Source organism: Mycoplasma sp. P36-A1 (assembly GCF_049478495.1).
Classification (GTDB): Bacteria; Bacillota_I; Bacilli_A; order JAJDGJ01; family JAJDGJ01; genus P36-A1.
Genome location: NZ_CP168083.1, coordinates 1,672,473 through 1,730,143, shown reverse-complemented (window position 1 = coordinate 1,730,143; position 57,671 = coordinate 1,672,473). Strand labels below are relative to the sequence as shown.

The following is a 57,671-nucleotide window of genomic DNA, read 5'->3' as shown; positions in this document are numbered from 1 at the left end:
AAAACAATTAATAAAAGAACTAGACATACCTTATGTCATAGCATCAGGTAGAAAAGGTGGCTCTAACATTGCAGCAGCAATAGTTAATGCTATAATGTATAGTGCTTTAGAAAGAGAATAATGACTACAACAATAATTACCTTTATTATCATAAACTTATTAGCTATTAATGTTGCCTTTATCTTAGATTACTTTTTTAAAGATCCAAGCTTTCGATTACATCCAATAATACTAGTTGGAAATCTAGCTAAAACATTAGAAAAAAAATTATATAAAGACAATAAAGCAAGAGGTTTATTAGTATGGAGTTTAGTTTGTTTGATAAGTATTGGATTAAGTATTGTAATCTTATACTTATCATACAAAATTCACATGATACTATTTATATTTATTTACATACTACTATCATGGTTAATGCAAGCAGCTGGCTCATTAAAACAGGCAGCACTACAAGTGTATATACCATTAAAACAAAATAACTTAACTAAAGCTAGAGAGAAATTAGGGTGGATAGTTGCTCGAGAAACAAAACAGTTAGAAAAAGAAAAAGTAATAAATGCATGCATCGAAACAGTTAGTGAAAATACAAGCGATGGAGAGTGTGCAGTACTGTTTTATCAAGCAATCGGTGGGCTACCTCTAGCACTATTGTATAAATGCATAAATACAATGGATTCAATGTTTGGGTACAAAAATGAAAAATATAATAACTTTGGCTACTTCAGCGCAAAAATAGATGACATAGCAAATCTATTACCTGCAAGATTGAGTAGCATTTTAATGTTATTATCAACAAAAATATTAAAGTATAACTTTAAAAATGCTCTTAAAATATATAAAAGAGATCGCTACAATCATACAAGTCCTAATGCAGGATTTTTAGAATCAGTAACAGCAGGAGCATTAGAAATACAACTAGGTGGTCCAAATATTTACTTTAATAAAATAGTAAATAAGCCATTTATTGGAGATAAAATAAAAGAAGTAGACTATCAAGATATCAATAAAACAATACAATTAATGTATACAACATCACTATTGTTAATAGTGATGATAAATATAATATATCTAATAGTCTTAAACTTTATAGGATAGGAGAAAAATATGCAATATAATTATAGTCATGGTGCAGATACATTTAAATACGAAAATGCCTCAAAAATAATCGACTTTTCAAGTAATATAAATCCCTTAGGTATAAAAGAAAAATGGATTCAAATAGATTTAAAAAAACTAAGTGAATACCCAGATAACTTTGCAACTAAACTAAGAGAAAAACTAGCTACAATACATAAACTAGATAAAGATAACTATATTATAGGAAATGGAGCAAGCGATATACTATTCAGATATATCTATGCAACTAAGCCAAAAAAAGTATTGTTATGTGCACCATCATTTTCAGAATATGTAAAGGCATTGAACAGTATAAACTCTTCAATAACATATTATAATTTAAAAGAAGAAAAAGACTTTGTTTTAGATGAAGAATACCTAGAAATACTAAAACAAAATGACTATGATTTAATAATTTTAACACATCCTAATAATCCAAATGGATCATTAATACCAAAAGAAATAGCAAAAAAGCTACTAGAATATACAAAAAAGAAGCAAATAAATACTTTTATAGATGAGTGTTTTATAGACTTAGTATATGATAAAAATAAGTATAGTTTAAAACAATATTTAAACAATAATAAACAACTATTTATATTAGATGCATTTACCAAAAGTTATGCACTAGCTGGATTAAGAATAGGATATGGAATATCAGCAAATATAAAATTAATACAATCACTCTATTTATATGGACCAGATTGGCCAGTTAATCAAATAGCATTACAAACAGCATTAAATGCATTAAATGAAGAATACTATTTAGAAAATAGCATTGATTATTTAAAAAAAGAATATCAAAAGTTAAAAGCAGCTTTACTAGAATTAAACTATCAAGTAATAAATACTACAACAAACTTCATCTTAATAAAAGGCCAAAATAGACAATTAAAAGAAGACCTATTAAAGTATGATATCCTAATAAGAGATTGCTCTAATTACCAGAACTTAGCCACAGGTTGGTATCGAATTGCTATAAAGGATGAACAAGCAAATAATAAACTAATAAATACACTAAAAAGGATTGATAATAATGACTAAATACATCATGATACAAGGTACAAGCTCAAATGTAGGTAAAACAACCCTGTGCGCAGGACTATGTAGATTATTGAGTAATGAAGGCTACAAAGTAGCGCCATTTAAAGCATCAAATATGGGATTAAATGCCTATATAGATGATGATGGCGGTGAAATGGGTTATGGTCAAGCATTACAAGCAATTGCTTGTAGAATAAAACCAAAAGCTATGATGAATCCACTATTATTAAAGCCAAAAGGTGATGCAATGGTAGATATTATTTTAAATGGTAAATTGCATAAAACAATTGGTGGTCAAAATCATCAAACAAATAAAGAAGAATATTTAGATATATTACATAATTATTTACTAGAAGTATCAAAAGGTAAAGATATAGTTGTAATTGAAGGTGGAGGAGCCCCTTCAGAAATTAATATTCCTAAACCAGATCTAGCAAATATGGGAATAGCACAAACAGTTAAAGCACCAGTATTGCTAGTTGGAAACATCGAATTAGGTGGAGTATTTGCAGCATTATATGGAACTTATGCACTTTTTGATAAACAAGAAAAAGAATTAGTAAAAGGATTTATCATAAATAAACTACACGGTCATGCTACATCATTAAAATCAGGTTGCCAACAACTAGAAGAACTAATGAATTGCAAGTCAATAGGAGTAGTGCCAAATGTAGATATTGAACTACAAGATGAAGATTTACCAAGTGTTTGTAGTAATAAAATAGATGCTAAAATAAATGTTGGAGTATTAAAAAGCCCATTAGCAATAAATTTAAATGCATACAAATCATTTAGTGATTACAGCATAGTAAATACATCAATAATAGATGATAATTTTGAACACTATGACATAATATTAATTCCATCAAGTAATGCTTATAAAATAGACTATTCTAAGTTTAAAAACATGAAAACAAATCATAAAATCATAACTTTTAATCATGGTAAAGAAGCTTTGAACCATTTAGACATAAAAGAAAATGCTCAAATTAAAAGCTATAAGGAAGAATATCCAACAAATCAAATAATAGCCGAAATAATAAAAGAAGAATGCTCAAATAAAAATTACAATTTTGAAGAAATAGAAATAAAAGATATAGATAACACAGATAAAGAACTAGACAAACTAGCTGATATGTTAAATGAAACACTAGATATAGAAAGCATAAAAGAAATAATTGGCATCTAAAAAAATAGTTGTTGTCTTAGATGGAGTCAGCGAAAACATTTATCCAACAACACTACAATTAGCTAAGACACCAAACTTAGATTATTTAGTTTCAAAATCAGAGTGTTATAAAACAGAATTTGTCTACAAAACACAAAGCGTAGCAAGTGATGTAGCAAACATGAATATACTTGGTTATGATTCATTGAAGTATTATCATGGTAGAGCAGGAATAGAAGCATGGACAATAAAAAAACCAATAAATGATAAAAATATTTATCGAATGAATTTTGTAACAGTAGAAAATGATATACTAAAAGATTTTTCATCAGAAATAATAAACGATGAACAAGGACAAGTGATATTTGATATTATTCAAGATAAGATAAAAAATATCGATATTGCTTTTATTGAAAAATATCATCATTTATTGTTTGATACAAATAAAGAAATACTCAAACTAGAACCACCACACGAAATAATGAATCAAAATATAAAAAATATATTTGAAATAGAACATCCCTTAATAGACCTTATGAAAGAATCAAAAGAATTATTGAAAGATCAACAATCAAATATGATATATATCTGGGGAGCCTCAATTAAAAATAGCTTGCCAGACTTTTTAGAAACCAATAAATTAAAAGGCGCAATGATAAGTGCAACCCCTTTAGTTAAAGGTTTAGGTTTAATGTGTAATTTAGATATCCTTGATGTTGTTAATATTAATGGAACACACAAAAGTAATTTTCATGGTAAAATAGAAACGACATTAAAAGCTTTAAATAAATATGACTACGTTTTTTTACATATAGAAGCATTAGATTATGTATCACATTTAGGTGATAAAGAACTTAAAATAGCAACCTTAGAAATTATAGATAACAGCTTAAAGCCACTTTTAGCATTAGAAAATGTTGATATATTAGTGACAAGTGATCATCATGCATTAACACAAACAAAAGCACACGAGCGTGGCAATGTACCAGCCTTTATTTATAATTCAACTAATAAAGTAAATAATGACATTAGCTTTGATGAAAAACAATTTTCAAAGCTACCATTCACAACCGCTAAACAACTAATAAAAAAATTTTTAAAGAGGTAAAAATATGAATACATTAATAACAGGTGGAGCAAGAAGTGGAAAAAGCGCTTTTGCAGAAAGTCTACTAGCAAACAACAATGATGTGACATACATTTCAAGTTATGTAATTGATGAAAATGATGAAGAAATGATAGATCGTATCAAAAGACATAAACAACAACGAAATAGTAATTGGGGTTTAATAGAATCAAATACTACTTTAGATGCTATCAATACCAAAGACATTCTTTTTGATTGCCTAGCAATTTTTACATCTAATGTATTATATAAATATTCAAAAGATTTAGAAAAGATAGATGGACAACTATTTGATACAATGTTAAACCATCTAAAAAAAGAAATAGATAAACTTCTTGATAACAATGAAAACATAATAATAGTTACCAATGAAGTTGGCTTAAGTACAACTCCATTTAATCATGTAGAAAGAATCTATCGAGATTTACTTGGAAAAATAAATGTCTATACTGCAAGCAGAGTAGACAATGTCTACTTTGTAGTATGCGGAATACCACAAAAAATAAAATAAGTAGGAGCATTAAAATGAAAACAAGAGATATAACCATAGTGGGACTACTAATAGCAATTTCCTTCATATTAGCAAATATAAAAATAATGGGAAGTATTGCTTTAGACAGTGCGCCTGCAATGCTAGCAGTCTTTTTATATAAAGACTATAAAGGAGCCATCATTGCAATGTTTGGCCATATCCTTTCAGCAGCACTAGCTGGGTTTCCACTAACACTACCAGTACATATAGTAATAATGTTAAGCATGGGACTAATGATGGCCTTTTCAAGCTTGATTTATAAAAAAACAAATAGTATTATAATAACAGTAATATTTATGTTTATTTTTAATACATTTATATCACCAGCAGCAATGTTTATAGTAGTACCATTTGATCCTGCAGTATATACAGTATTGTTAATACCTTTAGGACAAGCTACAATAGCAAACATTGCAATAGCATTACTAGTATTAAAACCAATTAAGAAAGCGATGATAATAAATGTTTAAAAAAATAATAAACAATATTTTATTTACAACTACAACTTTTTCAAGGATTCCAGTAAAAAAAGTTCCCTATTCAAAAGAGAATACAGAATATTTATACTTAGTACTTCCATTAGTAGGATTAATATATGGAATAATCCTTTTTGCAAGTGCTTATGGAATAACAAAGTTTGTAAACAACAATGTAATTAGCTCATTAATGATAATAGGAATAAGTCTATTCGTATCTGGAGGAATTCATGTAGATGGTTTTCTAGATACAACAGATGCCTTTAAAAGCTATCGAGAAAGAGCACAAAAAGCCGAAATATTAAAAGACTCACTATTAGGTGCCTTTGCCCTAATACACTTTACAATCTTAATAATAATGATGATATGTGTTTACTACTTCATCTTTCAGTTTAATGCAATATATCTATTCTTAGTATTTCCAATACTATCAAGAACATTAGCATTAATACTAATCGTAAAAAATGAAATACTACCTGGAGATATGTTAAGAGATATGCTTAGTGATATAGCTAAAAAGTATGGAATAATTGCTTCAGTAATATACATGATACTAGTAGCATTGATTAGTTATTACTTTGCAAGTACTACAGGATTAATAATAACAATAATTATGATAATTACAGGATTAATTTATCTTAAATATTTTACATGGCAATACAAAATACACCTAGACTATTTAAGTGGAGATTTATGTGGACATACAATTTGTATGTTAGAAGCCTTACTACCTGCAAGTGCCATAATCTTTATGTTAATGAACAACATGTAATTACAAATAGAATTGATAATTATATAGTATTTAAAACACTAAAATTAAATACTTTAAAATTTGTCAACTTTATACAATATTCTAATCTTTATCATTTTATAGTAATTTAATTATTGTTTATAACTAAATAATATAGTATTATAAAGAAGTAATAGCTATAAAGTTTAATGTATTATTCATATAAAAAAGAGCACCCCCGTGCTCTTTTTTAACTATTACCTCTTGTTTGATTATGCTTTTTATAAGTTATTGTTACTTTCTTAATTTTCTATATAAATCAATAAATAACTTAGATAAATATGAAGTTAAGAAAATAATAGTAATAGTTGCTATAAATTGTAATATATCATCCATAATAAACCTTTTAATCTAAAAATAAAGAGATAATACTTATAGTTTGTTTTAAAAGTAAAAATTCCATAATTATTAGTAAATAACATATAAAAAGTTTCTTTGAAAATAAAAAACTTTAAAATTTGTCAACTTTGTATAATATTTAGCTATTTATCATTTTTGATTAGTTTAATTATTGTTTTCTACTAAATATAATAGTATTATAAAGAAGTAATAGCTATAAAGTTTAATGTATTATTCATATAAAAAAGAGCACCCCCGTGCTCTTTTTTAACTATTACCTCTTGTTTGATTATGCTTTTTATAAGTTATTGTTACTTTCTTAATTTTCTATATAAATCAATAATTAACTTTGATAAATATGAAGTTAAGAAACTAATAGTAATAGTTGCTATAAATTGTAATATATCATCCATAATAAACCTTTTAATCTAAAAATAAAGAGATAATACTTATAGTTTGTTTTAAAAGTAAAAATTCCATAATTATTAGTAAATAACATATAAAAAGCTTTCCTTGAAAATAAAAAACTTTAAAATTTGTCAACTTTGTATAATATTTAGCAATTTAGCATTTTATAGTAATTTAATTATTGTTTATAACTAAATAATATAGTATTATAAAGTAGTAATAGCTATAAAGTTTAATGTATTATTCATATAAAAAAGAGCACTTGGGGTGCTCTTTTTTAACTATTACCTCTTGTTTGATTATGCTTTTTATAAGTTATTGTTACTTTCTTAATTTTTTATATAAATCAATAATTAACTTTGATAAATATGAAGTTAAGAAACTAATAGTAATAGTTGCTATAAATTGTAATATATCATCCATAATAAACCTCCTAATCTAAAAATAAAGAGATAATACTTATAGTTTGTTTTAAAAGTAAAAATTCCATATTATTATTTAAAATCTTAGATAATAGTTATTTCTAAGTATAAAGCTTTTTCTTAGCGTAATATTATATTGCATATTTAAATAATTCTCGTTTCTAGTTGGTAGTATTTATATTCTTAAATGAGGACGACATGATTTAAAAAATACCTTATATAAAAGAAACTGAAATGATAATATTAATTATTTGATAAAATAATAGGTAGAATTCTAGTGTATATATTAATGAAAGTGATTGATAATCAAGTATATTTATTTAGATAAATGTAGTGATTTCAATGAGTTAAATTATAGCTTTAAGTGTGTTACTAATCATTGTTTATAGACTTTATATAGCTAATTTCTAATTGACAATATTATAAAAAACATGTAAAATGTAAAAGGATACGAATTTTTAAGGTCGTAGAGAGATAATACATTATAAAAAGGAGGCTAAATAATGAAACGTACATTTCAGCCAAATAACAGAAAACGTAAAAAAGTACATGGATTCAAAGCTAGAATGTCATCTGTAGGAGGACGTAGAGTAATAGCTAGAAGAAGAAAAAAAGGACGCAAGGTTTTAACAGCGTAATAAATGACCTCCATTATACTAATGGAGGTTTTTTCACTTTTATAACGAAAGTTGAATTATATGAAAAAGAAATTTGTACTAAAGAAAAATGAAGACTTTAAAAGACTAATTGACCATAAGGTCTTTTTTGTAAATAAAAGCTTTTCAATTTATGTCGCACCTAATGAGTTAGGCTATTCGCGTTTTGGAATCAGTGTAGGTAAGAAACATGGAAATGCAGTAAGAAGAAATCAAATTAAAAGACAAATAAGAATGATGATTGATCAAGAATTCCCATTTTCTGTATCTAATGACTATTTAATTATGGTCCGCAAGGATTATCATAAACTAAAATTTAATGAAAATTTTGCAGCAATACAAAAACTGCATCAAAAAATAAAGGCAAGAGGAGTTATGAAGAAATGAAATATTTAAAGAATATCCTTGTTGTTTTCTTAGTCGCAATGTTATTAACATCGTGTGCAGGTTCACAACAATATACTATTCCCGTCGATGCTCAGTTAACTGGTGGATTCCAATATGGTATCTTCCAAGGATTCATTGTTTATCCAATAGGAATTTTAATAAATAAATTAACAATTTTACTTGGTAGTGCTGGACTAGCAATGATTATAACAACAATCATTGTAAGAACAATTACTTTACCAGTAACAATGAAAGCTCAAATGGCAACTAAAGGTATGTCTGAATTACAACCAAAAATGGCAGCAATTGAAGAAAAATACCGTGGTCGTGAAGATGAACATTCAAAACAAAGAAAAGCACAAGATATGCAAAAATTATATAGTGATATGGATGTAAATCCACTTACTAGTATGATGTATCCATTCTTATCAATGCCAATCTTTATGGGAGTTTGGAGAGCTACAAACCAAACTGAAGCAATTACAACAGGAACAAATACATTCTTAGGATATATTTTAGGTGCAACTCCAGCTGAACAAATAGGACAAGGAAATTATACATATATAATTATAATGCTACTAGTTGGTATAACTCAATTTGTACAGTTTAAGTTATCTAATCACTTAACATCACAAAGAAATAAATCAAAAAAATCTTACAAAACAAACCCAAAAGCAGATGCAATGCAAAAACAAATGGGAATGATGACTTACATATTTACTGCAATGATGGTATTTATGTCTTATACACTTGCAACAGCAATGTCATTCTATTTAATTATTTCTGCAGTCATTTCGATATTCCAAGCCTTCTACATCGACAAAAAAATGAAAGAGGACTAAAAGCATGAAAACATATACAGGAAAAAGTGTTGAATCGATTTTAGAAAAAATTGCAGCAGAGCAGAATGTAGATGTTAATGAAATTACTTATAAAGTAATAAGTCAATCAGGATTTTCATTCTTTGCTAAAGCTGAAATAGAAGCTTACACTAATAATGATATAATTGATTCGATTAAAAAATATATTAATGATTCTTTAACTGCAATGGGATTTGAAGTAAAAGAAATAATAATTGAATTTGATGAAAAAGATTATAAAGTTAGTTTAGATACAGATAATAATGGACTTGTAATTGGTATAAACGGTAAAAATTTATATGCATTAGAAACATTAACAAGACAAGTAATGTCTAATATTTATAAAAAGAAATTTTTTATAACATTAGATGTAAATCATTATTTTGATGAAAAAGAAGAAAAGTTAAAAAGATTTGCTTATAAAATTGCAGCTGAAGTAGGTAGAACAAAAATAGATGCTAAATTAGATCCAATGCCAAACTATGATAGAAAAGTTATTCATAAAGTTCTTAAAACAGTCCATTATGTTAATACTAAATCTTATGGTGAAGGTAAAAATAGACATTTAATAGTTCATTATGATAGAGAAAACGATATCAAATTTAACGAAGCTAAAAACAATAAATAATATTAAGAAAAAGTTACATTTTTAAAGTGTAACTTTTTTATTTTACTTCAAATATTTTGAGATTATTAAAAAATTATTTAACTATCTTACAAAAGAATGTAGTATTTAAGAAAATAAAAAAACTATCTATAAGAAGTTATCAAATAGATAGTCAACATACTATAAAACTATAAATTTTTTATTATATAAAGAATAAATCATATTCTTGATAGGCTTAGTAGTAGTAATAGATAGGACATTTTTATAAGTATTTAATTGATCAGAATAATTAACTACTAGCTCTTTTTCGCTTAAACGATCAGTTTTATAATCAACTATATATATAGTATCTAAAGTTTCAACATACAAATCAATGATACCATTCATAGACTTATCATTTTTAAAGTAAATAAAACTATATTCTTTAATGTAATTACTATTCCTAATAATATTAAAAAAATCATCATTTACAAAAGAATTAATTCCATTAATCATATTTTGATTAACTTTATATAAATTAGTTAAATATAAAATATCATCATTTATTTCAGTACTATTAAAATTAAGCTCCTCTAATAATAAGTGAGTCATATTTCCCATCATAAAAGGATCATAATCACCTATATTAGAAAAATCTAAAGCTTGTTGTCCATGATCAGAAGGTCTAATAGTATCATACTTTGATATTTTCTTGTCAGATTTATTTACTACTAAATAAGGATAAGTATTTAATTTATTTTCAAAAACAGTAGTTTCATCATTTTCAAAATTAATAAGTTGTACATCAAACAAATGAGTATCGTATAAATAAATATCATCATTAGAAGAGGCAGCAATACTATCTCTAATATTTAAGCCATCTTTATGTCTAGAAATACTTGCTATAATATAATCACTTAAACTACCATAATCTCTTAAAGTTGTTATAGGAATAGACCAATCAATATTCTGATTAGCAGAAGAAGCTATTTTGTGTAAATCATCATTATCAACTGTTCTAATAATAATAAGCTGAAGCTTAGCTCTAGTCAAAGCAACATATAAAATTCTAAGCTCCTCAGAAATAATTTCATTCTCATCATAAAAATCAATTAAAGGTTTAATAGGATTTAAACTCTTATTTTTATCATTTGCAAGAACAGTTCTAGTTGCGATATTAAAAGGTGCTAATACCAGCTTATTATCTAAAACAGATATGTTATTGCGATCGACTTTAGTCTTTTTATTAATTTTAGCCTCATCTAACATAATTACATACTTAAATTCTAAACCTTTAGATTTATGAATAGTCATAATGTTTACAACATTATCTTGACTAGATAACACAGCAACAGAATCTTCATCCTTGCTAGAGCTTAAAGTATCATTTATACCAATTAATAGTTTTTCTAAACTATTATAGTAATCCATATTTGCTTCTATAATATTTTTGAAACGAGAAATAGACATTAAAAAACTTTCATAATTATTGTGTGAAAATATTCTTTCATGATATAAAGAATTATCATAAATATAATCAATTAAATTAGTAGGAGCTAAACTATAAGAGTTTAAAAGTATATCCTCTAAAAAATTAAAGACTTCATTATATTTTGAAACTCTCAATTTACTATATAAAGAAGCATACTTGTTTTCAGGAATACAAATTGTCGAAATTTCTAAAATTTCAGCTTCATTTAAATTACAAAAATAAGAATGTAAAACACCTAATAAAGCAACATCATTATCTTTATTAACAACAAATTCTAAGATATTAAGTAAATCTCTTATTTCATATGTTTCAAAAAAGCCAACTAATCCATGTGCCATATAATCAATATTATTATCTTTTAAAGCCGTCTCTATTGCATCCCATCCAGCTCTATTTCTAGTCAAAATTGCAAAATCAGAATACTTGATTCTTTGATTTAGATCATTATTAGCTGAATCATCAACCATTTTTCTAATCTGTTGAGCAGCAATTAATGCTGATGCTTGCCATTTTTTTGAAACAGTAAGTTTTTTTCCATTTGATTCAGCATTGGTATTAATAATTATCTTAGAATTATATTGCCCGGGGAATTTTTCAAGTAAATTCTTATTTCCAAAATTTAGTTGATTACTTGCATCATAGTTAATTCCTCCTAGAGATTTAGAAAAAATATTCTTAAATATAAAATTAGTACTTTCCAAAACACCAGGTAGTGATCTAAAGTTATAAGATAATTCAATTAGATCTCCAAGTTTACCATCTTGATATTTCTCATATTTATCAGCAAACAATGCAGATGTTGCATTTCTAAAACGATAAATAGACTGTTTAATATCCCCAACCATAAAGATATTTTTACCATTACTAATAGCTTTAGTAATAGCCTCTTGAATACTACTAGTATCTTGATACTCATCAATCATAATCTCATTAAACTTTGGTTTTAAACTGATTGCGATATCACTAAAACTACCATCATTATTATATAAGATATTTAATAAATAGTTTTCTAAATCATCAAACTCTAAATAACCACTTTTATATTTGTATTCTTCTAAATAAAACTTGTATATTTCAACATACTTTAATAAGATATTTACATTATAATCATTATCTTTAATGACATGTAAAATATTATTTTCATTAGTTAAAACTATCTTTTTAAGCTTTTCAAAGCATTCTTTAATATCACTATCAAGAATTTGATATTCTAAATTAGTTTTCAAAGCATTAGAGCTACCCTTACGCGGTTTAGCTACTTGAGTTAGATTATAAAGAGTATCGTAATTTACTCTATTATTAAAATCACTTAATGCTTTTTCAACGATATTTAAAAATTGAGTATGAGTATCAATGTTATTTTTAGTGAACCCATCAGTATTAAGTGCTTCTTGAACATTATTTAAAAGTCTATTTAATAAAGGATCAATTGCATCAATTAAAATAGCTGCATAAGGTTCTATTTCATAGATATTATCAGAATTAAGTTCAACTTTATTTTTAAATTGAGATATACCACCTTTAGAATTACAAGTAGTTAAAGTTTTATCAATAATATTAAACAATGTAGATTCATCACTTACACTATTAAAGAAATCATCAAGTTGTAATAGTTCTTTATCATTTATATATTCATTCATCAATTTATTGAATGCTTTCATCTTTAAATCTCTAATAGTTCTTGAATCGGCAATGTTAATAGGTTTTTCAAACTTAAATTCAGCCATGTTTTCTTTTAATAGTCTTAAACAAAGTGAATGGAAAGTAGAGATATAACTATCATTTAAAATAGCTAATTGATGAATTAAGAAATTATTAACATCTTGGTCTAAGTCTTTTTTTAATGTAATATTTAATTCTTCTTCTAAACGTTGTTTTAGTTCTGAAGCAGCAGCTTCAGTAAAAGTAACAACAACTAATTGATTAATACTAACTCTATCATTAACTATTTTTCTAATAATTCGTTGAACCATTAAAGTAGTTTTTCCACAGCCTGCTGCTGCAGAAACTAAGATATTATTACCTTCTTTGAAAATAGCATTTTTTTGTTCTTCAGTAAAATATGGTTCAGGTACATAAACATTATTATTCATGAATATTATCTCCATTCTTTGAATCTGGTTCTATAAATGCTAAGTAGGCAGCCTCAGCTTCATCCTTTCTACTAGGCATATTTTTATTAATATGACATATTGCTTTATAATTACAATAATCACAACTAGTATGTTCATATGGTTTAATTTCAAATAATCCACTACTTATTGTAGTAATCATATTACTTAAGTGCCATTCTAATATTTTATGTTGCTCTAATAATTCTAAGGTATTAATACTATTTTTAGTAGATTTTTTGTTAGACTTAGAAAACTCATTAATAATTTCAATGTCAGATATTATACTTTTATTAGATTTATTAAAAGCCTTATCAAATGAAATATTTAAAGCATTATCACCATCATTTACAAATAAGCCATTAAGGGCTGAAGTTTTAAAATGATTTTCAACAATCATCTCAGTATCATCAAAGTTACTAGTTTTAGCATACTCGTCTTTTAAAGTTTTATAAAAAGCCCCAGTAATATGTTTACTATTATTTTTTGCTAATAAGTAAGTATATGATATTAACTGCGTTTGTATTCCATGGTGAAAGTTTTTTAAATCAAAAATATTTTTACTACTTTTATAATCAAGAACAAAGCTATAATCTTTATATTTAAATACACTATCAACTTTACCACTAAAAGATATTTCATTAAAGACAGAACTTGCAATAGAAGTAGTTAAGGCAAGTTCAGCATGATTTAAATCGTATGAAGAGTTTTCATTAAAAAATCTAAAATATTTTATGACTTTTACTAAAGTACTTTTCATTACAATAGATAGTTTAGTAAATTTGTAGTCTTCTAAATTATAGATACTGTTATTAGATAATGCGTTACTTAAGTGATAGTCAATTTGTTTATCAATTAAATCTTCTAAATTAGCAATATTAGTATCGTGAATAGGTAGATCATTAGTAATTAAATAATTATTAATATATTCAAGAACTTCATGATAAATTGTACCGATATTTCTGTTATCAAAAACTTTTTGTTGATTAGGATTTAAAACATATGTGACAAAATAATTATACTGACACTTATAAAAAGTATCTAATTTACTAGGTGATAGTTTCAATTTATTATTAAAGACATTAAGAATGTTTTCAATGTTTATTTTAGTTAAAGGAAGTAATTCATTACTATCTAAATATGGCTCACTAGTAAATATATGCTTGAAAAGAGGTTTAATAGGTTTGTATTCAATATTTTGTTTTTCTATTTCTCTTTTCTGTCTTTCAAATTCTTGAGTAATGAAAAAAGCAGGCTCCTTTGATTTATTATCTAAATCAATTAAAGCACTATTAAAATATATATTTTGAGCACAATTCAATAATCTAGTTTGAGCTAGTTTATATACTCTACCATATTCAACAACTGAAAGTAATTTATTACTAATAGCACTACGCTGATCAGTATCTAAAAGATAAGAAGCTTTGGTTTGTACAAAAGAAGGAAGGCTACTATCAACAACAAAAACATTTTCAAAGTCGATAGAAGAATAAGTACAATCTGCAATAAGTATCGCATCTTTTATACCAATCTTAGTCTGTTTTAATTTATTAGACAAGCTCTTAAGCAATAACTGATTTATTAAAGATTTACTACTAGTAGTATCTAATTTGTATATTGCTACAAAAAGATTATTAATTTCACCATATTCAAATAATTTACAAGTAGTTATAATAGTATATACAAACTCAATATATTGTTTATAGTTTAAATTACAGGCCTTAATAATATCATCAACTAAAAAAGTTGTCTCATACTTTTTAAGTAAAGAGTTAATACTCTTTACATCAAAGCGATCATAATCATTATCTAATAATCTAAATAAACTATTAAGTTTATAAGTATTTGGATGAATATCATTACTAACATCATCATAGGCTACACCAATTTTAGTTAGTTGTGATTTAAGATAATCTTTACTAACATTACTATCGCAAATAATTAAAGAGTTATCATATTTATCAAGTTTACTAATTTCATAAATGATGTAATCAAGCATTTTTATAGTATTATCATGATTAATAAAAAAAGGTTTACTACTCTTTTGTTTAAGTGTAAAGTAATTACTTACTTTACAGCCATTGTTTGCTAGAACGGTTATTAATTCTTGATGAACAGGTTGAATGTCTTCATCAGATAATAATATTAAATGTTTAATATTACTTTTAATATTAGTTAAATCTAAAGAATCATATTTAATTGGATACTCAAAGGTATCAGGAGTTGAAATATTAGAGTTAATAAATTCATTTTGCAATTTAAAAAGTTCATTTATATAATTAATATTATTAGCATATTTATGATTTAGCATAATTAAATCATTATTAATTTTTAATTTAGAGATAATACCTAGTTCATCATCAAAAGTAAATAAATTTTCGTTTAAAATATTTTTAAAGAGATTTTCAATGGATAATATTTGAAAGTTCATTAAAGTAGCCTGTTTTGTTAATAATCTTTCAATTAATTTCTTGTGATACTTACTTGGTGCTACTAAGATTGTTTTTTCATTAGAATCTATTAAATCTAGTAATTTTTTAATCATAATATAACCTCCTATTGTTATAAATATTATAACATTTTTAATAATTAGTATATATGATTGTCTTAATTATTTAAAAAATCTTACATGAACAATGACATATTAAAATACCCCTTAAAAATTAGCGTTTACAGTCTAATTTTAGGGGTATTTAAAGATATAATATTATTGTTTTTTGTTTTCTAAATAGTTAAATGCAGCTTTAATTCCTTTGTTAAAGTAAATATTTAAAAAGTCTGTTTGATCATCAGGTCTTATTGAACAAGTTGATAGTCTTTTTTGCGTAGCTAATTGTTCTTGAATATTTCTTTTATTATATTGAATAGTACTATTAATTAAGTTGAATAATTTAAGACCTTTAGTATTATTAACAAAAAGAGAAGATACTCCTAAAGGATCATATAAACTTGTATCGAAATCTTCAATTCCCCAATAATCAGCAATAGTAATATCAGATACTCTATTTAAACTTGTGAATTGGCAGTTAAAGCAACTATCTCTAACTGCATAAGGTGCAAGTGTGAATATTTTAAAGAATCTTCCATCTTCATATGTTTTATTATTAATAGTATATAAAAATCCTTTATTTGAATTTGTTCTTAACCATGGATATTTTTTAGATCTAAATTGTAAGTGTTGTATTTTACCACTATGTTCATCTTCTATCAATTTTTTATAATCCTTAAAAAACTTAGGGGAAGGTATACTATGACATATTACATCAACAATATATAAATTACTATATTTTGGATGAATAGAAAAATATGATTTTATACCTGCACATTGGCATGGTGTTCCAGTGAATAAGACTAATTTATCATTGTTTAGATCTTCTTTGATAGCAGGATATATTTTATCTAAATCAGTTTGAACATACTTAGAAAAACGCATTTTATCTCGTTGTTGTTTAGTAGTAGCACGAGCATGGATAACATTATAATTATCATCAAAAATAACACCATATACAACATTATTAGTATTAATAAAATAATCTGATAGTGATGTAAACATACCTCCAGATGTTGATTGCTTTAAAACATCATTACTATTACTTTTGCAAGCATATAATTCATTAGTAGTATCATTATATATTTTTATATTGCTTAAATGCATATCTTTAACTAAAGGACATACTTTTTTGCATAATAAGCAATCAATACACTTGTCTTGATCAATAATAGGATAATTAAACTCTAGATTATCCTTAGTTACATTAATAGCCTTTACTGGACATATATTTTTACATGCTAGACATCCACTACAATCTTCTTTGATATTATCATATACAGAAATCATACAATCACTCCTTATAAATATGCTAACAAATAATTAACTTCTATGCAATTAAATTCATGTAATAATTTAGTATAAAAAAAGACCATAATGGTCTAAATTAGTATTAGTAAATATAAAAATGTTCTGATTCATAATTTTTAATAAATCTATTTCGATGTCTAATACGATATGAATGAATTAAACTAGCACTTTGAGTTATTCTAACATCTATACCTGTTCTAAAGCAAAACTTGTTAAGTCGATAGTTTAGTGTATTTCGATGTAGAAATAAATCTTTGGAAGTTTTTTGACCATTAAGATTATTATCTAAATAAGTATAAATAGATTCTAATAGTTCATCATCTAGTTTAGAAAAATAAGAATAAAATTCTTCAATAATATCATCATATTGATTTGTAACAAAACAATAATAGATTAGTGATGAAGCATCATAAACATTACAATATGTATTATCTAAAAATGTTTTTGCAAATTTTTCAATATGTTCAAAGATACCATCATTCACTATTAAGAAAGATAAATCAGTTCTAATATCATTAGCAAATTGCTTAAATATTGGTTTATAATCAAATAGCTGTTCATATTTAGTAACATCTTCTTGAATTAAAACCAGTTCATTTTCTAAATGCTCAATATTACTTATATACTTGTTGTTTTTCTTTAAAAAAGAAATAAGCTTAGTTATTTTCTCTTCATTATCCGTTGAAATGTATACATTTCTAATCATTTTTTATCACCTAAGCATATTTTATCACTAATATTTAAAAAAATCATAAATTATTGTGCATATGCACAATTTGTAGATAAGTTGTTATTTTATATCATGAATAGAAGCTTATAAAGGGTTTTAAATTAACTATAATTAAATATTGACATGAAATTTTTAGCATGATAGCATATCAATATACTATAAATGAAATGTAGAAAGAATTGTATAAAGCTAACAAAAATCATGAAAATATTTATTAGTATTTTAAAAATGTAGAAATATAAAATAACAATTATCTTATATATTTAGAAAGAAGGAAGAAAATGAAAAAGATTGCATTTGTTTGTATTCATAATTCATGTCGATCGCAAATGGCAGAAGCTATTGCTAAAGAATACTTAAAAGAAAAAGATGTTGAAATATACTCTGCAGGAACGCAAGAGTATCCTGAAATAAAACCTATGGTAATAGAAACATTAGAAAAAGTTAATATTAAAGTGAATAATCAATATCCTAAGTTATTAGCAGATATCCCTAAAGATATAGATATTTTGATAACTATGGGGTGTGGAGTTGAATGTCCATATGTTCCAGCTAAAAGTATAGAAGACTGGGGTCTAGATGATCCAAGTGGTAAAGGTATCGAAGCATTTGATATTACACGAGATTTAATAATAAAAAAAGTGAAACATCTTAAAACAAAAATATAATTTAAGTAGATTTAGTTAGGTAATTACTAACTTTTTTCTTTGAAAACTACTAAGTATCTATTTGATTTTCTTTAACCCAATATATTAATTATCTTATATTTCATATTTTTTCATTTATATACTGTTTTCTAATTTTGAAATATTTAAAAATATTAAAAGATTTAATAATAAAGTTGGAAGAAATTTTAGTAAATCAAAAGTGTATAATAGTAAGAATAGCATATTTAAATGGTACTTTAATAAGTTTTTTTAAAAATATTTTAGTATTAGTATTAAATAATAATAACTATTAGATATAATAGTTAATTTCAAACCTATTATTTTAAATTATTGATAGCTATCAATTATATTACAAATTATTGCACAGTAGCTACTATAAAGTTTAAGATAAAATATACTATGTTAAATAAGCAAAAAATTCATTATTATTTAAAAAAATAGCAAACACCTGTTGACACTTAGTTAAACCACATGTTAGAATAGTCACATCAAAACAACAAAGATAGAACACAGTGAAAAGGAAAGTATCTATATCAAAGTTTCAAAGAGAGGTCATGGATGGTGAGAGTGACTAAACAATGAGTTAGAGAAAATGGCCTTGGAGTGGAGTACCGAACATTTATATGTAAGGCTACTACGGATGCACCCGTTATAGTGCTAGAGTATAACCTGCAACATTTATGCAGAGTACTTGATGAGGTAGTTATTGTGAAGTAGCTACGAATTATAGGTGGTACCGCGAAAGTCTTTCGTCCTTTATTATAAGGATGAAAGACTTTTTTTAATGGAGTGATATAAATGATAGAACTAAAAAATATAAGTAAACAATACCAAAGCAAAAATAAAATATTTAAAGCAGTAGATAATGTTAGCCTAAGAATAAATGATGGTGATGTATTTGGAATAATAGGTTATAGTGGAGCAGGTAAAAGTAGTTTAGTAAGAATAATAAATCAACTAACTAAACAAACTTCTGGTGATGTTGTTATTGATAATGTAATCCTTAATCAATTAAATAAACAAGAATTAAGATTAAAGCAAAGAGAAATAGGAATGGTCTTTCAGCACTTTAATCTGTTAGCTAATGCAACAGTTTATGAAAATGTGAGATTACCTTTAGAAATTAATAAGTATCCAAAAGAACAAAGAAAGGCAAAAGTAGATAAGATATTAGAGTTAGTAGGATTGAAAGATAAAGCCAACTCATATCCTTCACAACTTAGTGGAGGTCAAAAACAAAGAGTAGGAATTGCAAGAGCATTAGTTAATGATCCAAAAATTCTATTGTGTGATGAGGCTACATCAGCTTTAGATCCACAAACAACTAAAGAGATATTACAATTATTAGCAGAATTAAATACAAAACTTAAATTGACAATGGTTGTGATATCACATGAATTAGATGTTATTAGAAGAATTTGTAATAAAGTAGCTATTATGCAAGAAGGTAGAATAATAGAACAAAATAGTGTAGAAGAAATCTTTAGTAATCCTCAACAAGAATTAACAAGAAATTTTGTTAAAGATCAAGATGATTTTGAAGATTTGGATAAAATAGAAAGTGAATTAAAAAATAATAACCCTAATGGAACAATTATTAAATTAACATTTGTAGGTAATTCTCATAAACCAATAGTTAGTTCATTAGCAATACAATACAATTTAAATGTCAGTATCTTATATGGAAATATAGAACAGGTTAATCAATTTACCATAGGTAAGTTAATTATATATATCGATAAAGAAAAACAAGAATTAAATGATGTCTTTAAATTTATAGAACATCAACAAGTAAAATGGGAGGTGATTTAAGATGTGGGGTATAGATTTTAATGAATTATTTGAAGCAACATATGACACTATATATATGTCACTAATTTCAACTGTATTTGTAGCAGTATTTGGTTTATTGATTGGTATATTATTATATTGTACAAGTGAACAAGGGATAACACCTAATAAATTAGTTTACTCAATTACAAGTGCAATAGTAAATGTCTTAAGATCAATTCCATTTGTGATTTTAATTATCTTGTTACTACCATTTACTAAATTTTTAGTAGGAACAATCATAGGGTCTAAAGCCTTCTTACCAGGTTTGATCATAGCAAGTAGTCCCTTCTATGCAAGGATGGTTGAAACATCCTTAAAAGAAGTAGACAAAGGAGTAATCGAAGCTGCTTATTCATTAGGTGCTTCAAACTTTACAATTATCAAAAAAGTCTTATTAAAAGAGGCATTACCATCATTAATAAGTGGTATAACGATAACTTGTATTGCAATAGTCGGTTATTCTGCAATGGCAGGAATAATTGGCGGTGGTGGTCTAGGAGAACTAGCTCGTCGTTATGGGTATGTAAAAAACAACCCAGCAGTAACATTGGCTGCAACAATAGCAGCTTTATTAATAGTCTTAGTAGTACAGTTTACTGGAGACAAAATAGCAAAAAAATACAATAAAAGAGAGGTAGAATAATTATGAAAAAAATATTAGGAGCTGTTTTAGCATTATTCCTATTAGTAGGATGTTCAAACAGTACAAGTGAAAAAAGTAAAGAGGCAAAAACATTAAGTGTTAGTGCAACATCAGTACCACATGCTGAAATATTAGAACAAATAAAGCCTACATTAAAAGAGAAGTATAATATTGATTTAGATATTCAAGTAACAGATGATTACTTTATTCCAAATAAAGCAGTTGATAGTGGAGATGTAGATGCGAACTTCTTTCAACATATACCATTTTTAGAACAACAAATTGCAGAACATGGATACAAATTAGTTAATGCAGGTAATATTCATATTGAACCTATTGGAATATATTCAAAAAAATATAAAAGTACTGATGAAATAAAAGATGGATCAACAATTATTATTTCTAATTCTGTAGCTGATCATGGAAGAATTCTTTCAGTGTTAGAAACAGCTGGCTTAATTAAATTAAAAGATGGTGTAGATAAAGTAAATGCAACACTTAAAGATATAGTAGAAAATCCTAAGAAATTAGAATTTAAAGCAGATATTGCACCTGAAATGTTATCAAAAGCATATGAAAATAATGAAGCTGATTTAGTAGCAATTAATTCAAACTATGCATTAGATGCTGGTTTAAGTCCTACAAAAGATGCTATTATCATAGAATCAACTAAAGATAATCCATATGTTAATATCGTAGCAGTAAAAGAAGGTAATGAAAATGATGAAAGAATAAAAGCACTTATAAGTGAACTAAAATCTGATTCTACAAAGAAATTTATTGAAGATAAATATAAAGGTTCTGTGATAGTTGCAGAATAATAATAAAAGAGATTTATAGTATTTAATATAAATCTCTTTTGGCTTAAAAAAGTGCATTATTTCTATTCAAAAATAAGCGTTTTAAAGTAATAATTAATAAAGTTTAATAACGAATATGTGTATTAAGATAAAGAAATGTTAAATAATCAAAATAACACAAAATGTTCTAGCATTACTATAAACTTTGTATTATAATAGTGCTTGTTACAAAGAACTATAATAAAAATAATTAGTTTTTTACATGAAATGTATGTATATTTTTATAGAAAGAGGAAATGTGCAAATGAATATTTTAATAACTAGTGGTGCTACTACTGAAAAAATAGACCAACTAAGACAGATTGTAAATATATCTGCAGGAGCTCTAGGCAGTATTATAGCAGAGTATTTTAAAACCAAAGTACCAACAGTTAATATTGACTATGTTGCTACTAAAGATGCAAGAATACCAAATGGAGTAACTTCACATATAGTTAATGACATTAAATCATTAAAAAATGAATTAGAAAACCTATTAGATATCAAACAATATGATATAATCATCCATGCTATGACTGTAGGAGACTTTCAATTAGAAAGAGTATATGATCAACAAGAAGTAACAAGATTTATTGTTGATTACATGAACAATCATAAAGATATTGAAATAAATGCAGAAATGGTTTCAAAAGCTTTAGAAAAAATGCCATTTATTAATAATAGAAAGAAAATATCTTCAGATCATGAAAACATAGTTATATCTATGAAAAGATCTGATAAAATTATTGCCGATTTAAGAGAAAATCAACCTAATGCAATTATTGTTGGGTTTAAACTACTAGATCATGTAGCTAAAAACGAGTTAATTGATGCTTCTATCCAACAAGTAGATCGTTATAATACAAATTATTGTATTGCAAATGATTTATGCAGAAGTGATGATGGAAATCATGATTCATTAATTATCAACAGTAATGGACGAGTTATTGCTCAAACTGGAACTAAAAGTCAATTAGCACAAGTGATCTATGATCATGTAACTAAAGACTTTAAAAAGAAACAAGATCAATTAAATAACTTAGTTTAAAAGATGGATTTTTTCCATCTTTTTTAATTGCTATACAACTTAAACCTTTTAAAAATGTAAGATTAAATTATAACTAGCTTAATATTAGTAATATTTAAAAATGTTACAATTAACTTAGGTAATAAAACACCTAAATAAACTAAGGAGTTAAAAAAATGTCAAAAAAAATTTTAGCTTGTATGCTAGTATTAGTTGTATCAGTATTAGGAATAAAAAAATATGAAAAGAACAGATATAAAAGAATAAAATATTAAAAGAAATAGATAGATATAATAGATTGTAGTAGCTATGCAAGTGTGTTGAAAAAAGGTGGTTGTTCACCTTTTTTTAGTGTGTAATTTTTATTGATTGTAAAAGTATATAAATAAAAAAAGAGTTAAAACATAAATGATACTATATCTTATACTCTTAACTATTAGGTTTATTTAATTTCTGATTTAATAATCTCTGCGATATCATCAATTTTTTCTTCATTATCTATTGTGTAATTAACATTGTAATTATCGATAAATTTTTTAGCTTCAGCTGAGATAGTTTCAGGATCTTTTTTCTTTGAGTTTTTATAAATTACACTTAAAATTAATTTATCTTTGAACTGTAATTTAGAAAATTTAATTCCACTACTCAAGTGAAAAGAAGTTATATTGTTTAATAAATCTTCTGGAATATTATGTGCTAATATTTCATTTCTTTGAATTATAATTTGAGGATTATCTACATTAGACATTCCAACTGTAATCATGAATACTTTTTTATCTTTTGCTTTTTCTAGAATAGGAACAACTTTTTTTAATAAATATAAATTACCACCATAAATAGGACAAACAAAAATAATATTTTCATAGTTATCAATATTAGTTTTAAATTTACCAATTTTAACATCTAAAATACTAGCTAAGTAGTTAGCATATTCAGCACTATGTCCGTATTTAGACTGGTTTATTACTATAGTATTTTCAATCATTATAATACCTCCAATTTTTATAATTATATCATAAATTTATAATATTATATAAGCAATAAAAGATAAACTATTATTTTAGCTATTTTTTAACAAAAACTAAAATTATTTATTAACTATATGTTGTGGCTATTTTTGGGGAAAATATGACAACTAACAAATAATACTGTATAATATATATTTGAGAAAACATAGAAGCGAGAGTGTAAAAATGGACAAATTAATTGAAAGATTGAAAGTAATTGAAAAAAGATATAATGAAGTAAATAAAGAACTTATGAGTCCTGAAATTGGGTCTGACATTAAAAAAATGACAGAGTTAAATAAGGAAATGTCACAGCTTGAACCTCAAGTGAAAGCATATATAAGATTAAAAGAAGTTTTAGAAGGTATTGAAGAAGCTAAACTTTTATTAGAAGAAGATGATGAAGAAATAAAAGAAATGGCAGAATTAGAACTTGTAACATTAAATGAAGAAAAACCAAAATTATTAGAAGATATTGAAATATTATTAATTCCTAAAGATCCTAATGATGAAAGAAATGTTATCGTTGAAATTCGTGGTGCAGCTGGTGGGGATGAAGCTAATATCTTTGCAGGCGACTTGTATAGAATGTATATTAAATATGCTGAGGCACATGGATGGAAAATTGAAACTTTAGAAGCTCATGAAGCAGAATCTGGAGGATTTTCTTTAATTTCATTTATGTTAAAGGGTGAATTAGTATACTCTAAAATGAAGTTTGAATCAGGAGCTCACCGAGTTCAAAGAGTACCTAAAACTGAATCGCAAGGTCGAATTCATACATCAACTGCAACTGTAATAGTAATGCCTGAAGCTGATGAAGTAGATGTTGCAATTAATGCTAATGATTTAAAAATAGATACATATAGATCTAGTGGTGCTGGTGGACAATCAGTTAATACAACTGACTCTGCAGTTAGAATTACACACATTCCAACACAAACTGTTGTAACATGTCAAGATGGACGTTCTCAACATGAAAACAAAGATCAAGCTATGAAAATTATTAGAGCTAAAGTGTATGAAACAATAATGGCTCAAGCAATGGAAAAAGAAGATGCTGCTAGAAGAGATTTAGTTGGTTCTGGACAAAGAAGTGAAAAAATAAGAACTTATAATTATCCACAAAACAGATTAACAGATCACAGAATTAACTTTACATTACAATATCTTGATAGAGTAATGGATGGTAGATTAGATGAAGTTTTTGAAGCTTTAATTGCTCATGAGCAAAAACTAAAATTAGAAGGTAAATAAGATGACTATTAGAGAGTTATTAAATCATGGAAGTAAGCTTGCAATAGATAATAATAAAGAAGAACGTGCAGCTTATGAGCTATTAAAAGTACTTACAAATCTAGAGTCATATGAACTATATGCAAAGCTAGATGAACAAGTTGCTAATACAATAGAAGTTAAATTTGAAACAATGTTAAAAGAATATATATATGGAACACCATTACAACATATATTAGGTTATGAAACTTTCTTTGGGAGAGATTTAATTGTTAATGAAGATGTTTTAATACCTAGATATGAAACAGAAGAATTAGTTGAAAATATCCTATACCATATAGATGATTATTTTGAAGACTATGAAACTATAAAAATAGGAGATGTTGGTAGTGGTAGTGGTGCAATAGCTATTACATTAGATTTAGAGGAAGCTAAAGCAAAAGTGTATGGTAGTGATATAAGTGCAAAAGCTTTAGTTGTTGCACAAGCAAACAATGATAAGTTTGAAGCTGATGTTACATTTATGCAAGGAGATTTACTTCAACCTTTTATAGATAATAATTTAAAATTAGATTTCTTTGTATCTAATCCACCATACATTCCAAACCAACAAGAAATACAAGCAACAGTAAAGGACTTTGAACCTAATGTTGCATTATTTGGTGGTAATGATGGTTTAGATTTCTACCGTCGTATTTTTGAAGATGTAGATAAGATTACAGAAGAAAAAGCTATCATGGCATTTGAGTTTGGTTATGATCAAAAAGAAATAATGGAAGAAGCTATCAAACATTATTTTCCAAATTATGAATATGAAATAATTAAAGATATTAATGGTAAAGACAGAATGTTATTTATTTATAAAAATATCAAAAAATAAATAGTCTAAAATAAGGAGGGAATTTATGTTTAATAGTAAAGAAAACAAAGAGCTAATTGGGGATAAAAAAAGCTTTAAAAAAGAAATAATTGAAACAATAGTTATAGTTGCAGTAATCTTTTTGATCTTTCAATATCTATTGATGTCAGTAAGAGTACAAGGTACTTCAATGGAGCCAACTTATGTAGATGGTGAACGTGGAGTAATGGTAAGAGCTAGCTTTTTAAACAAGGCCGATTATCATGATGTTGTAGTTGTTGATTATTTTGATGAAGATAAACAACAATCAGAACTTATTGTTAAAAGAGTATTTGGAATGCCAAATGATACAGTACAAATTAAAGATAATGTAGTGTTAGTTAATGGAGTTGCTGCAAGAGATGATACAAAATCGCCAGACACAGTAATGGAAGATATGGATGCAGTTACACTAAGCTCAGATGAATACTTTATACTAGGTGACAATAGAAATGTTTCTTTAGATTCTCGAATTATTGGACCGATAAAAAAAGAACAAATAAAAGCAATAAATGGTATTTCATATTGGCCTGTTGATAAGATAGGACTTATAAATTAGATTGTTCCTTATTTTATAAAATACAAGTAACAATAAATATAAACATTAAAAAGCGAAGTGAATTCGCTTTTTTTATGTATGTAAAACAAAGAAATAAAAAACTATAAAAAGCATATAGAAATACACTTTGAATATATAAAATAGAATTGCTTAAGCAAAGATATAATAGTAATATTTATCTATAAATATTTGAAAGGAACAGGCTAGCTAGCAATCTGCCTAAATAACAATGAAAAAATTTTTAATATACACTCTATTTTATATACTATCTTTAACATCAATAATAATAAGCAGTTTAATAAGTTATTTTTTAAGCTGTACAATTACTTTCATAATAACATCATACTTAGAAATACAAATTTCAGAAACAATTAGTGTAATACTAATATTAGTAACATTTTTCCCCTTTTTTGTAGCAATCTTTCAAATGATGCAAGATCTTAACTATGCAATAATTCATAAGTTAGGTTATTGGGCTAGAAGCTATACAAAATATAGTTATAGAAGTTTTAGCTTTCCTCAATTTTATGAAAAAATATATAATACACCAGAAATGAGTTTAGCAATAAGTAAATCTAAGTATACTTATCGAATCTTTGGAGTTGTTCAATGGGTTATTTGTTGTATAGTGGTAGAAGTAGGAATAGGTGGTTCATTATTAGTAACAGAATACTTGCATTTAAATTATAATTTTATAGTCAAAATTATCTTATTTTTAGTTTTTATGGCAAGTGTAATACTAGTATTAGATCTATGGTCTAAACTACAAAAAAAATTAAATTTAGAAATTGCATACATTGAAAATGAAAGAGAATTCTATTGTAAAAAGAGTAATGATTTAATGTAATACTAGATGAGTGTTCTAAATAATATGTAAAAATGGTATAATAAGACTTACTTAGAAAGTTTTGTTATATCTTTTTAAGTTAAAAATATATAATAAATCAATAACCACTTAATACTTAGTAATAGCATTTAAGTATTAAGAATAAAGGAGTTAATAATATGGCAACAATACACTGGTTTCCTGGTCATATGGCCAAAGCTAGAAGACTAATAGAAGAAAAAATAAAATTAATAGATATTGTAATAGAAATAGTAGATGCAAGAATTCCTTATTCAAGTAAAAATCCTATGATGGATAAGTTAGTTCATAATAAACAAAAAGTAATGTTACTATCTAAAACAGATCTTGCTGATCCAACTTATACAAAAGAGTGGGTTAAGTATTATGAAGAAAAAGGATATGAAGTTATTGCAACTAATCTTTTAGATTTTAAGGAAATGAATCGTTTAGTAAATAAGGCAAAAGTAGTACTAAAACCTAAATTTGAAAAAGATGCTAAAAGAGGTTTAAAACCAAGAGCAATTAGAGCTTTAATTGTTGGAATTCCTAATGTGGGTAAATCTACACTTATTAATAAAATGGCTAAAAGAAAATCTGCAAAAACAGGTGATAAAGCTGGTGTAACTAAAGCATTACAGTGGATAAAGGTAAATAAGGAGTTTGAATTATTGGATAGTCCTGGGATACTTTGGCCTAAGTTTGAAGATAAGCAAGTTGCTATCAATCTAGCACTGACTGGTGCAATAAAAGAAGAAATCTTACCCAAAGATGAATTATGTATTTACTGTATGAAGTTTTTAAATACTTACTATAAAGAACATTTTTATAAACGTTACTCATTGACTGAGATGGATAATGATAATTTAGATTCAATAATTGCTGCCATGGATCATATTGCCAATGTAAGAAAAGCAATTTTACCAGGTAATCAAGTAGACTATGACAAAGTATATGATATAGTATTAAGAGAGTCGCGTAATGGAACAATTGCGCCAATTACATTTGATGTCAAATTTACTGAGTAACTATGATTTAGATCTATTAAAAAAATATGACTATATCATTGGTATAGATGAAGTAGGACGAGGTTGTTTAGCTGGACCATTAGTAGTCTGTGGTGCCATAATGTCTTATGAAAATTTAATAGATGAAGTAAATGATAGTAAAAAATTAAGTGAGAAAAAAAGAGAAAAAATACTACCTCTAATAAAAGATAATGTATTAGATTATTTTGTTTTAGAAGTTAACAATGATATAGTAGATGAAATAAATATCTACCAAGCAACAAAACAAGCTATGCAGCATGTTGCTAAAAAACTAAATAGAAATAATACGCTAATTTTAACTGATGCAATGCCTTTAAATATGGATAATAACATCGATATTATAAAAGGAGATGCTACTAGTTATGCAATAGCTTGTGCATCAATTATTGCCAAAGTATATCGTGATCATATCATGGTTGAATTAGACCAAGTATATCCAGAATATGGCTTTGCTAAACATAAAGGATATGGTACTAAACAACACAAAGAAGCATTAATACAATATGGTTATTTAGATAAAATACATCGTAAAAGTTATGAACCAATAAAATCAATGATTTCTAAACAAATGAAATTATTTTAAAAAAGGACCATTAGGTCCTTTTAATAATATATATTTACTTTTAAAATGATAATATAATCAATAAAAACGATAGATAATTAATATTATATTTTTTAATATCTTTAATAAATTATATAAATTGTGTAATAACAAAGTTTAAAGTATAAGCACTAACTTAAATTATTATTACATAAGTGGAAAAATTCACAGATAGTAGTGCAAAAAGTTATAAATAGAAGTATAATAAATATAAATAGAATTTTGGAGCTGATTACATGAAATATGAAGATAGAATAAAAGGAATGTTATATGGATTAATAGTTGGTGATGCCTTGGGAGCACAAGTAGAAAATGCTGTTAGAGGTACTTTTTATGTTAGTGATATGATAGGTAGGGGAGACTTTGATTATCCAGCAGGAACATGGTCTGATGTTAGTTCAATGAGTCTTTGTTTAGTAGAAAATATTATAGATGAAGGTGATGCATCAGATTTGATGGATAAGTTTTTATCATTTTATGAAGAAGGGCATTTAACACCATTTGATAAGAGTTTCGATGTTGGTCCTAAATTAATAGATGCATTTATGAGATATAAACTAGAAGGAGTAGCTGCTTCAGAAGCTGGTGGAAATAGCTACTATGAAAATGGAAATGGTGCCTTAATGAGAATATCACCACTAGTTCCAGAATTTATAAAATTAGAATATGATTTTGATACAAGATTTAGTAAGATGCAAGAAATTACTCATTTAACCCATCGCAATCCAATATCTGATTTAGGCTGTATAATCTATTTAGAAATAATAAGAAATATATATTTAGGTTATAATAAAGATGATTCTTTAGAAAATACACGTAATACTATTATAGAACATCTAAGTTATTCGCCATATTTAGAAAACTTTGACTCATTTAATTACCTATTTACAGCTGCTTATGAGTTTGAATCAATTAATAATATTAAAGCCTCAGGTTATATAGTAGAATCTTTAGAAGCAGTAATCTTCTGTTTCTATAACTTTAACAACTATACAGATTGTATCTTAAATGCAATTAATTTAGGCTTAGATACAAGTACTACAGGATCAGTAACAGGTGCATTAGCGGGTAGTTACTATGGTATAGAAGATGTACCATTAAAATGGCAGTATAAATTAATTAGACATACATTGATAGATCGTTTAATAATCAAATACATTGAAAAGACTATTTAAACTAGTCTTTTTTTTTATAAATCATTTGTTGAAATAATAAAAAATAGATATACTATAATTAAGAGGTGATCAAATGTTTAAACATATTAAAAAAATATTATTATTTATTAGCAGTGCAATGGCAGGATATTACTTAGTAGTAGAATTTATACCAAGAATATTCCTGCAATTTATATCATTAACATTTTTTAGAGTGCCTAATGATCATCGAAAGCATAATTATAAAATAAAAAATGTTAAAGTAAAAAGAGATGTTAGCTACGAATCAAAATATAAAAGAAATAATTACGACTTATACTTAAGTGAACAGCAAGTAGATAAGACACCTACACTAATTTGGATACATGGTGGAGGATTTATGGGTGGAGATAAAGTAAGCATGTCATCTTTTGCTTCAAAAGTAGCTCAAAATGGTTATAATGTTGTAGTATTAAACTATGATTTAATACCAAATGTAGTTTATCCAGAACCACTAGTACAAATATCAGAATTTTTTGAGTATTTTAAAACTCATAATAAATATAATATAAATATGGATAACATGTTTATAGCAGGAGACTCTGCTGGAGCACATTATGCTAGTCAATTCATAGCAATTCAAAACAATATTGAATATGCTAGAATGCTAAACATAGCACCAGTAATAAATAGTGATAATGTTAGAGGCTTATTACTTTATTGTGGCTTTTATGATTTCATAGAAGTGAGTAATGTTCATGAATCTAATTTTATTAGATATGGTTTTGAGCAATTAGGATGGATGTACTATGGAGAAAGAGATTGGCAAAATGCAACAATTGCTAAAACATCATCTATTGCAGAATATATAAAAAATAAATATCCTGCAACCTTTTTAACAGATGGTAATTTTAAATCATTTGAAGAAGATACTAAAAGATTTGCCCAAAAATTACAAGAAAATGGTGTAGAAGTTCATGAACTATATTTTGATGAAAATAAATATATCACACCGCATGAATACTTTAGATTAATGCATACTAAACCAGCAAAGATTTGCTTTAAAGAAACAATTAGTTTTTTAGATAAATACAAATTATAAATAATAACGGGGCTGTAATGCATTAGCATATATAGTCCTATACAATAAAAGGAAGAATGTTTACTCAATGTAGAGAAAACATTCTTCCTTTTTAGTATAATTGATATATGAATACCGAATTACTCAATAACAATTATGCTTTTAATTATAAACCAGTTCAGCTTATTTTACCACTAGAAGTAGAAGTAATTTCACCAGCTGATGATGTAGTACATTCATTTGTAGAACTAATGAAAGGATTTAATTTATCAAAATACATAACTCGATCATACCATAGAGGTAATCAAGGGTATGATCCTACAATGATGTTACTAGTTATTTTATTTGCATATACTAACCAAATTTATTCTTTAAGAAAAATAGAACAAGCATGTAAAACAGACATACGATTTATGAGTCTTTGTAATATGAAGACTCCATCTCACAATGCTTTCGCAACATTTATAAATGAAAATTTAGTTGATAAAAATATAGAAAATATATTTTATGATATAAATAAATATATTATCTCTTGTGATGATTCAATTGATACTTCAAAACTTTATATAGATGGTACTAAATTTGAAGCCAATGCTAAAAAGACTAGTTTTGTATGGCGTAAAGCTGTTGAAAAATTTCAACAAAAACTATTTACTAATGTTTCAACTTTCATAGTAGAATATAATAAATGTTATGATCAATATTTTCCAGTTAAAAATAAATATAAATCAACATACTTAAAAACAATAGTAGAAGATATTGAAATAAATATAAAAAAACAAAAAATTGAGTTTGTTTATGGAAAAGGATCTAGAAAACACGATTTACAAAGAAAACATGAAAAAATAAATGATTATTATTCAAGATTAGCTAAATATGAAGAACATTTTAAAATATTTGAAAATAGAAACAGTTACTCTAAAACTGATCATGATGCCACTTTCATGCACATGAAATATGATTATTATAACAATACTGGAGTTTTTAAACCAGGGTATAATATCCAAGTAGGAGTTTCAAGTGAATATATAATGGTTGCAGATATATTTCAGTGTGCCAATGATTTGAGAACATTCATTCCATTAATGGATTTGTATAAATCTAAATATAAAAGTTATCCACAGTATCCAGTAGGTGATGCTGGATATGGTAGTTTTGAAAACTATAAATATTGTAAAGAACACAATATGGAATTAACTTTAAAATACCCATTATTCAATAAAGTTAATTTTGATAAAACTTTTGTTAAGAAGAAAAAATATCAAGCTATTAACTTTAAAACATCAGAAAATGGATTCAAAATTTGTCCTGAAAATCAAGAGTTTAATGTTTTAATAAGTGAAAATATAATAGATGTAAATGGCTACGGAAAAAAACAATATAAATATGAATGCACTAAATGTAATGACTGTCCAGTCAAATCAGAATGCACTAAAGCTGCAGGAAATAGAATGATAACAGTTACACCTGAGCTTGAAGAAATGTACAAAAAAGTAAATGAAAACCTTACAGGAGATTTTGGTAGTAACTTAAGAAAACAAAGAAGTATCCAAGCAGAAGGAACATTTGGAATAATTAAACAAGATTATCAATACACTAGAATACATAGAAAAAAGATAGAGAATGTCAAAACTGAGCTTTTACTAATATGTATAGGATATAACATAAAAAAATATCATAATAAAAAAAGCAGAATTAAGCTTAATTGATATATTTAAACTGAATATCGTGATAGGCTTTTTAATAATGCCTTTTTTTATGAAATATACTAATAACTGAACAAATTCTGTATTAAAACTAAAAAAGCTATAATGCATGATTATTAAATCAATGCATTACAGCCTCTTCTTATAAAAAAAAGACCCGAAGGTCCATTAAACAATAATTAATGATATAGTTTTCTAGCAATCCCTTTTACTATTGAAACTATAGCAATTAAAACCAAAATAAGTTTAAGATAGAAGGCTATGTTATTTCCAGTTGTAGGTAACATAACAGCTTTTTTAATTGCTGTTTTTTTACTAACAACCTTTTTACTACTAGGTTTATTAGTATTACTAGTATTCAAATTAACAGTAGCAAGTTTAGTATACTTAGCAGTTAAAACTAAATTACTATTTATTTTTGTATTGCTTATATCAAACAAGACATTAGCAGAATTAAACCAACCATCAAAACGATAATTATTCACCTTATATGTTTTAAGATTAGTTATAATCTTATTTTCATCAACTTGAATAGTATACTGTTTATTATTTTTGTTAAATTTATTAATAATAGTTACAGTATATTGTTTAGGTTTAGAAGTAGTAATATTATTGTTAATACTATTTCTAAATTGAGCTAGTTTAGCTTTTAACTGTGAGTATGCATCATTAATAGTATTTACATTATTCAAAGATAAACTATCAATCTTAACCTTAAAATCATTAAGTTTAGCTTCTAATGATTTTATTTGATCAATAGAAGTAGGTGTAAGCTTATCAATATCTGCTTTAAAATCACTAAGTTGTTTTAACATATCAGTGATGTTATCACTAGTTTGATTAGTGTTTAAAGCTGGAATCTTTGCAATTTCTAATTCAAAAGCTTTAAGCTTATCTAATAACAAATTCAAATCAGTAGAATTAGTAGTGTTAGTAGTTGAAAGCTTATCAACTTCCTTTTTAAAATCAGCAAGTTTAACTTTTAAATCACTTAGAAAATTTGTAGATACATTATTATTATTTTTTAACTCATTGACCTTATCAACAAGTGGCTGTAATTTTAAAATTAGATCAGCCAGTAAATTAGTAGTAGTACTTTGATTACTATTTGCAGCGTTTGCAGCTTTCAGTTTAAGAATAATAGGATCATTAACAAATGCCTCTAGTTTTGTTAAAAAATCATCAGTCTTAATAGTAAAACCTGCAGTAGATGTAGTAGTTGTAGTAGTTGTAATTTGAGTTGCCTTTGTAGTATAAGAACAGTTAAAAAATAAAATACTAGTAAATACCATGACAAGCATATTTCTTGTCCATTTTTGATTAATCATAAATTCTCCTTTCATGATTATCCCCATTAGTGTTCTCATATATATTATGTATATTTTAAAGGCATAATTAAAGAGCATTATTTAATATTTTACAAATGTAATTATTATTAATAAATAGTTAATACAATTTGTAATTATAGTAAGTATAAACAACCTTATATATCACGATAATTGAAGATCATTATAATTCTAAAAATAATATTAAATGAGATATATTGATTAAATACCAAGTTCATAATATAGTGTAAATATCTATAATATTATTACTTTTAACAGTATTATAATAAATAATAATTACATAAAAAAAATATAGTCTTAAATTTAAAAAAGAGTTATTAAGTATATCTATAATCCTTAAATCAGTAGCGTAAAGCAATTATATTAATAGATTATCATAACTAATATTCTAAATAAATAGAGTATAAATGTACAATAGTATATTATTTATAATATTAGTAAATATCAATATTTAGAAACTTGACAATAATATATTTTAAACTATTAAATTTTATACTATTAAAATAATGTGAAACAAATACACGTATTATCGATATTAAGACTAGCTAAATCTTAATATAATGCTACTATTAACTAAAAATAATATGTTGTTTTTAATAATCAGTAAAAAAAATTACTGAGAGATAAGATTATTTTCACTTAATCGAAAATAAAATATATTACAATATTTTCAAAGAGGTGATAATATGGGTGTTAATACAATAGCTGGAAATAAGTGTATAGTTGAAGTTGTTAAAGATAGCTCTGTTTATCAATTGTTGAGTAATATTAATTTTCCATATATATTACCAATAATTGAAATAAATGATTATAATATTGTTTATGAGTATAAAGATTATAAAAGTTTAAAAAAATATTTGAATGGTGGATTAAGTATTGATGAACAAATAGTTATTTCATTACGATTAATAAATGCTTTTAAACAGCTTGCTGATAATAACATTTATATATCACATATAAGTCTAGATAACATATTATATGATCAAGAAGATAAATATTTATATATGACTTTATTTGATTCAGCATCAACATTTATCACAATGGTATCTTTATATGATATATTAAGTAAGTTCAATCTTCCTGAAGAATTTAATCCTTATATGAAAAAGTTACTATCTAGAAATGTAAATGAAAACTTTCATAATTATTCACAAGCATTTAAAGAATTTTATAGTCTAAGTCAAACATACTATAATAAACAACGTTTAAATGGAGTAACAAGTAATTATTCATTAGATGATTTTAAAGCCCAAGTATTTGTCGATCATCGAAAAGATTTAATTAAAGAACAAGCCGAAATTGAAGAAGATGGAGCAACTAAACTTAATGCTAACTATGAACTAGCAATAGGTTACAAGTACAGTAAATTAATGCAAGTAGTAAGTAAATTACTAATAATATTATTTGTTTTTAAAACTTCTTATGATATTATCTATATTCATAATAAAGATATTTTTATAGTCTTAGCAACTAACTTCTTAATATACTTTGCAGTAGTACCACTAACTATCAATTTAATTAGAGTAAGTATATCTTTATTAAGAAAACAATATAGTATATATAGTGAGAATAAAAAAAGATTTTATCAAACAAGTATTTCTTACTTAGTTGTCTTAGCATTACTAATATATGCTTTTAACTATTAAACAACAAAACCATAACTATAAGTAAATAGCTTATAATTATGGTTTTATTTATCTAAAATAAATAAAGATAGAGGTTTAAGTTGATATTGAATAAGTAATTTATTTAAATCATCTAAAGAGAAAGAATACTTAATAGCATATAATATTAAAGCATCTTTTAATAATTTAGAGTATAAAATATTCATTTCAAATATATTAAGCATAAAGTTAATCAATTTAAGATCAGCTTTTAAATAAATTAAAATAACTAATAAATTATCTCTAGATAAAACTAAGAAGTTATTATCAAGAGATAATTGAACTAAACAATCATCTTTAAATAACTTGTAACTTAAAGAAGCAATATTAGTATACAAACAGATATAATTAAATAAAATGCTTAAGGCAGATATATCATTACAATAAGACAAATTAAAATTATTATTTTTATTTAAATCTTCACCTACGATTATCATTTCATCAAAAAGAATTTTTTCATTGCCCATTAATATCACCAATTTCATTATAACAAAATGCTTATTAAAAGAAGTAACTTAGCAAGACACTTTTAATAAAGATGTTTTTATTAAAGATACCTTTATTAATATTTTACTAAATGGTAAAATATAAGTATAAAATATGTTTCTTTTATAAATAATTATTGTAATTATATACAGAAAGGTGTGGCATAATGGAAAGTATTATGTTTAATAATGTAAAGGCTAAAAAAAAGATAGTTGATAATGCAGGTATATATGCGACACTAAAGTTGAATAATTATAAATACATGCCTAAAATATTAGAAATAAAAAATGAATATGTAATCTATGAATATGTTGAAGGTATGACATTAAGAGAATTATTAAGTACAAATACTACATACAATAATAGAATAGAAATATGTCTTTCAATAATAAAGGCCTTGAAAGATCTAGCTGACTTAGACCTAATACACAAAGATATTAAGCCAGAAAATATAATTATCGCAAACGACTTAAAAAATGTATACTTGATAGACTTTGAAACTACTAGATCATATGATAAAGAAAAAAATAAAGATACAGTTATTATAGGAACACCTTACTATGCTTCACCAGAACATTATGGATTCAAGCAGACAACATATAAATCAGACATGTATTCACTAGGATTAATATTTTCAGAAATGAATTTACCTGAAGAGTTTACAGTGCTTAACAATAAAGCAAAAGAAGTAGATGATACTCATCGATTTGCAGACTTTCAAACAATGTTGACTTGGTATATAAGAGTATATCAAGAATACCAAGAAAAACAAGATGACATAAAATTAAATTCAATTAAAATAATAGAAGAAATAAACAAGGAAGAAAAAAATCATTATAACGATAATACAATTAATACAAATCATTTATCAGCAAAGAATAAGCTTAATAAAAAAGCAATAACTGAAACAATAAATGATATAGCTAACCAAAGTGCAAGTAAATTAGATTTTTTTAATTTAGATAAAAATAAAAAAATATTAAAAAAGAATAATAGTACTATTAAACCAGGTAGTAATCAAACAACTAAAAAATTAGATATAAGTATAACAAAAGTATTAGATTTATTTAATGATGGTTTAGGATACAAGAAAAGTAAAATAATAAAATGGTATATCATATTAATGGCAGTTTTTGCATTAATTATGAGTGTAAGTGATAATTTGAAAAACAGTCATAATTTTATTGAGAGTATAAGTTACATCATATTTAACATAACTTGTTTAACATTATTAATAGTACCATTATTTAATTTAGTTATAATCACAATAAAGAGATTATTTAAGTGTAAAACAGGGTATGAAAATGAATACACAAAACTAATGTATGGGATAGCATTTGTACTAGTATTCACCTTTATAATTTTAATGTTCACATCTACCTATTACCCACAAAATACTCTACAACTATAAAAGCATGTTTATATATGCTTTTTTTTATATTATACAATCATTTATCATCAAGTGAAAAAATTCACAAAGATATTATCATAGAAAAAACAGTGTAATAAATTTCACATTTAATAAATATTTCTAATGAAATAAGTGATTATTTTTAACCCTTTTATATATACATTATAAATCTATAAAAGATGATACTTAAAATAACGGTAATTAATAATAGTAAATGGTTCATATCATTAAAAAAATATTAACAATAATTTATAAAATTATTAATTACATAAATAATATTATAATTAAAAGATAATTATATTAAAAATATTTATAAAAAAATAATTTAGAAAAATAGCTGAGAAATAAATGTATAGTAGTATTTGCATAGATTGTTTTTTGAAAGTGAATTTTTCTATTGATAGTTACATTATGATAAAAATTCAAAAAATCTTAAATTGATAGTGTTTTTTAAAAGATAATAGTTTCAATATAAATATTCACAAATAGTAATAATAATAAAGAATAATGAATTGCTTTAAAGCGATTTGTGTATGAAAATAAGTGTAATAATAGTTAATTATTTATGATATATTACCTTTAGGTGTTATTCTTGTGTAAAAGAAATGATGCTTATAAATATATAATAAATGGAGGTTAATTATGAAAAACAATTTTAGTAAAATAGTATTGAGTATATTGATGTTTGGAACTATTATCAGTGCAGATATTTATGCAAATGGTATTGTTAAAGAACAAAACTATAGTTTTTTTAACAGCTTGATTTCAAATAAGGAATATAATATGGGCAATATTAAAAAAGAAAAAACAACAGTGCCAGATGTAAAAGATAAGAGTGTTGTGAATAATAAAGGTGTTAAAGCACCTGAAACAATTATTGGAACTGTTACAAGTGTATTTCCAGATGTTAATTTGCAAATTAGAATGGCAACAATTTTAGGTGTAAATATAGATGATAATGTAACATACGAGCAATTGGCAAGAGTGTCTGGTGTTATAGATTTAAATTTCTCGGGCATAAAAAGTCTTGATGGAATGCAATATTTTACAGGAATACATACACTTTTATTAAGAGATAATGCAATTAGTGATATCAGCAATTTAAGTACTTTAAAAGAGCTAAAAGTCTTGAATATATCTAATAATAAGATAAGTGTTTTACCAAATGATATATTTAAAAATCTTACAAAATTAGAAGATCTTAATCTTAGTACTAATAATATTGTAGATATATATGAACTAAATAAACTAACTTCTTTAGTAAATTTAGAAATTACAGACAATGATATAACGGTAATTGAAGATAATACTTTTTTAAATTTAAATAATTTAAATAAAGTGATGCTTGATGAAAATTCTATTAACTCTATTCAATATAATGCTTTTAAAGGTGTTACAAGAGTTTCAAATTTTTCAGCTTCTAATAATCAAATAGAAGACATAACAGCACTTTATAATATAACAAAAGATATCTCACTGCCAAAATTAAATTTATCTAACAATAAAATTAAAGATATATCAGCCTTAGAAAGTTGGGGGATTTTTGGTGGACTATCGTTAATGAATAATTCAATTGTAGATGTAAGTCCTATTAAAGGAATTAATGATCCACTGGCTTTTCCTGTAGCATTAGTAGGACAAAATGTTCAATTAGAAGCTGTTGATTATGGCGCATCAAAAGGACCTTATGTTTTTTCAAATATCATTAAAAATGAATTAGGTGAGTTAATAACAGCTGATTCTGTTTCAAATAATGGTGTTATAAGTAAAGACAATATAACATGGGATAACTTAAATCCTACAAATAAAAGTCTAACTGTTAATTGGGATTCTAATGTTATAAATAATAGTGTAAAGTTTATTGGTGAAATGACAATACCAATAAAAGTTTACCAAACACCACCTACTTTAACTGTAAGTCCATTTATTGAAACAGATAAGGGAGTTGATATTAATTTTCTTGATTATGCAGAAGCTCAAGATAGTTGGACAGGTGACTTAGAAAGTAGTATTAAAATTGAAAGTGATTTTGATAAATCAAAGCCAGGAGTCTATTTAGCAAAGTTTTCTGTTAAAGACAATGCAGATCAAGAAGCTACTGCTACATCTGTTGTAGTAGTTAAAGATAGTAGTATTGAAATAGGAACTAAATATATTATTAGTGCTAACAACTTTGAAAAAAGAGTAGGGCAAGTAAATACTGATGTAGACCAAATAAAAAAAGATGCTAATGTTAAAGTATACAATAAAGCAACAGGAGTAGAAGTAGCAGAAGCAGTAAATGTAGAGACTAATGGCTATAAGGCAGAAACAGGTACTTATAAAATCAAGTTTGCTATTGCTAGTGAAGCGGCAACAACGATTACTGTTGATGCTAAAGTAGTAACTGGAGAAAAACCAGTACTAGTAGTTAATAAGTTTATCCAAATTAATGTAAATGAAGAATTTGATCCTTCTAAGCTATATACTGTTAGTGATAAAGAAGACAGTAATGTAAATATAGACATTGATAATAAGGTAGATAATACTCAAGCAGGAGTATACACAGTTAGTTATACTGCAACTGATAGTGATAAAAATACTGATACTGTTAATCAAATAGTAGTAGTTAAAGATAGTAGTATTGAAGTAGGTAGTAAATATATTATTAGTGCTAACAGCTTTGAAAAAAGAGTAGGACAAGTAAATACTGATGTAGACCAAATAAAAAAAGATGCTAATGTTAAAGTAATAGATAAAACAAGTGGAAAAGAAGTAGCAGAAGCAGTAACTGTAGAGACTAATGGCTATAAGGCAAAAACAGGTACATATAAGATCAAGTTTACTATTGCTAGTGAAACAACGACTACTATTACTGTTGATGCTAAAGTAATAACAGGAGAAAAACCAGTATTAGTAGTTGATAAGTTTATCCAAATAAATGTAAACGATGAATTTGATCCTTCTAAACTTTATACTGTTAGTGATAAAGAAGACAGTAGTATTACTTATGTAGTCATTGATAATAAGGTAGATAATACTAAAGCAGGAGTATATACAGTTAACTATATTGCAACTGATAGTGATAAAAATACTGATAATGTACAACAAATAGTAGTAGTTAAAGATAGTAGTATTGAAGTAGGTAGTAAATATATTATTAGTGCTAACAACTTTGAAAAAAGAGTAGGACAAGTTAATACTGATTTAGAGCAAATAAAAAAAGATGCTAATGTTAAAGTATACAACAAAGCAACAGGAGTAGAAGTATCAGAAGCAGTAAGTGTAGAAACTGGCGGCTATAAGGCAGAAACAGGTACTTATAAAATCAAGTTTACTATTGCTAGTGAAACAACAACAACGATTACTGTAGATGCTAAGGTAGTAACTGGAGAAAAACCAGTATTGGTAGTTGATAAGTTTATCCAAATAAATTTAAACGAAGAATTTGATCCTTCTAAGCTTTATACTGTTAGTGATAAAGAAGATAGTAGTGTTACTGATGTAGTCATTGATAATAAGGTAGATAATACTAAAGCAGGAGTATACATAGTTAGTTATACTGCAACTGATAGTGATAAAAATACTGATACTGTTAAACAAATAGTAGTAGTTAAAGATAGTAGTATTGAAGTAGGAACTAAATATATTATTAGTGCTAACAACTTTGAAAAAAGAGTAGGACAAGTAAATACTGATTTAGAACAAATAAAAAAAGATGCTAATGTTAAAGTAATAGATAAAGCAACAGGAAAAGAAGTAGCAGAAGCAGTAAATGTCGAGACAGGTGGCTATAAGGCAGAAACAGGTACTTATAAAATAAAGTTTACTATTGCTAGTGAAACAACAACAACTATTACTGTTGATGCTAAAGTAGTAACTGGTGATTTACCAATAATAACAATTCCATCATTTAGTCAAATTAATGTTAAAGATAAATTTGATGATAAAGATGGTCTAATAGTAACAGATACTGAAGATAAGAATATAATTACTAAATTAAAAATACAGGGTGAAGTGGACAATGAAACTGCTGGTGTATATACTTTAAATTATAGTGTTACTGATAGTGATAACAATAAAGTAGAAGTTACTAGAGTAGTTTTAGTTAAAAATGATAATTTTGAAATTGGAAAAGATTATATAATAGAAGCTTTAGATTTTACTAAAACAGTATCTAGTGTTAAGACAGATAATAAAACACTTATTAAGGATGCAGCTGTAAATGTGTATGATAAAAAAACAGGAAAAATAATTCAAACTGAAATGACCATAAACATAGGTAAGTATAAAGCAGAAGTAGGAGTATATGACATTAACTTTAAAATAAAAAAAGATGAACAAGCGTCTAGAACAATCAAAGCAACTGTAAATGAGGGAAATGCTCCAATAATAAAAGGATCACATTTTGTAGAAATAAGACAGGGTGAAGATTTCAATAATCTTAAAGGTGTAACAATCACCGACATAGAAGATGGTAAAGATATCTATAAAAACTTAGAAGTTCAAGGTAATTTAAATACAAATAAAGCAGGAATATACAAGCTTGAATATAAAGTAAATGATAAAGATGGAAACATTGCAAAGCTTTTTAGAACAGTTCTTGTAAATAATGGAGACTTTGTTTATGATAATGATCTTATAATAACTGCACAAAGTTTCAACATTGAATTAAATGATGCTAAAAACTTAACAGAAGCTCAAATAAAAGAATTAAGTAAGGTTAAAGTATATAATGTAAAAACTAATAAGTGGCAGATTAATCCAATAATAAAAGTAGATAGAAAAGACTTTAAAGAAGAAATAGGTAAACATGCAATTAGTTTACAAGTAAACCCAATTATCAAAATAAAAATTAATGTTGTAAAAGATTTAAATAATATTAATGATGAAGTGGAAAGTAGTACTACTCCAAATGAAGAAAATAAAACAAATAGTAAAAGTAAAACTAATAACTTACTACCCCAAACAGGTATGAAACAAAGTATTATAATTTTACCTTTAATATCATTAATAATAATTTTATTTATAATAAAAAAGAGAAAAACTAACAATAAATAAACATTATTAATAAAATCATATAAGATATGTAATGCATAAAATTATGCATTACATTCTTTTTGTATAAATATAGCTATATAACCTTTTTATTAAAAAAACAATAAAAAAACATAAAAAGTGAAAAAAATCACAAACTTTTTATGTTGACAATGAGTTAAAGTTATAAGTGTAAATTTTACGTTAATTAATTATTCCTATATTAAGAAAAATTAATGTAAAAGGAAAACTATTCTCAACTACTTTTTAAAATGATAATAAACATCCTTTATTCTAGCATTTTAAATTAAATAATACACATGTAACAAAATGTTAAAATAATGTAAATTAGTGCGATTCCTATTAACATAAACCTATTTACTAACTTTTTATTGATAAGATAATTCACTTATTGTCTACTTAAGGTTAAAATAGTGTTATTTATTATGTATTGTGGCTAAAAAAAGACTGTGTTATTATAATTATAGTAACTTATTTTAAACTTAAACAATTAAAGAGGTAGCTAAATGGAAATGGAAGATAGAGCAGTATTAGAAAGCTTGGAAGCTGTATTAAAAGCATTACGAAAAGCTAAAAAAGAAATTAAAGAAGAATTAGAATATATAGAACATAAAGATGCTTGTTCACATATAAATATAATAATTGAAAATATAAGTGATAATCATTTAACGTTGAATAGGTATCGTAAAAAATATCGAATTGCAAAATCAAAAGTAAGAGTAGAGCCATATAGAAAATATCAAAAAAGAAAGAGAAAGATAGAAACTTAAATTTTAAAAAATAATTAAATGGAGAATGATTTTATGAAAGTATTTATATATAAAGCCAACTATAAAGTCGTTTCGCAATTTATTGTAGGCAACTTTAGATTTTATAATGGCCAGAGAATAAGCGTAGACAAGAATACTATAAGTATTATGATAATAGATAACAAGATCTTTAGAGTTATAATAAAAACAAAAGAACAAAAAAGATTTATTCTAAAAAACTGTGTGAGATTATACAATTAATGTATGGTTTTAAATAAAATAAAAAAGAGCGGATATACCCTTGTACCAAATAAAAGTGTTGTAATAAGATATCAAGAAATATTAGGTAGATTAATGGTAGAAACAAACATTTGGAATGTTGATGAATCAGGCAAACAAGTTTTTAACTTCAGTCCAGATATCTATAAAAATACAGTTATTTATATTATCCGTGATAAAAACTGTTACTGTAATTGCGTTAGTAAATTTAAAGCAAATTTATTAATAGTTGACTATGCATATAGTGATGCAATAGAGAATAAAATTAATCAGTATGATGTAGAACAATATAACTTTGAAAAAACAACATTAGATAGTATACTTGATGAATTATGGTGTTGTATAAGTAATAACTAAACAATAGACTTAATTATAGATAGAATGCTTGTATCTATAAACTAAGTCTATTTAGTTTTAATAAAGTACACAATATCTACTATTTTTAAGTGAAAGCGCTTAATAATTAGCTAACTGTAATATATAATTAAGCAACTAGTTAATAAAATGGATAACATATATAGCATATCCTTAATTGAAAACAAATAAGACACAATTTTATGTTAAACATATTAACAAAAAAATAAAAAAAACCAAATAATTTAAAAATCATTTAAAACTAAATATAAACTAACATAAATCACTTTACATACGAAACAAATCGAGTACAATTAACTTAAGGACATATAAAAGTGATTACAATAGTATTGCACAAAATACAATTGCATTTATAGTCTATATCGAATTATAGTAAAATTGAGGCATTAATAAATCAGTGAGAGAAAGGTAGGTAAGATAACTTATATAATAAAAAGAAAATAGTTACACAACAATAATATCTAGTTACATTAAATAATATCTAAATTTACATGATACATGATAATATCAAATTAAAAGTCATAACATCCCAAAACAAATTTTAATAACAAAAGAATTTAGATACATAGATTAAAGTCTATCTAACTGTTACTAATACATTAATCTATAACTAACAACAATATTATTAACTATTATTATTAAAATCATTATAAATGTGAATATTTTAAACAAAGTATTTTATAATATCGTATAAAATACAAGGGTAGAGTTTGATTATAAAATCATACTAAAAAGGGAAAAGCGGAAAATATAAAAGTATAAATCCATTAAACAATAATTACATAATAAACTTACTATGACCAAGTAAGAAAATTCAAAATAATAAATTTTAACAGCTTAAAAATATACGCTTATTAAACCAAAATAATATATTAATAAATAACAACTTGAATTGAGGGATTCAACTTGTGAAAGTAGCATTATGTTACTTAACTATTAATTAATCAATCAGTAATATCAATTATAGAAAAAAAGGTAAAAAATGGGGACACACATAAATAATCAAGAGTTAGCACAAATTGATGAAGAAAATGAATTAACAAAGTACATAAGAGAAAGAACTAGCAATCAAGAAGATAAAGAAAGTACCATTAGCTTATTACTAGGGTATAAATATAGTAAAATAATGAGAATGTTACTTACCCCCTTTACAATATTGTTTATCATAGCAGAAGTATTATTACTATTCCTGTTATTTAAACATCAAGTAAATTTAACTAAAGCGATTTTAATATCTATCGGGTATACAATCAATGTCTTTATATTATTACCAATAGTAGTAAATATTGTAAGAGTAACAATACTACTACCATTGAATAAAGCAGATGATTATAACAAACTAAAAATGAAATACTATTTAACTGCAATAGTAGTTCTAATAATAGGATTTGGAGTCTTTAGATTTCTTCCTACAACAATATAAAAAAAAGCGATCTAAATCAATAATAGTTTAGATCGCTTTTTTAATGTATAGATATTATTATTTGAGTTATTAATGTCTCATATTTAAATGGCAAAAGTGTAATAATATTTACTGCTTTACTATTAGTAATCATAATCAGAAATTTGGTAAAGGTGGATAAAAAAATTGTTCACCAAGTTTCATGAGTGCACGAATAAAATGTTGCTATAAAACTTAGATAGTAATATGAATTCAAGATATTAAATCAGTAGTAAGTTTTTTTCAATACAGAAAACACTTTATTTAAACACTCAATTTTATTGCTAAATACAATACATTTGCATCTTTAAACTTACGGGGGTTATATCCCGTTTTTTTAGTTATTTTATCAAGTTTATACTGTAAAGTATTTTTATGTATAAATAACAATTCACAAGTTTTAGCTAAAGACATATCATGATCAAAATAACATTTTAATAATTCAATATCATCTTCTTTAATATTATTTATAACCTTACTTAAGTAAGCTTGTTTACTATTATCATCTATATTAGATAGTATTAAATCAATAGTAAGGTTATCATATATTTCAATATTAGACTCTAATCCAATGCTCTTAAGTGTTGTAAGACAACTTTTATGAGACTGCTCTAATTGTAGTATTGGCACTTTTTTACCAATGGCAAACTTCATGCGGTTGTTATTAATATCTGCAAAATATTCTATAGCTTCTTTTTGACTCTCGTACTTACTATCTTTAATAACGCACATGTAGAAGTTAGGATAGTCATATGTATATAGTTTGGTATCTATACTATCAAAAAGTTTATGAATATCTTTTTCAATTAAAGCAATATTATTAGCAGCACAGTTTTGACTAATTTGAATAAGAATCATTCTAACTGTATCATTTGTAGTAAGATCATAATTTTTAAGGTTTGTTGTTAATAAATTATAATCAAACTTTTCTTTGTTAATAAGTGAATTAATAATAAATTGTTTTTTATTATCATCTATTTTATTATCTTCACTTAATTCTTTCTCTCTTATTAATAACAAAGTAATTCTTTGTGCTAAATAGGCATATTTATTAACATCATTAGGATGTCCGCTAATGCCAATAACGCCAATAATGTAGTTTTTATGCATTACAGGCATATTTACGCCTCTTTTTGTACCTTCATATGCATCATCACTATCTACTTCAATAGTAGTACTAGTAACAGCACTTTTTTGACCGGCTTCATGGTAAGTGTTTACTCTACTTTCATCTGTACTGGCTATAATGATACCATTTGGTCCAATAAAATTTACATCATAACCACTGACATCTTTTACTGTGTTAACTATTTGATTTGCAAGTGCTGTTTCTATCTTTATATACATTTAGATCACTCCTATAAGTATTAATTAGTGGTTGTTACGTATAACTATTAATTAATTTAATTATTGGTATATGTAACAAATTTTCATACTATTAGATTAAATAATACTAGCATGTATAACATTGTATAAATAACTAATAATTTGGTATAGTATGATTATAACATATGAGAGGATGTAATTTATGAATATAGTTATTGCAACAGATTCTTTTAAAGGATCGTTAAGTTCAGTTGAAGCAGGTAATGCAATCTCAACAGGAATAAAACGTGTTTATAAGAATGCAGATGTTGAAATTAGACCACTTGCTGATGGTGGTGAAGGTACAGTAGAAGCATTAGTACAAGGAATGAATGGTGAACTTCATACAGTTGAAGTATCTGGACCATTATGTGATAAAGTAAAAGCTGCTTATGGAATTATTCCTAGTAGTAAAACTGCTATTATTGAGATGTCTGCTGCTGCAGGAATTACAATGGTTACAAAAGAGCAAAGAAATCCATTAGTTACGACAACTTATGGTGTAGGACAACTTATTGTAGATGCAATAAACAAAGGTTGTAGACACTTTATTGTCGGAATAGGTGGGAGCGCTACCAATGATGGTGGTGTAGGAATGCTTCAAGCTCTAGGTTATAATTTCTTAGATATTAATGGTAAAGAAGTACCATTTGGTGGACAAGGTCTTGAATTAATACACACAATAAAAAAAGATAATGTAATTAAAGAACTTGCTCAATGCCAATTCAGAGTAGCATGTGATGTTACTAATCCATTATTTGGAAAATTAGGATCAAGTCATATTTTTGGACCACAAAAGGGTGCAACTCCTGAAATGGTTTTAAAACTTGATAAAGATATGGAACACTATGCAAATGTAGCTAAAGAAACGTTTGTAGAAGCAGATCCATACTATCCAGGTACAGGAGCAGCTGGAGGATTAGGTTTTGCATTTAAAACATTTACAAATGCTGAATTACAATCTGGTATTGCTATTGTATTAGATGAAACAAGATTAGAGGAATATATTGAAAAAGCCGACATTGTCATAACTGGAGAAGGTATGATGGATGGGCAAACAGCAATGGGTAAAGCACCTATTGGTGTTGCTAAACTAGCAAAAAAACATAATAAACCTGTTATTGCATTTGCAGGTGGTGTAACAGCAGATGCTAATGAAAACAATAATAATGGAATTGATGCTTTCTTTCCAATATTAAGAAGAATTGTTACATTAGAAGAAGCAATGCAAGAAGATAATGCAAAAAATAATATGGCTGATACAGCAGAACAAGTTTTCCGTTTATGGAAAACAAAGGAGGATATTAAATAATGGAAGTAGCATTTACTACATTAGGAGCGCTAATAGGACTAGCGTTATCTATAATTTTAATTATTAAAAAAGTACAACCAGCTTATTCACTAATCATTGGTGCATTAGTTGGTGGTGTAGTCGGTAGTTCAGATTTAGTAATTACTGTAAGCACAATGGTTTCTGGAGCACAAGACATGATGCCTTCAGTATTAAGAATCATGACATCAGGTATTTTAGCAGGAACATTAATCAAAACTGGTGCTGCTGAAAAAATCGCTGAAACTATTGTTGATAAATTAGGTAAAAGCCGTGCAATACCAGCAATTGCTATTGCAACAATGATCATTTGTGCAGTAGGTGTATTTATTGATATCGCTGTAATTACAGTTGCTCCAATTGCTTTATCTATTGGTGCTAAAGCAGGATATAACAAATCATCTATCTTATTAGCAATGATTGGTGGAGGAAAAGCAGGGAATATTATTTCACCAAATCCAAACACAATTGCAGTTTCAGATGCTTTCCAAGTAGATTTAACATCATTAATGATGAAAAATATTATTCCAGCTATCGCAGCTTTAATCGTTACTATATTAATTGGTGTATACTTAACTAAGAAAAAAGGTGAAGCTATCACTGAAGCAGATTTAGAAGCTAAAGAACCAGATAGCAAATTACCTTCATTCTTACAAGCAATTATAGGACCAATTGTTGTTATTGGACTATTAAGTTTAAGACCATTTGCAGGTATTACAATTGATCCATTAATCGCATTGCCATTAGGTGGATTTGTGTGTACAATTGCTTGCGGTAAAGCTAAGTTTACAAGAGAATTCATGGAGTTTGGATTATCTAAAGTTGTTGGTGTATCAGTATTATTAATTGGTACAGGTACAATTGCAGGAATAATCAAAGCTTCAGCTTTACAAACAGATGTTATTTCAATTATTGAAGTATTACATATGCCAGCATTCTTATTAGCACCTCTATCAGGTATCTTAATGGGAGCTGCAGCAGCTTCAACAACTGCAGGTTCTACAATTGCATCACAAACATTCGCTTCAACATTAACTAGTGCTGGAATTCCACCATTAAGTTCAGGAGCAATGATTCACACTGGTGCTACTGTACTTGACTCATTACCTCATGGATCATTCTTCCATGCAACTGGTGGTTCAGTAGGTCAAAGTATCAAAGAAAGAATGAAATTAATTCCTTATGAAGCATTAGTAGGTTTAACAAGTACAATTGTAGCAGTTATTCTTTACTTAGTAGGAATGTAATCTCAAATTATATTATTATAAAACATACTATTCAACCAGCAATTCTTTTGCTGGTTTTTAAATGCATAAATATAATGAATATATAAGTAAAATTGTATATAATAATACTAATATGAATAGAGGAGATAACTATGTTAAATTTAGACTTGTTAATTGATATCTTTTTCAACTATATCAAGATCAATAAAATACTAATTAAAAATAAAAAACATCTAATAGAACAAATAAGTGCACTAATCAAAGCAAATATGGTATCTAATCAAGATGTAAGTAATGAATATGATATTCTTAAAAATATAAAGATAAAGGAAAATCAGATAGAACTAGAAATAGTAAGAAAAAAAGAAAAGCTTATTTTTCTAATTCAAGTTATATATATTAGTAATGACACATCTAATATCAAGCTTATCAAGGATAGTTTATTATTTAATGAACAGAATATAGGAGTAAAATATCATGATATCTTAAATATTATATTTTATGATAATAAAAAAAATGATATTGTACAAGAATTAGAAAAAGAACTACAAATAAATTTAAATAACGTTATTTTAGAACTTGCAAATAAAGCCAAAAATCAAAGTATAAATAATCAGTACTATAATTACTTATTAACTAATGTGGATACTGAATTCAAACCTCTTAATGATTATTACTACATAACAATATAAATAATAAAACTACATGACCATAATTCTTAGTCATGTAGTTTTAGCTAAAATACCCTTTTTAAGTCTATCATTTTTAAAAATAACTCATTAATTTGAATTTGATGTAGCAATTTTGGAGTTCTCTTATTCTTTTCCCAATAATAAATAGTTTGGACACTAACACTGAAAGTATTAGCCAAATCATATTTATTTATAAATAAGTTTTCTCGCAGATGTCTAAGTTGTCTAGTAAATCTTGGTGGTCCATCATCAACAATTCTATGAGGTCCATTATCAACTTTTTTCTAGTAGCTTCCTCTCTTTCTGCAAAGTATTCTAAAGTCAAAAAGTTATAAGAATTAGTATCAACTTTAACTACTTTGCAGTAATTCATAAATAAATCAATGTCTGGAAAACCTTTGCCACTTTCCCAGTTACTGACAGTTTGCGGAACTATTGCTAATACTTTAGCGACATCGTGTAATGTTAAATTGTTAAGCTGTCTAGTACATGCAAACCAACCTGCTAAAACATTACTAATAACATCAATATTACTAATATATTGATCTAAAGATCCTTTTCTCATTTCAATCCCCCTTTTTAATATTATCTTTATTAAATATACATTTGTATATTCTAATAAAATCAATCTTCTTAAGCTGTTTAAATAGATAATCAAGTATTTTAATATTCAACTTTATTTCCTCCTTTGTAAAATTAATTCTAGTATACAATAATTACAATAGAAAATATATCAATCATTAGTTTAAAAAATATCCACTAAGTGCTTATGTTCAATTACAATGTAACAGAGGTGTTATATATACATTACATTGACATAAGTAATATATTTAAGTTATATATATTATCAAAATATAATTATTATTAGCAGCTAAAACTGTATGGTTAACTACTTATTCCTTTTGTCAACTTAGATATTTGTATTGAACATTATACTTTCCTTTCATATCTTATATAGACCAGTTGAAAAATTTTTTAATCTTCTTTTTCAATTGGAAAATACCATATTACATTTATTAAAAGAACTCATTATTTTGTAAATTGTTAAATTATAGTTTCTAATCGATTCTCTATTTGATTTAGAAGTTGAGGAATTGAATTAATATACAACAATGTAAGTTTGCATTTATTTTTGCATAGCTTTTATCAATATATGTAAACTATACTCCGAATGTAAGATTAACCAAACTGCTTTGAAGGATTTTTATTACAATTAATAAAGATATTGCAAAATATATTATAAATGAATATGATGTAAAATCATCAAATGATATTATTAAAGAGTTAAAAAATTCATTAGGTAGAACATTACAATAAATGATGAATGTGGACTATAAATATCACATTAGCTATTACAATTATGACCAAATTAGAAAAAAAGAGATAATTTTGATATAGTGACATGTACAACGATTTTAAGAAAGGCTGAGAATTTAAACGTATACAATTAAGAAATAATAATTTGAAATTTATATAAATGACAATTGTGGATGGTTAGGTATGGGCGAGATATCAAATCAAGTATTGCACTGTTATTAGGAACTCTGCTAAAACTGAAACTACTAATTATATTTTAATTTTTTAGAAATAATCAGAAAAAAATGTTATGCGTGTGACTTAAAAAACAATTCGTGTTATTGTTCAATCAGAATTAATAAATATTCTGATTAAACAATAGAGGGAGGTAGCAATATGTTTAATTACAAAGATTTTTTACCTGAGGCAACTGAAAATCAAAAAGCTTTTATTTTGGATCATGGTAAAACAACAGATGAAGAAAAATTGAAATATTCTGATGGCGATAAAAGTTATGGCTGGAAAATTCGGCGATATGGAAAATTGAAAGTAGGTGCAGTCGTGCTGAATCGTCATCCAGCTAGGATTAGTAAAGGCGGAAAGTGGGAAATTTACGGAGGAGGTTATGTTAATAGTATTTCTGGACCTGATGAGAGTGGAAATGTTACGGCTGAAATTACACATGCCTTTAAAATTGAACCTACTATCTGTAAAGGCGATTCTTTTATCGAAAACTTCAATTGGAAGACACCAAATAAGAAAAAACGTAAAAAACCAAACTCTTGGGTCAACTTTTGGGACCAATCCGGAATGAATGAAATTATCTATGAGGATTTTGTAGCACTTATCGAAAATCAACATCTTGTTCCAATTGATGACACAAAGTCAGCGCAATCCGAATCAGAAATTACAGATGATGAAGTTAAAAAATTTGAACAAGAAAGTACAAAAGGTTTTACTGTACTCATAGATGAGGTTGGACCAAATCGTCCAAATACTCCAAGAAAACAAAAATTCATAGGGCGTAATACTGATTGGGACCGTGTAAACAAGTCTAAACAAAAATTAGGTGTTCTTGGTGAAGAGATCGTATTTGATCTTCTTTTACAAGAAGCAGTAATAAATGATTTGGTCCAACCTGTGCATGCCTCAAAAAAAGAAGGAGATGGTCTTGGTTATGATATTCGTGCATTTGACCAGGCAAATAATGTTATTCGTATTGAAGTGAAAACATCAAAAGCAAAATACTCTGACGGATTTGTAATGACTGCTAACGAAATTAAAGTTTCTCAAGAGGCCGAACCGTATAAAATCTATTTTGTTCACGATCTTGATGTGAAATTAAAAGAGGTTAAAATTAAAATTTATGATGGACCAGTTACCGAAAAAAATTTTATTATGGATCCGAGCACTTACAAAATTTATCAAAAATAGATTAACAGCGTTTAAGCCGAAAACAGCTTCACAAAGCTTAATGTGAGACTATTTTTGATTCATTTTCTTTATATTTCAAGAAGATAGATGTTATATGTATTTTGCATCAATAGCAAATGATTTTTCAACAAAGAGACTTGTTCTTTAAAATTTAGACAAACATTAGCGGCTTAACTTCTTTCGTTATTGCAAAGTTATTTCCTAAATCTTATATGAATTTTCCTCGTCTTTAATGAGTTTAAGATATTGTATGGATTTGATTTGAAAGAGAGGTTACCAGAATGAAAATGCAATTCCATAGGGGTTCTCAATATCAAAATTAATAATTATGATTGATGATGCTGAAAGACTGCATGTTTCTGAGTTCATTAAGGTATACTCTAGCAGGTACACCTTTAGTGTTCACAGGAAAAGCGACTAATATAAATTAGTATTCATCAGTAATGAAATGTATGCTGAGAGATTCTGTATAGATCGTATCTTCGGTTTATTTAGAGATTGTTAATTCGGATATGTTTGAAACAGCTCAACGTGTGATTGATAAATATTTGAAGAAGCTGATTAAATTTAAGACGTTAGAGGACTGAAAGCGAAGAAAACGCCAAAAAACCTTTTACTTGAATATTTATTATGAACTTTTAATTATTTATGCAAAATCTTATCAGATAAAAAGGTAGGATATGAGTAAATAAGAAAATTTCAATTATACGGAATATTAAAAAAGCTTTATACAATTTTTTTTGTACAAAGCTTTTTTGATTAAATTTATACTTCCTCATTAGTAAAATATAAGTATAATTCATGAGGTATAGGAATATCCAATTGGAAATGATATTTAATTATTGGTTTATTCTCTTCTGTAAATGTTTCTTTAAAGTGTATTGTTTTAACTTTACCTAGATAATAATCACTTGCTTTAGTTGATTTTTTAACTAGGAGATGCATGTCTATTTTATTGTAAGCCATTTTAGATTCAACATTTTCATAGTCAATTTTTTTGTTGTTTTGTGAGTAATAAATAACTTCCTGATTACTAATAAATTCATTATTAAAACTAGACTTATCAGCTTTCATAAAAATTACAACCATGTCTTCAAACTTCTCGTAGCCTTTTATCATAGCATTGTGATAATCTTTGTTTAAAAACCACATTGTTTCTATTCTACTATAAGTATGATTTAATAAAATTGTTTCTTTACTTTTTTGATTATAATTATCTTTGATATATTCTAAGTTGAATTGCATAAAATCATTAATGTGATTTTTAAATACTTCATTATTAGTGTAAAAATTTTTAAATTCAGGATTTATTTGGCTGTTTATTAAAATTGGGGGTTGTTTTGCAAAAGCTGTAGTTCTTATAAACAGTTCTTTGTTTAGATGCATCAATGCATTTTTTGTATTTTCTAGCTGATTGTCTATTTGTAAATATGATTCTATTTTCTTATTAAGTGTAAATAAATCTATTTGGCTTTCTAGTAAATACTTTATAATTAAAATTTCATGCACTCTTTTAAAAGGTAGGTATTGTTTGTCTAGATGTGTTAAAAAAGCTAATTCATTATTATTTAAAGTGGAATCTAATGTATTATCTAAACGAGACAATAACTCAAAATAATTATTAGTATTACTTGCACCAATTAAATTTTCAGGACTCATCATATTTTCAATATAAAAATCATACATCATTGGAACTCTTCCAATTTTAGACTTTAGTGTATCATATTGCTCTTTGATTTTACTAAAGATAGAAAAATTACTTGATTCAATTTTATCTAAGATTTGTTTTCTTGCAATTTTTTCAAAATTAATAGTACAACACCCTGGCATCATTGCGGTTCCGTTAGTTATAAACATGTTCATAAAATTTCTGTCATAAGAACTATTTCCACTAAGTGCAATTGGGATTAAAAAGTTATTTTTATAATTACCGATAAAATCTAGAACAACTAAATAGTCTTTTCCCTCGCATTTTCTTAGACCTCTTCCTAACTGTTGTATATATACTATGGTTGACTCGGTAGGTCTTACTAATAAGACCTGATTAACAACTGGTATATCAATGCCCTCATTAAAAATATCTCTTGTAATAATATAATCAATATGTTTTTCATCATCAATTTTTTTAGCTAAATTATCAATGGCAGTTGTTCGTTGTTCAGATGTAGAACTTCCGCTTAAAGAAATAGCATTGTATTTTGTAGTTGAGTTAATTTCATCTGCAAGACTATTAGAAGTACTAACTGAATCAACAAATATTAAAGCTCTTACTTTGTCACCGCTGTAACCATAGTGTTCTGATTTTTCAATTATATTTTTTGCTTTCTCTTTAATATCAATTGTTGTATTTTCTTTTACTAATTCACCATCAACAAGAACTTCACTCACGCCAAAGTAATGAAAAGGGACAATCAGTTCATTTTCTATTGCTGCCTTTAATCTAATTTCATACGCAACGATATAGTTAAATGCTTCGTATACATTAAAATTATCACTTCTTTCAGGAGTAGCAGTCAATCCCAATAAAAATTTTGGATTAAAGTAGCTAAGAACTTTTTGATAAGAAGGTGCTCCAATTCTATGTGCTTCATCTACAATAATGTAATCAAAATCATCGCGATTAAATGTATGAAGATGGTCATCATTTGAAATTGTATTGATCATGCAAAATATATATTCAGCATCTTCTTTATGAGTACCTGTAAATTTACCCAAACTTTTATAAGGAAGCACTTTTTTAAATGTTTTTATTGCATCATCAATAATTCTTTCTCTGTGGACTATGAATAACATTTTTTTTGCCTTAAATTGTTCAACATCAAAAGCTGCTAAAAAGGTTTTTCCAGTGCCAGTTGCACTAATAACTAATGCTTTATTATTATTATTTTCTCTAACATTATTCAAAGACTTTAAGGCGTCTACTTGCATTTTATTTGGAATTATCTTGCGAGACTCTTTTTGAATAAAAAAATCATCAAATCTATTTTTTTGTAACTGATTAAAAGCCACTTCATACTCTTCTATTACATCTAACATATTAAAAGAAGAATTCCATATTCTTTGAAAAATTTCGTTTAATTTAATATAAATTTCTCCATTTTCCTTCGTTTTAAAAATAAAATTTAATTCTTCATTACTTGATAATGCTGAATCTGTTAAGTTTGATGAACCTACACAACAAGTCCAAAAATCATCTTTTTTAAACATATATAATTTTGAGTGCAATTTGTTACTCATATTAAGTTTAAGCTTGATATTATCATAGCTTAGAAATCGTTTAAGGGCTTTAGGTTGGGAAAAATTAGATTTATTTCCAATAATTATGCTACCTTTAATATTCTTTTCTTTTGTTAAATCCAATTCACTTAGAATGGTTTGGAATCCTCCATCAGTTAAAAAAGCAGAGCAAAAAATAAACTCTTCACAAGTCGCTAATTGTTCTTTTAAAAAAGAAGAAAGCTTTATAGAGTGATTATCAACTAAGATAAAATCATTTCCTGGATTAATGCTTTGACTCTTTTGTAAGAAATTATGCACATAGCTTTCTATATATAGTTCGTTCATTATAATACTCCTTTCAAATTTAGGGTCTTTAATGCTTCAAGAATAGGCAAGTCTGCTGGTGCCCATTTAACAGTATTATAGTTATTCAAATTTATCCATTTCATATCTAAGTGTTCTTTTAATTTGATTTTAGAAATATCACAGTAGGCAATATAGGCCGTAAGTTCAACGATTCCAAATTCATATTCAAACTTTGAAGTAGTAATATATCTTCCAACAGTTATTTCAATATTTAATTCCTCAATTATTTCTCTAAACAACGCTTCTTCATTACTTTCATTGTTTTCCACTTTACCTCCAGGAAACTCCCAAAATAACGGTAATTGTTTGCTAGCATTTCTTTTAAATGCTAATACTTCAAAATCACTGTTTACAAAAACAGCACAAACCACATTTATAGTGTTCATTATAGCACTTCCTTAACTCTCTTATTGATCTAATATTAACATAATGGAAAAATATTAAATAGATTAATTATCAAAATAATAAATATTTTGACAAATAAGTATTTCGGCATATTTTAAATCTAACAATGTATACAAATACAAACAAATACATAGTATAATAATAATATTGTTCAATTTAATATCAGGAGGTAATTATGGAAGACTATATGAAGTTATTTAAACCATTTGTATGGGATAGAGGGAGTACTCTTTTTACTGATGGTAAGATTACTAATTTGTATCGTGAAGACTATTATATACATTCGGTAGTTAAAGATAGAGGTTATAACTATGTTAGAATTCA

The 57,671-nt window shown here is 25.8% G+C and carries 48 protein-coding genes and 1 other annotated feature (2 of these 49 cut by a window edge); of the genes, 37 read left to right on the top strand and 11 right to left on the bottom strand.

Annotated features, from left to right (window positions below; genetic code table 4):
- The 12 genes from ACD762_RS08400 to ACD762_RS08345 form a co-directional block, all read left to right on the top strand.
- On the top strand, positions 1-121 hold the end of the coding sequence (locus ACD762_RS08400; protein WP_423363544.1) for a precorrin-8X methylmutase. The gene continues 506 nt to the left of window position 1, outside the view; the window shows 121 of its 627 coding nt (coding positions 507-627); its start codon lies off the left edge, out of view; the stop codon is at positions 119-121.
- Complete coding sequence (gene cbiB / locus ACD762_RS08395; protein ID WP_423363542.1) at positions 121-1,095, top strand: adenosylcobinamide-phosphate synthase CbiB; 975 nt, start codon at positions 121-123, stop codon at positions 1,093-1,095. Before ACD762_RS08400 ends, cbiB begins: the two co-directional genes overlap by 1 nt.
- A gap of 9 nt (positions 1,096-1,104) precedes the next feature.
- Positions 1,105-2,160 carry a pyridoxal phosphate-dependent aminotransferase gene (locus tag ACD762_RS08390; protein WP_423363541.1) on the top strand — a complete coding sequence of 352 codons (1,056 nt, stop codon included), beginning with the start codon at positions 1,105-1,107 and terminating at the stop codon, positions 2,158-2,160.
- Positions 2,153-3,349, top strand: coding sequence for a cobyric acid synthase (locus ACD762_RS08385; protein WP_423363540.1), 1,197 nt, complete (start codon positions 2,153-2,155; stop codon positions 3,347-3,349). Before ACD762_RS08390 ends, ACD762_RS08385 begins: the two co-directional genes overlap by 8 nt.
- Positions 3,339-4,436, top strand: coding sequence for a hypothetical protein (locus ACD762_RS08380; RefSeq protein WP_423363539.1), 1,098 nt, complete (start codon positions 3,339-3,341; stop codon positions 4,434-4,436). Before ACD762_RS08385 ends, ACD762_RS08380 begins: the two co-directional genes overlap by 11 nt.
- 4 nt (positions 4,437-4,440) lie before the next feature.
- On the top strand, positions 4,441-4,965 hold the full coding sequence (locus ACD762_RS08375) for a bifunctional adenosylcobinamide kinase/adenosylcobinamide-phosphate guanylyltransferase (RefSeq protein WP_423363538.1): 525 nt from the start codon (positions 4,441-4,443) through the stop codon (positions 4,963-4,965).
- Between the two features lie 14 nt (positions 4,966-4,979).
- On the top strand, positions 4,980-5,456 hold the full coding sequence (locus ACD762_RS08370; RefSeq protein ID WP_423363537.1) for an ECF transporter S component: 477 nt from the start codon (positions 4,980-4,982) through the stop codon (positions 5,454-5,456).
- The gene (locus tag ACD762_RS08365) at positions 5,449-6,234 is read left to right on the top strand and encodes an adenosylcobinamide-GDP ribazoletransferase (RefSeq protein WP_423363536.1); all 786 of its coding nucleotides are present in this window, start codon (positions 5,449-5,451) and stop codon (positions 6,232-6,234) included. Before ACD762_RS08370 ends, ACD762_RS08365 begins: the two co-directional genes overlap by 8 nt.
- 1,690 nt (positions 6,235-7,924) lie before the next feature.
- Complete coding sequence (gene rpmH, locus ACD762_RS08360) at positions 7,925-8,059, top strand: 50S ribosomal protein L34 (RefSeq protein WP_423363535.1); 135 nt, start codon at positions 7,925-7,927, stop codon at positions 8,057-8,059.
- Between the two features lie 60 nt (positions 8,060-8,119).
- Positions 8,120-8,473: a ribonuclease P protein component gene (rnpA, locus tag ACD762_RS08355; protein WP_423363534.1), complete on the top strand. Its 354-nt coding sequence runs from the start codon at positions 8,120-8,122 to the stop codon at positions 8,471-8,473.
- A complete protein-coding gene (gene yidC / locus ACD762_RS08350) occupies positions 8,461-9,306 on the top strand; it encodes a membrane protein insertase YidC (protein WP_423363533.1) in 846 nt (281 codons plus the stop codon). Before rnpA ends, yidC begins: the two co-directional genes overlap by 13 nt.
- 4 nt (positions 9,307-9,310) lie before the next feature.
- The gene (locus ACD762_RS08345) at positions 9,311-9,952 is read left to right on the top strand and encodes a protein jag (RefSeq protein WP_423363531.1); all 642 of its coding nucleotides are present in this window, start codon (positions 9,311-9,313) and stop codon (positions 9,950-9,952) included.
- Between the two features lie 159 nt (positions 9,953-10,111).
- Here ACD762_RS08345 and ACD762_RS08340 read toward each other — a convergent pair whose 3' ends face one another.
- From ACD762_RS08340 to ACD762_RS08325, 4 genes are all read right to left on the bottom strand, one after another.
- The gene (locus tag ACD762_RS08340) at positions 10,112-13,495 is read right to left on the bottom strand and encodes a UvrD-helicase domain-containing protein (protein ID WP_423363530.1); all 3,384 of its coding nucleotides are present in this window, start codon (positions 13,493-13,495) and stop codon (positions 10,112-10,114) included.
- Positions 13,488-16,058, bottom strand: coding sequence for a PD-(D/E)XK nuclease family protein (locus ACD762_RS08335; RefSeq protein ID WP_423363529.1), 2,571 nt, complete (start codon positions 16,056-16,058; stop codon positions 13,488-13,490). The genes ACD762_RS08340 and ACD762_RS08335 overlap by 8 nt, the downstream gene beginning before the upstream one ends.
- 162 nt (positions 16,059-16,220) lie before the next feature.
- Positions 16,221-17,351, bottom strand: coding sequence for a Coenzyme F420 hydrogenase/dehydrogenase, beta subunit C-terminal domain (locus tag ACD762_RS08330; RefSeq protein ID WP_423363528.1), 1,131 nt, complete (start codon positions 17,349-17,351; stop codon positions 16,221-16,223).
- A 103-nt stretch (positions 17,352-17,454) separates the two neighbouring features.
- Entirely contained in the window at positions 17,455-18,078 is a 624-nt protein-coding gene (locus ACD762_RS08325) for a helix-turn-helix domain-containing protein (protein WP_423363527.1), read from the bottom strand.
- Positions 18,079-18,383: 305 nt separating this feature from the next.
- Between ACD762_RS08325 and ACD762_RS08320 the strand changes: the two genes are divergently transcribed.
- The 5 genes from ACD762_RS08320 to ACD762_RS08300 all read left to right on the top strand — a co-directional run bounded on the left by ACD762_RS08320 (position 18,384) and on the right by ACD762_RS08300 (position 23,133).
- Positions 18,384-18,770, top strand: a complete 387-nt coding sequence (locus ACD762_RS08320) for an arsenate reductase ArsC (RefSeq protein ID WP_423363526.1) — start codon at positions 18,384-18,386, stop codon at positions 18,768-18,770.
- A 503-nt stretch (positions 18,771-19,273) separates the two neighbouring features.
- Positions 19,274-19,530, top strand: a binding site (T-box leader).
- A 38-nt stretch (positions 19,531-19,568) separates the two neighbouring features.
- Positions 19,569-20,582 (top strand): methionine ABC transporter ATP-binding protein, encoded by a 1,014-nt coding sequence (locus ACD762_RS08315; RefSeq protein ID WP_423363525.1) that lies wholly within the window; start codon positions 19,569-19,571, stop codon positions 20,580-20,582.
- 1 nt (position 20,583) lies between these two features.
- The gene (locus ACD762_RS08310; RefSeq protein WP_423363524.1) at positions 20,584-21,246 is read left to right on the top strand and encodes a methionine ABC transporter permease; all 663 of its coding nucleotides are present in this window, start codon (positions 20,584-20,586) and stop codon (positions 21,244-21,246) included.
- Positions 21,247-21,248: 2 nt separating this feature from the next.
- On the top strand, positions 21,249-22,067 hold the full coding sequence (locus tag ACD762_RS08305; RefSeq protein ID WP_423363523.1) for a MetQ/NlpA family ABC transporter substrate-binding protein: 819 nt from the start codon (positions 21,249-21,251) through the stop codon (positions 22,065-22,067).
- A gap of 283 nt (positions 22,068-22,350) precedes the next feature.
- A complete protein-coding gene (locus tag ACD762_RS08300) occupies positions 22,351-23,133 on the top strand; it encodes a phosphopantothenoylcysteine decarboxylase (protein ID WP_423363522.1) in 783 nt (260 codons plus the stop codon).
- A gap of 421 nt (positions 23,134-23,554) precedes the next feature.
- Here the strand turns inward: ACD762_RS08300 and ACD762_RS08295 are convergent, their stop codons facing one another.
- Positions 23,555-24,097, bottom strand: a complete 543-nt coding sequence (locus ACD762_RS08295) for a flavodoxin domain-containing protein (protein WP_423363521.1) — start codon at positions 24,095-24,097, stop codon at positions 23,555-23,557.
- Between the two features lie 217 nt (positions 24,098-24,314).
- Between ACD762_RS08295 and prfA the strand changes: the two genes are divergently transcribed.
- The 9 genes from prfA (at position 24,315) to ACD762_RS08250 (ending at position 33,238) form a co-directional block, all read left to right on the top strand.
- Complete coding sequence (prfA, locus tag ACD762_RS08290; RefSeq protein ID WP_423364723.1) at positions 24,315-25,376, top strand: peptide chain release factor 1; 1,062 nt, start codon at positions 24,315-24,317, stop codon at positions 25,374-25,376.
- A 1-nt stretch (position 25,377) separates the two neighbouring features.
- Complete coding sequence (prmC, locus tag ACD762_RS08285; RefSeq protein WP_423363520.1) at positions 25,378-26,235, top strand: peptide chain release factor N(5)-glutamine methyltransferase; 858 nt, start codon at positions 25,378-25,380, stop codon at positions 26,233-26,235.
- Positions 26,236-26,260: 25 nt separating this feature from the next.
- On the top strand, positions 26,261-26,812 hold the full coding sequence (gene lepB, locus ACD762_RS08280) for a signal peptidase I (RefSeq protein WP_423363519.1): 552 nt from the start codon (positions 26,261-26,263) through the stop codon (positions 26,810-26,812).
- Between the two features lie 229 nt (positions 26,813-27,041).
- Positions 27,042-27,659, top strand: coding sequence for a hypothetical protein (locus ACD762_RS08275; protein ID WP_423363518.1), 618 nt, complete (start codon positions 27,042-27,044; stop codon positions 27,657-27,659).
- A 158-nt stretch (positions 27,660-27,817) separates the two neighbouring features.
- The gene (gene ylqF / locus ACD762_RS08270; protein WP_423363517.1) at positions 27,818-28,684 is read left to right on the top strand and encodes a ribosome biogenesis GTPase YlqF; all 867 of its coding nucleotides are present in this window, start codon (positions 27,818-27,820) and stop codon (positions 28,682-28,684) included.
- Positions 28,665-29,288: a ribonuclease HII gene (locus ACD762_RS08265; RefSeq protein ID WP_423363516.1), complete on the top strand. Its 624-nt coding sequence runs from the start codon at positions 28,665-28,667 to the stop codon at positions 29,286-29,288. The genes ylqF and ACD762_RS08265 overlap by 20 nt, the downstream gene beginning before the upstream one ends.
- Before the next feature lie 254 nt (positions 29,289-29,542).
- Positions 29,543-30,481: an ADP-ribosylglycohydrolase family protein gene (locus tag ACD762_RS08260; protein ID WP_423363515.1), complete on the top strand. Its 939-nt coding sequence runs from the start codon at positions 29,543-29,545 to the stop codon at positions 30,479-30,481.
- Between the two features lie 73 nt (positions 30,482-30,554).
- On the top strand, positions 30,555-31,541 hold the full coding sequence (locus ACD762_RS08255; protein WP_423363514.1) for an alpha/beta hydrolase: 987 nt from the start codon (positions 30,555-30,557) through the stop codon (positions 31,539-31,541).
- 107 nt (positions 31,542-31,648) lie between these two features.
- The gene (locus tag ACD762_RS08250) at positions 31,649-33,238 is read left to right on the top strand and encodes an IS1182 family transposase (RefSeq protein WP_423363416.1); all 1,590 of its coding nucleotides are present in this window, start codon (positions 31,649-31,651) and stop codon (positions 33,236-33,238) included.
- Between the two features lie 167 nt (positions 33,239-33,405).
- Here the strand turns inward: ACD762_RS08250 and ACD762_RS08245 are convergent, their stop codons facing one another.
- On the bottom strand, positions 33,406-34,569 hold the full coding sequence (locus ACD762_RS08245) for a hypothetical protein (RefSeq protein ID WP_423363513.1): 1,164 nt from the start codon (positions 34,567-34,569) through the stop codon (positions 33,406-33,408).
- Positions 34,570-35,258: 689 nt separating this feature from the next.
- Between ACD762_RS08245 and ACD762_RS08240 the strand changes: the two genes are divergently transcribed.
- Positions 35,259-36,218, top strand: coding sequence for a hypothetical protein (locus ACD762_RS08240; RefSeq protein ID WP_423363512.1), 960 nt, complete (start codon positions 35,259-35,261; stop codon positions 36,216-36,218).
- 44 nt (positions 36,219-36,262) lie between these two features.
- Here ACD762_RS08240 and ACD762_RS08235 read toward each other — a convergent pair whose 3' ends face one another.
- Positions 36,263-36,703 carry a hypothetical protein gene (locus tag ACD762_RS08235; protein WP_423363511.1) on the bottom strand — a complete coding sequence of 147 codons (441 nt, stop codon included), beginning with the start codon at positions 36,701-36,703 and terminating at the stop codon, positions 36,263-36,265.
- Positions 36,704-36,888: 185 nt separating this feature from the next.
- On the opposite strand from ACD762_RS08235, the gene ACD762_RS08230 reads away from it, so the two are divergent.
- The 5 genes from ACD762_RS08230 (at position 36,889) to ACD762_RS08210 (ending at position 45,996) form a co-directional block, all read left to right on the top strand.
- A complete protein-coding gene (locus tag ACD762_RS08230; protein ID WP_423363510.1) occupies positions 36,889-38,133 on the top strand; it encodes a protein kinase domain-containing protein in 1,245 nt (414 codons plus the stop codon).
- A gap of 642 nt (positions 38,134-38,775) precedes the next feature.
- Positions 38,776-43,173 (top strand): immunoglobulin-like domain-containing protein, encoded by a 4,398-nt coding sequence (locus tag ACD762_RS08225; RefSeq protein WP_423363509.1) that lies wholly within the window; start codon positions 38,776-38,778, stop codon positions 43,171-43,173.
- A 503-nt stretch (positions 43,174-43,676) separates the two neighbouring features.
- Complete coding sequence (locus ACD762_RS08220; RefSeq protein ID WP_423363508.1) at positions 43,677-43,940, top strand: hypothetical protein; 264 nt, start codon at positions 43,677-43,679, stop codon at positions 43,938-43,940.
- A gap of 243 nt (positions 43,941-44,183) precedes the next feature.
- A complete protein-coding gene (locus ACD762_RS08215; protein ID WP_423363507.1) occupies positions 44,184-44,555 on the top strand; it encodes a hypothetical protein in 372 nt (123 codons plus the stop codon).
- A gap of 1,000 nt (positions 44,556-45,555) precedes the next feature.
- A complete protein-coding gene (locus ACD762_RS08210) occupies positions 45,556-45,996 on the top strand; it encodes a hypothetical protein (RefSeq protein ID WP_423363506.1) in 441 nt (146 codons plus the stop codon).
- 282 nt (positions 45,997-46,278) lie between these two features.
- On the opposite strand, the gene ACD762_RS08205 is transcribed toward ACD762_RS08210, so the two are convergent.
- Positions 46,279-47,361, bottom strand: coding sequence for a CdaR family transcriptional regulator (locus ACD762_RS08205; protein WP_423363505.1), 1,083 nt, complete (start codon positions 47,359-47,361; stop codon positions 46,279-46,281).
- A 181-nt stretch (positions 47,362-47,542) separates the two neighbouring features.
- Here ACD762_RS08205 and ACD762_RS08200 point away from each other — a divergent pair, with 181 nt between their 5' ends.
- The 3 genes from ACD762_RS08200 (at position 47,543) to ACD762_RS08190 (ending at position 50,627) form a co-directional block, all read left to right on the top strand.
- Positions 47,543-48,691, top strand: coding sequence for a glycerate kinase (locus ACD762_RS08200; protein ID WP_423363504.1), 1,149 nt, complete (start codon positions 47,543-47,545; stop codon positions 48,689-48,691).
- A complete protein-coding gene (locus tag ACD762_RS08195; RefSeq protein WP_423363503.1) occupies positions 48,691-49,956 on the top strand; it encodes a GntP family permease in 1,266 nt (421 codons plus the stop codon). Before ACD762_RS08200 ends, ACD762_RS08195 begins: the two co-directional genes overlap by 1 nt.
- A 131-nt stretch (positions 49,957-50,087) precedes the next feature.
- A complete protein-coding gene (locus ACD762_RS08190; RefSeq protein WP_423363502.1) occupies positions 50,088-50,627 on the top strand; it encodes a hypothetical protein in 540 nt (179 codons plus the stop codon).
- A 190-nt stretch (positions 50,628-50,817) separates the two neighbouring features.
- Here the strand turns inward: ACD762_RS08190 and ACD762_RS08185 are convergent, their stop codons facing one another.
- Complete coding sequence (locus ACD762_RS08185) at positions 50,818-51,192, bottom strand: helix-turn-helix domain-containing protein (RefSeq protein ID WP_423363501.1); 375 nt, start codon at positions 51,190-51,192, stop codon at positions 50,818-50,820.
- Positions 51,193-52,319: 1,127 nt separating this feature from the next.
- Between ACD762_RS08185 and ACD762_RS08180 the strand changes: the two genes are divergently transcribed.
- Complete coding sequence (locus tag ACD762_RS08180) at positions 52,320-53,357, top strand: DUF3883 domain-containing protein (protein ID WP_423363500.1); 1,038 nt, start codon at positions 52,320-52,322, stop codon at positions 53,355-53,357.
- A 765-nt stretch (positions 53,358-54,122) separates the two neighbouring features.
- Here the strand turns inward: ACD762_RS08180 and ACD762_RS08175 are convergent.
- Positions 54,123-56,921: a DUF3427 domain-containing protein gene (locus tag ACD762_RS08175; RefSeq protein WP_423363499.1), complete on the bottom strand. Its 2,799-nt coding sequence runs from the start codon at positions 56,919-56,921 to the stop codon at positions 54,123-54,125.
- The gene (locus ACD762_RS08170; protein WP_423363498.1) at positions 56,921-57,328 is read right to left on the bottom strand and encodes a (deoxy)nucleoside triphosphate pyrophosphohydrolase; all 408 of its coding nucleotides are present in this window, start codon (positions 57,326-57,328) and stop codon (positions 56,921-56,923) included. Before ACD762_RS08170 ends, ACD762_RS08175 begins: the two co-directional genes overlap by 1 nt.
- A 194-nt stretch (positions 57,329-57,522) precedes the next feature.
- Between ACD762_RS08170 and ACD762_RS08165 the strand changes: the two genes are divergently transcribed.
- Positions 57,523-57,671, top strand: partial view of an SWIM zinc finger family protein gene (locus ACD762_RS08165; RefSeq protein ID WP_423363497.1) — the 5' portion only. The gene runs 1,495 nt beyond the window's last position; only the first 149 of its 1,644 coding nucleotides appear in the window; it begins with the start codon at positions 57,523-57,525; its stop codon lies beyond the right edge, outside the window.